We start from the raw sequence: 53,512 nt of genomic DNA, 5'->3' as shown, positions 1-53,512 counted from the left end.
GGCTCGGCTATGTCGTCGGCATCCTGTTTGCCTGGTGGTACGCAAAGCGCCTCGTCGCGAACAACCGGCTGTGGGCCCATGAGACCCCGCCGATGAGGCCGGAAGATCTCGATGATTTCGTCGTGTGGGCAGCGCTCGGCGTCGTGCTCGGCGGCAGGCTCGGCTATGTCCTGTTTTACGACCTGGCGCGCTATATCCAGAACCCGCTCGACATCTTCGCCGTATGGCAGGGCGGCATGTCGTTCCATGGCGGCATGCTGGGCACGATCGTCGCGATGGTCGTCTTCGCCCGCACCCGAGACATCAACCCGTGGAGCATGCTCGACACGATCGCGGCGGCAGCTCCGGTCGGGCTCGGGCTCGTCCGCGTCGCCAATTTCATCAATTCGGAATTGTGGGGGCGGCCGACAGATGTGCCCTGGGGCTTCGTCTTTCCCGATGGCGGACCGCTGCCGCGCCATCCGAGTCAGCTCTACGAGGCGGCGCTGGAAGGGCTCATCCTGTTCCTCGTGCTGCGTCTCCTCAGCCATCAGGCGCTGAAGCTGAAGAGGCCCCGCTTCGTCGGCGGCGCATTCATCTGCGGCTATGGCCTGTCGCGCATCTTCGTGGAATTCTTCCGCGAGCCCGACGCCCATATTGGATATCTTCTGGGCGGCTGGCTGACCATGGGCATGGTGCTTTCGCTGCCGATGGTGCTCATCGGGCTCTGGGCCATGGCCAGCGCGAGGGAGCCGGCCAAGCACGCGGCCGCGTGACGATACCGATATGAGGACCCCGCTCGAAAAGAAGATTGTCCGCCTGATCGAGGCGGCCGGCCCGATGAGCGTGGCCGACTACATGGCGAATTGCCTCTTTGATCCCGAGCACGGCTACTACACGACGCGGGAGCCATTCGGCACCGAGGGCGATTTCACCACCGCTCCCGAAATAAGCCAGATGTTCGGTGAGCTCGTCGCCGTCTGGCTCTACGGCGCCTGGAAGGCGGCGGGAGCGCCGCAACGCCCGGTGCTGGCCGAGATCGGTCCAGGCCGGGGAACGCTGATGACGGACATGATCCGCACCCTCGTCCGGCTCGACGCGGACTTTGCCGCGGACGCCCGGTTGGCCTTGGTCGAGGCCAGCCCGCGCCTGACGGAGGTGCAGCGCAGGACGCTGGAGGACGCCCCGGCGGCGGTCGAATGGTTCTCCCGCATCGAGGACCTTCCGCCGGGGCCGCTCTTCATCGTGGGGAACGAGCTGTTCGATGCCATGCCGATCCGCCAGGCGGTCAAGACGGAGGAGGGCTGGCGCGAGCGGGTGATCGGGCTCGACAAGACAGGAGCGCTGCGCTTCATGGCGGGCGCGGGCGCCATCGATGCGGCCCTGCTGCCCCCCGATGCCGGACAGGCGCCTGCCGGCGCGATCGCGGAACTGGCGCCCGCCAGGAGCGCGCTCATGGACACGATCTGCGAGCGCATCCGCCGCGCCGGCGGGGCCGGGCTTTTCATAGACTATGGCTATCTCCAACCATCGCTCGGCGACACGCTGCAGGCCGTCCGGCGGCATGAATATGCGCCGGTGCTGGAAGCGGCTGGGGAAGCCGACCTGACCGCCCATGTCGATTTCGCCGCCCTTGCGGCGGTGGCGCGCGGGCACGGGCTGCGCGCGCCGACCCTCACGCAAGGAGAATTCCTGCTGGGCCTCGGCCTGCTGGAACGCGCCGGCAGGCTGGGCGCCGGCCGCAGCGCCAGCGACCAGGAGGCGATCCGCGACGTGGTCGAAAGGCTGGCGGGGCCGGAAGGGATGGGGAGCCTCTTCAAGGCGATGGCCCTGTTGCCTTCCACAACTACCGCTCATCCCTTCCCGCCGTCGGATTGACTTGCGCCCCACCCTGCCCCACGATCCGGCCCGCATTGAGCATGGATGAAGGCGGCGGATGCTGAACGATACGAGGCCGGAGCCGATCCGGTCCCCACTTCTGGAGGAAGCGGCTTCGGAAGGCATAGCACACGGGTTCTTCACCCGCGCCGGCGGCGTCTCCGACGGCCTCTACCGGGGCCTCAATGTCGGGCTGGGCTCGGGCGATGCGCGCGCGGCGGTGGAGGAGAACAGGCGGCGCGTGGCGCGCGAGATGGGTGTGGCCGAGGATGCGCTTCTGACCCTTCACCAGTGCCACTCGGCAGACGCCGTCGAGGTGAAAGCCCCCTTCCCCGCTGTACGGCCCAAGGCCGACGCCATGGTGACGAACAAGCCCGGCCTGGCGCTTGGCGTGCTGGCGGCTGATTGCGGACCCGTGCTTTTCGCCGACCCCGAAGCACGCGTGATCGGCGCGGCCCATGCCGGCTGGCAGGGCGCCCTGTCGGGTATAATCGAGGCAACCATCGAGGCGATGGAAAGGCTTGGTGCGCGCCGGCAGGGGATCGCCGCCGCGCTTGGACCCTCGATAAGCCGGGACAATTACGAGGTCGGGCCCGAATTCGTGGCGCGCTTCGTTGAGGCCGATCCCTCGAACGAGGCCTATTTTCGCGCTTCGTCCACTAAAGGGTCAAGAGAGGGGCATGCGTTCTTCGATCTCAACCTTTATACAGTCGACCGGCTGACTCGCGCTGGCGTGAGGGCGCACATGCTGGGTCTGTGCACCTATGCCGACGAGGAACGCTTCTTTTCATATCGTCGCGCCACCCATCGCGGCGAAACCGATTATGGACGCCAGATTTCGGCGATTGTCCTGGAGAACGACTGATGGCGCTTCATTTCGACCGCGCGGAATTCGACGCAAGGCGTGACCGGCTGGTCATGGAGATGGCGGAGCGCAAGCTCGACGCCCTGCTCCTGTTCGCGCAGGAGAGCATGTACTGGCTGACCGGCTACGACACGTTCGGCTTCTGCTTCTTCCAGAGCCTGATCGTGAAGGCGGACGGCTCGATGGTGCTCCTGACGCGCTCGGCCGACCTGCGCCAGGCGCGGCACACATCCATCATCGAGAATATCGTGTTGTGGAGCGATCGGCACGGGGCGAATCCGGCGGTCGATCTGCGCAACCTCTTGAACGATCTGGACCTTTTGGGCGCCCGCATCGGCGTTGAATATGACACGCACGGCCTGACCGCCCGCAACGGCCGCCTGCTGGACGAGCAGTTGCAGACATTCGGCAAGATCGAGGACGCTTCCAACCTCGTCTCGGGGCTCAGGCTCTTGAAGAGCGAGGCCGAAATCACGAAGGTCAAGCGCGCGGCCAAGCTGGCCGACGAGGCGCTGGACGCGGCGCTGCCCCTGATCAAGCAGGGCGGCGACGAGGCGGCGATACTGGCCGCCATGCAGGGCGCGGTGCTGGCGGGCGGCGGCGACTATCCGGCCAACGAGTTCGTCATCGGCTCCGGCGACGATGCGCTTTTGTGCCGTTATAAAGCCGGCCGGCGCAAGCTGACCAAGAACGACCAGCTCACGCTCGAATGGGCGGGCGTCTACCACCGCTACCATGCAGCCATGATGCACACCGTGCTGACGGGCAAGGTTTCGAAGCGCCATCAGGAGCTGTTCAATGCGGGCCGCGAGGCCCTTCTGGCCTGCGAGAAGGCGATGGCGCCGGGCAACACGTTCGGCGACGTGTTCGATGCCCATGCCCGTGTCATGGAGGCCACCGGGCTGACCAAGCACCGGCTGAATGCCTGCGGCTATTCGCTAGGAGCGCGGTTCTCGCCATCGTGGATGGATCCGCCGATGTTCTATGCCGGCAACCCGGAGCCGATTGCGCCCGGCATGACACTCTTTGCACACATGATTATCATGGATTCCGAAACGAACAGCGCGATGTGCCTCGGCCGCACATATCTGACGACCGAGACCGAGCCCGATCCGCTGTCGCGGCACGGGCTGGAGCTGATCGTGAAGTAGTGAAGGGACTTGGTTGCCCTGCCCGACCGGGCGCGGCCAATGGGAGAGGGAAGGAATGAAACGCATCGCGGGTTTGATTGCGGTCTGCATCGTGTCAGCGATTGTTGCCGGCTGCACGGGCACGGACGCGCTCGATCCGTCTGTGCGGCCTCAAGCCGCGCTGCCCGGTGGCGGTCTCACGACGACGCAGGATTCCAATCAGGCGACCCTCGGTGCCACGACGCAAACGGCCCTTGTCCCTACGGGAGAGGAAAACGCCGTGGCCGCCGCCCCGGCTGCAATCAACACCACCGCCCGCGTGCAGTTCGCCCCCGTTATCGGTGCTACCGCCGAGGCGACACGGCCGCTGTCGAGCCAACTTTCAGCCCGCGCCAGCCAGCGCGGCATCGCCATTACGCAGTCCCGCGCAACCCATGTCGTGAAGGGCTATTTCTCGGCCATCGCCGACGGCAGCCAGACGACCGTCATCTATGTCTGGGACGTGCTGGACCCAACCGGCAATCGCCTGCACCGCATACAGGGCCAACAGCGGGCGCCGGGCAGCACCGGTGACGGCTGGTCGTCGGTCGACGGCGCTACGATGCAGGCAATCGCCAATCGGACGATCGACGAACTGGCGGCATGGCTTTCGCAGAACGGGTAGGGTGCACAGCAAGAGCGCCGGGTTTCCCCGATTTTCAACCCCTGGTAAGGCTTCCCTCCGAGCTGTCCTTGGGATAGCCGCGCTTTTTTGCTCCTGTGCGCTTGCATTAGCCGGCCACACCGCTAAAAGCCCGGTCAGTACTTGAAGCCGCTGGGCCGGGGACACTCCATGAAGCTCTTTTCGGGCAATTCAAACAGGGTGCTGGCGGAATCCGTCACCCGATATCTCAATCTTTCCCTTGGCAAGGCTATGGTCCGGCGGTTCGCCGATCAGGAAATCTTCGTCGAGATACAGGAAAATGTGCGCGGCGAGGACGTTTTCATCCTTCAGTCGACGTCCTATCCGGCGAACGACCATCTGATGGAACTCCTGATCATGATCGACGCCTTCCGCCGCTCGTCGGCGCGGCGCATCACGGCTGTCCTTCCCTATTTCGGCTACGCAAGGCAGGATCGGCGCACCTCGGGCCGCACGCCGATTTCAGCCAAGCTGGTGGCCAATCTGATCACTCGCGCCGGCGCGGACCGCGTATTGACGCTGGACCTGCATGCCGGGCAGATCCAGGGCTTCTTCGACATTCCGACCGACAATCTCTTTGCGGTGCCCGTCATGGCCCGCGACGTAAAGGCGCACTACAACCTGTCCAACGTCATGGTGGTTTCTCCCGACGTGGGCGGTGTGGTGCGGGCCCGCTCTCTCGCCAAACGCATCGACGCGCCGCTGGCCATCGTCGACAAGCGCCGCGACCGACCGGGCGAATCCGAGGTCATGAACGTGATCGGCGACGTACGCGGCAAGGATTGCCTGCTGATCGACGATATTGTCGATAGCGGCGGCACGCTATGCAATGCAGCCGAAGCGCTGCTCAAGGGCGGCGCGACCAGCGTGACCGCCTATATTACCCATGGCGTCCTTTCCGGCGGAGCAGTGGCACGCATTGCCGGCTCGAAGCTCAAGGAACTGGTCATTACCGATTCCATCCAGCCGACTTCGGCGGTCGAAGCCGGCCGCAATGTGCGGGTGATCACCATCGCCGACCTTATCGGCGAGGCCATATCGAGGACGGCGACCGAAGAATCGGTATCGAGCCTGTTCGACTGATTTGCCGTCTCCGCTTCACGGCCCAGTCGCCACGATGGCGGCACAATTCTTCTTCACTGGACACGGATAGTCGGCCGCACGGCCGTCCATACCATTTCATGACGAAGAGATTTCCATGTTGCGCCTGCTTATCCTGATGGCGGCTGTTACAGCCGCAGCCCCGGCCCATGCCGCAGATGCGGATCCGGAATACAACCGCGCCTGGCGGCAGAAGAAGTGCTCGCTCTATGAGGGCTTTCAGCAGGAGGCGGCGGCCCGGTTCGGCGGCGCGGGCCTTGGAACGGCTTTCCTGGAAGCGCAGGAAGCCTTCATACGATCGGGCTGCACGAAGCGGGTGAAAGTCTGCCCGGCATCGCCGCAGGAGCTGGATTTCGCCAATATCGTTTCTCTGCAAATGATATATGCCGGCGCGACGGGCTCCTTCCTGCCCTTCGAATGCCGCAAGGAATAGGGCCTGCGGACACCGCCTCCGCCCGGAATTGCATGAGATCAAATGCCTTCGCAATTCCGGACAGAGAACCAGCTTCCACTTTCCTGGAATTGCTACAGCATCGGCCCGAAAATCGAAATCGATTTTCGGAAAGCGCGATGCGTAGATTCAAAGTGTTAGAGCGTCCTTTAGGCGGCCGAGCGCTTTTCGACCGAGACCCAGCCGATCAGGCTCTCCAGGAAGCCCCGCAGAAAGGTCTCGGCTTCGGGATCGGTGACGTCGTCGTCGTCGTCGATCAGGCCCGGCTTCACGTGAAGATAGACCTCCGGGCGCCCCATCAAAACGGTACCGAGACCCACCATGATGGAGCGCAGATGCATCTGCGCGGCGGCAGTGCCGATCACGCCGGGGCTGGCGCCCACGATGGCGGCGGGCTTGTCGACCCAGGAATTCTTGCCATAGGGCCGTGAAGCCCAGTCAATCGCGTTCTTGAGCAGCGGCGGAACGGAGCGGTTGTACTCCGGCGTGACCAGAAGCACACCGTCGGCCGCCTCGATACGGTCCTTCATGCTCCGGGCCGCCTCGGGAAACGGGTCCATGTGATCGTCGTTGTACATAGGCAGCGCCGACAGATCGACATAGTCGAAGGCAAGCCGTCCGGCCGCCAGCTTTTCCAGGGCGCGAGCGAATTTGAGGTTGACGGACTCCTTGCGATTGGAGCCGACGAGCACAGCAATCTTCTTCATGTTGGTTCCTTTCCCTGCCGGGCTCAATTTCCCGGTGGTATCCATTGGTAACCACGCCTATATCTTTCCGTTGTGCGGTGCGAACAAGAAGGCACTTTTATGAAACCACGTCGCGGACACATATCGGACAGCTGCCGGCCGATCAGCGAGGTGCTCTCGCTCATCGGCGATAAATGGACGGCCCTCATCATCGCTCGCCTGACGGAAGGCCCGCTCCGCTTCAATGAATTGAAGCGCCGTGTGCATGGCATATCCCAGAAGGTGCTGACGTCCTCGCTGCGCGCGCTGGAGCGCGACGGCTTCATCGAACGGACGGAGTATCCGACCGTCCCGCCCTGCGTGGACTACCGCCTCACCCTGTTCGGCCGCGACCTGGCCGAACCTGTGATGGCGCTGACGCGCTTCGCGCTCGAAAACCGCGACCGTATGGACGAGGCCCGGGCCGTCTATGACGAACGGTACGAGGTGCCGCCGCCCAGTGCGCCGCCGAAACGCAAGCCGCAACCCTTGCGGCTCAACTGACCGAAGGCAGGCCGGCCGCGGCCTTGCGTGCCGCCCGCTCATCGGCTATAGACCCGCCGTCCGCGTAGACACCCTTGGAGGCAACGCGGATGGAAGTCCCATTCCCGAATGATCGATGGTAGCCGCCGCTGGCGGCGCATCGTTGGCTGGCCGGGATGGCTTTCACGCTTTCGCGGACGGCCTGGCCGTTTTCGTTGGCGCTCCGACAACAAGAAAGGAAAGCCTGATGAGCCATCAGACCTATGAACTGAAGGCCGAGGCGCGCGAACGGGTCGGTAAGGGGTCCGCCCGGGCAATTCGGCGCAACGGTATGGTTCCCGCCGTCATTTACGGCGAAAAAGAAGCTCCCCTGACGATCGCCCTTCCCTACAAGGAAGTGACGCTGAAGATCCACGGCGGCGGCTTCATGACGACGATCGCCACCATCGATGTCGACGGCAAGAAGATCCAGGTCCTGCCGAAGGATTACCAGCTCGATCCGGTGCGTGACTTCACGATGCATGTCGACTTTCTGCGCATCGGCAAGAACACCATCGTGACCGTGAACGTGCCGGTGCACTTCATCAACGAGGAAGCCAGCCCCGGCCTCAAGCGCGGCGGCGTGCTGAACATCGTCCGTCACGAGGTCGAGTTCGTCTGCCCCGCCACGTCCATTCCCGAGTTCATCGAGGTTGACCTGACCGGCCTGGACCTCGGCGATTCCGTGCACATTTCGGCGATCAAGCTGCCGGAAGGCGTGGAGCCGACCATCAGCGACCGCGACTTCACCATCGCCACCGTGGCTGCTCCCGCCGGACTGAAGTCCGAGGGCGCCGAGGAGGAAGAAGGCGAAGCGGAAGAAGCCGAGGAAGAGGAAGGCGGGGAGGAATAGTCCTCCACCCCCGGAGGCAGCTCAATGCTTCTCATTGCAGGGCTCGGAAATCCGGGCCGGCAATACGAAAACCACCGGCACAATGTCGGTTTCATGGCGGCGGATGCGATACACCGCCGCCATTCCTTTTCGCCGTGGTCGAGAAAGTTTTCCGCCCTTGTGGCTGACGGCAAGCTGGACGGTGAAAAGGTGCTGCTCATCAAGCCGCAGACCTTCATGAACCTGTCCGGCCAGGCCATCGGCGAAGCCTTGCGCTTCTACAAGCTGACCCTGGCCGACCTGATCGTCTTTTACGACGAACTGGATCTGGCGCCTGGAAAGCTGCGCATCAAGACCGGCGGCGGGGCCGGCGGCCACAACGGCATCAAATCCATCGATGCTCATTGCGGCAAGGATTATCGGCGCGTGCGCATCGGCATCGGCCATCCGGGCGACAAGGCGCGCGTGAACGGTCATGTGCTGGGCGACTTTGCCAAGTCGGATCACGATTGGCTGGACCCGCTGCTGGAGGCCATCGCCGACAATGCCGGCATGCTGGCAAAGGGCGACGACAACGGCTTCATGAACAAGGCGAGCCTTGCCGTGAAGGGTAAGGAAGACAAACCGGCCGCACGCGCGCCCAAGACCGCCGGGGGCCAAAGCCATATCCGACAGGCGCGGCCGAAACACATTGCACCGCAGGTCCCCGAGGACGGACCGATGGCGGCCATGCTCAAGAAGATCCTCGGCAAGAAGGACTAGTACCTCTGCACAGGGATTTTGATTGTTTGATGGAGACAGAATCGTTCACTCGGCCAGGCGCGTCCCGCCGGGCGTATGGGGCATACGGCCAAGCGGCGCAACGCCGCCGATGGACGATTATGTCCCACCCGAAGGGCCGGCTTGTCGTGTCTGCTGGACATCGTTGTGCCCCGCTTGTGGTCGCTTGGACCACGGCGCGGACCACGCCTTGCCAGCAGACACGACAAGCCGGTCAAACAGTCAAAATCCCTGTGCAGAGGTACTAGATATGGGTTTCAAATGCGGCATTGTCGGCCTGCCCAATGTCGGCAAATCGACGCTGTTCAACGCTCTCACCCGGACGGCGGCCGCGCAGGCGGCCAACTATCCCTTTTGCACCATCGAGCCCAATACCGGCGAGGTGGCCGTGCCCGACCCGCGCCTGAAGAAGATTGCAGGTGTCGCCGGCTCGAAGGAGATCATACCGACGCGCATTTCCTTCGTCGACATTGCCGGTCTGGTGCGCGGGGCGTCCAAGGGCGAAGGGCTGGGCAACCAGTTTCTTGCCAATATCCGTGAAGTCGACGCCATCGTCCACGTGCTGCGCTGCTTCGAGGACGACGACATCACCCATGTGGAAGGCCGCATCGACCCCGTGGCCGACGCCGAGACCGTGGAAACGGAGCTGATGCTTGCCGACCTCGAAAGCCTCGAGCGGCGCACGACCCAGATGCGCAAGCGCGCCACCGGCAAGGACAAGGAGGCCGCCACCCTTCTGCCGATGATGGAGCAGGCGCTGACACTGCTGCAGGAGGGCAAACCGGCGCGCCTGCTCTTGGACGGCATCGCCGCCGAAGACCTCAATATCCTGCGCAGTCTCAACCTCTTGACATCGAAGCCGGTGCTTTATGTCTGCAACGTGGCCGAAGAGGACGCGGCTGACGGCAACGCCCAGAGCAAACGCGTGGAAGAGATGGCCGCGGCGCAAGGCGCTGGCACCGTCGTCATTTCAGCCGCCATCGAGGCCGAGGTTTCCCAACTCCCCGATGCCGAGGCGGCCGAATATCTGGAAGCCATGGGACTCGAAGAGCCAGGACTCAACCGACTGATCCGGGCGGGCTACGAACTTCTGGACCTCATTACCTTCTTCACGGCGGGCCCGAAGGAAACCCGTGCATGGACGGTCACCAAGGGGGCGAAAGCCCCGCAGGCGGCCGGCGTCATCCACACCGATTTCGAACGCGGCTTCATCCGGGCGCAGACGATCGCCTTTGACGACTTCGTGTCGCTGGGCGGCGAAGTCGCCGCGCGCGATGCCGGCAAGGCGCGCGACGAGGGCAAGGAATATGTCGTCAGCGATGGCGACGTGATGCTGTTCAAGTTCAATACGTAGCATTGCCGCAGCATTGCCGTTGCATGCCGCACCCATCCGCCGGCACGCACGCTTGACGTTGCATGTCGGATGCCGGCATCAGTCGTTGTCGAACCGGGAGATCGCCCATGCTTAAGGCCTATACGCCGGACAATGGACGCCTGCAGTCCGCGGACAGCGTTGAGGCGCACGACGCCGCCGTTGTCTGGGTGGATTTGCTGTCGCCTACGGACGAGGAGGAACAGGCCGTCGAGGCGTGGCTGGGAGTGGGCGTTCCGACCCGGGACGAAATGGAAGAGATCGAGATCTCCAGCCGCCTTTATGCCGAGGATGGCGCCCATTTCATGACCGCCACCCTGCCCGCCAAGGCCGATGGCGACCGGCCGGAGATGGCGCCGGTGACCTTCGTCCTTGCCGCCGGCAAGCTCGCCACCATCCGCTATCACGAGCCGCGCTCCTTCGAGACGTTTCCGCAGCGTGCCGAAAAGGTGGCGCTGGGCTGCCAGGACGGCGAATCCATCCTGATCGCCCTGCTGGAGGTGATCGTCGACCGCGAGGCCGATATTCTGGAGCGCGCCGGCCGGGAGATCGGCGAGATCGCGCACGGGATCTTCCACCCGGCAGAACGGCAGGTCTCCAAGCGGGACCGCAACTTTCAGATCATCCTGCGCAAGATCGGCCGCAAGGAGGAGCTTCTCTCCAACATGCAGGACAGCCTCCTGTCGCTGCAGCGCCTGTGCGGTTTCCTGAGTACACTCATGGGGAAAAGCGACCGTGAGGCGCGTGCCCGAGTGAAAACGCTGCAGCGCGACGTGGCTTCGATTTCGGACCATGCCGCCACGCTGTCCCAGAAGATCACTTTCCTGCTCGACGCAACGCTCGGCATGATCAGCATCGAGCAGAACGCCATCATCAAGATATTCTCGGTCGTCGCCGTGATCTTCCTTCCGCCGACCCTGGTGGCGTCGATATACGGCATGAACTTCGAGAAGATGCCCGAGCTTTCCTGGAGCTTCGGCTATCCGCTGGCGCTGGTCATCATGGTCGCCTCGGCAGTCCTGCCCTTCTTGTACTTCAAGAGGCGCGGCTGGCTCTGAGAGCCTGTTTTCGAGCCAAAAATCTGTGACTCTTTCGCACATGCAGCATTTATGCGCCGCGCCCGTCTTGGCACTGCCATGTGGAGCCCTTATTTTTGCGTCGCAATATCGGCGTTTTCCTCCCAAGAGACGCCATTTCATTAGGGCTAGTCGATCCGGTGCGGCAGGAGATGCTGCGCTGCGGTCCATTATTGATATAGGGAGCCAATCGATGCTCAACCGCAAAGTACCTGACGTGACCTTCCGCACCCGCGTTCGCGACGAATCCATCGAAGGACCGAATCCTTTCCGCTGGGAAGACAAGAGCACCGCCGACTATTTCGGCGGAAAACGGGTCGTGCTGTTCTCACTGCCGGGCGCCTTCACGCCCACCTGCTCCACCTACCAGCTTCCCGATTTCGAGAAGCTGTTCGACGAGTTCAAGGCGGAAGGGATCGACGAGATCTACTGCATCTCGGTCAACGATGCCTTCGTCATGAATGCCTGGGCGAAGCACCAGGGCATCGAGCGTATCAAGCTCATTCCTGACGGCTCGGGCGAGTTCACCCGCAAGATGGGCATGCTGGTGGCCAAGGACAATCTCGGCTTCGGCATGCGCTCCTGGCGCTACGCCGCCGTCGTGAATGACGGGCTGGTCGAGCAGTGGTTCGAGGAGGAGGGCTTCTCGGACAATTGCGACGCAGACCCCTACGGCGTGTCCTCGCCGCAGAATATCCTGCAGAACCTGCGCACGCGGGAATCGGCGGCAGCGTAACCGGCCCGCGCAGCAGAGGCGCTACCCGAAGCCCCGGCCGATTGCGCGCCGGGGCTTTTTTATTTTGGCACAATGTGCAACGAGAACATCGACCCGAGGGGCAGAAGGAACCGGCGATGGACGAAAAGCTGTGGGCCTATGAGGACTTTGTGGAGGGTATCGTGATCGAGCTTGCCACCAAGACGGTCTCCAAGGAGGAGATCGTCGAGTTCGCCTCCGAGTTCGACGCGCAGCCCATGCATCTGGACGAGGAAGCGGGAAAGGCCAGCATACTGGGCGGGCTGTCGGCGTCGGGCTGGCACACCAGCGCCATGTTCATGCGCATGCTGTGCGACGGCTTCCTACTCCATTCGACCTCACAGGGGTCCCCCGGGATTACCGAGCTGAAGTGGAGAAAGCCCGTTCTGGCCGGCGACACACTGACCGGCTGTTCCGAAGTGCTGTCGAAGCGGGAGATGAGGTCCCGCCCCGGCATCGGTCTCGTGACATTCCGCCATTCGGTTTCGAACCAGCGGGGCGAGACGGTGCTGGAGATGGAGAATCCCATCATGTTCGCCCTCCGCAGGGCCAGTGCGAAAGAGACGGCGGCGTGAGCATCGATACCTTTCTCAGGCTGGGCGAGACCGTCACGCTCGGGTCCCACACCTTCTCCGCCGACGAGATCAAGGCGTTCGCGCGCAAATACGATCCCCAGCCATTCCACGTCAACGAGAAGGTCGCCGAGGCCAGCGTCTTCGGCGCGCTGTGCGCCTCAGGCTGGCACACGGGCGCGATGTGGATGCGGTACAATCTGCAAAGCCTGGAACGCGATGGGCCAACAGACTGGAGCGGCGGTGGACCCATGCCGGAATTCGGCCCCTCCCCCGGCTTCTCCGGCATGAAATGGCCCAAGCCGGTCTATGTGGGCGATACGATCACCTTCACGCGCAAGGCCGTCTCCCATAGGCCGCTCGCGTCCCGGCCCGGCTGGCGGCTCGTCAAGCTGGAAGGCGGCGCAAGGAATCAGGACGGCGCCGCCGTCCTGGCTTTCGACAATGCGGTGCTGCTGCGCACGGCATGAAAACCCGGAAGATCAATCCCCTTCGTAGGAAATCAGCGTGTTGACCTCCACCCCGAGCGCTTCCAGTTTCGCCCGGCCGCCGAGGTCCGGCAGGTCGATGACGAAGCAGGCGGCGACGATCTCGGCGCCCATCTGGCGCAGGAGTTTGACCGCGCCTTCGGCGGTGCCGCCGGTGGCGATCAGGTCGTCGACGAGGATGACCTTGTCGCCAGCGTTTACCGCATCGCGGTGCATTTCCATCTCGTCGATGCCGTATTCGAGGCTGTAGGCCACCCGCACGGTCTCGTGCGGCAGCTTGCCCTTCTTGCGGATCGGGATGAAGCCGGAGGAGAGCTGGTGCGCCATCGCCCCGCCCAGGATGAAGCCGCGCGCCTCTATGCCGGCTACCTTGTCGATCTTCAAGCCTGCATAGGGATGAACCAGCCCGTCGACCGAACGCCGGAACGCACGTGCGTCGCCGAGCAGGGTGGTGATGTCGCGGAACTGGATTCCGGGCTTGGGATAGTCCGGTATGGTCCTGATGGACGCGCGCAGCGCCTCTTCCAGCGATTGCTTCATGGTGCCCCGATCCTGCCTGTCCGCATTGTTGTGCCGTGTTGGCGTCCAAAAGAAAAGGGCGCTTGCGCGCCCTTTTCAACGATTGCCGGTTTGGATGTCAGTGTGCGACGTCGGCCCAGATCTTGCGCTTGGTCAGATAGACCAGGCCGCCGAACAGGAGCAGAAACACCATCACCGTGAAGCCGGTGGCCTTGCGCTCGACCATGTGCGGCTCGGCCGCCCACATCAGGAAAGCCGATACGTCACGCGCATACTGATCGACCGTTTCCGGCGCACCGTCGTCATAGGTTACCATGCCGTCCGAAAGCGGCGGAGCCATCGCCAGCGAGGCAGCGCTGATGAAATAGGGGTTGTAGTAGGTGCCTTCGGGCACTTCGTGACCATGCGGGTCCTCATCATAGCCGGTGAGGAGCGCGTAGATGTAGTCTACCCCGCCTTCGGCATACTGGGTGAAGATGTCGAAGACAAAGGTGGGGAAACCACGCTCGACGGCCCGCGCCTTGGCGATCAGCGAGAAATCGGGTGGGACAGCGCCGTTGTTGGAGGCGGCCGCCTGCTGCGGGTTGGCGAAAGGCGCCGGGAAGTAATCCGACGGCGTGGCGGTACGCATGAACATGTCGCCCGCCTCGTCCGGTCCATCCTCGACCTCGTATTCGGCGGCGATCGCCCGTACCTGCTCTTCCGAGTAGCCAAGGTCTTCAAGGTTGCGGAAGGCGACCAGATCGAGCGAATGGCAGGAGGAGCAGACCTCCCGATAGACCTTGAAACCGCGCTGGAGCTGGCCGATGTCGTAGGTGCCGAACGGCCCCTCGAACGACCAGTCCTGTTCGACCGGCTTCTTGATCGGGTATTCCGCGGCATCGGCAGTGGCGACGATGGCCAAGCCCAGTCCGAGCGCCGCAAATCCTTGGAGCAAAAGCTTCATTTTCAACATTCCTTTGCGCATGCGCTCGTTCATCACTCCGCGGGCTGGGTAGTGGAGGCCGCCCCGCCCTTGTTCCTCTCAAGCACGGCTTCCGTGATCGAGTTGGGCAGGCGCCGAGGCGTCTCGATGAGGCCGAGCACCGGCATGATCGCCACGAAGAAGGCGAAGTAGTAGAGCGTCGCCCCCTGGGCCATCGCCACGTAGACACCTTCCGCCGGGCGGGAACCCAGCCAGCCGAGGAAGATGGAATCGACCACGAAGAGCCAGAAGAACAGCTTGTACCAGGGACGATAGACCGCCGAACGCACCTTCGATGTATCGAGCCACGGCACCACGAACAGCACGGCGATTGCCCCGAACATGGCGAGCACGCCGCCAAGCTTGGAATCGATGGGACCGATGTTGAAGGTGATGGCGCGCAGGATCGCGTAGAAGGGCAGGAAGTACCACTCGGGCACGATATGCGCCGGCGTCTTGAGCGGATCGGCCTCGATATAGTTGTCCGCATGCCCCAGGAAGTTGGGGATGTAGAAGACGAAATAGGCGAACAGGATGAGGAACAACACCATGGCGAAGCCGTCCTTGACGGTCGCATAGGGCGTGAAGCGAACGGTGTCCGTCTTCGACTTGACCTCGATGCCGGTCGGGTTGGACTGGCCGGTCACATGCAGAGCCCACACATGCAGAACGACCACGCCGGCGATCATGAAGGGCAGCAGATAATGCAACGAAAAGAAGCGGTTAAGCGTTGGATTGTCGACCGCGAAGCCACCGAGCAGCAATTCCTGGATCCAGGTGCCGACCAGCGGAATGGCGGTGAAGAAACTGGTGATCACCGTCGCGCCCCAGAAGCTCATCTGTCCCCAAGGAAGCACGTAGCCCATGAAGGCGGTCGCCATCATGAGGAGATAGATGATGCAGCCGAGGATCCACAGGAGCTCGCGCGGCGCCTTGTAGGAACCGTAATAGAGCCCGCGGAAGATGTGGATATAGACGGCGACGAAGAACATGGAGGCGCCGTTGGCGTGCAGATAGCGCAGCAGCCAGCCGGAATTGACGTCGCGCATGATCTTCTCGACCGAGAGGAACGCGATCTCCGTATTGGCCGCATAATGCATGGCCAGCACGACGCCGGTCAGGATCTGCGCCACCAGCATGATGGTCAGAATGCCGCCGAACGTATAGGCGTAGTTGAGGTTGCGCGGCACCGGATAGGCAACGAAGGAATCGTAGATCAGACGCGGCAAGGGAAGGCGCGCGTCGACCCAGCGTCCAAGACCGCTTTGTGGCTTATAGGTAGAGTGTCCACCGCTCATTGATTATGCTCCCTGCCCTAGCCGATTTCGATCATGGTATCGGAGATGAATGCAAGCGTCGGCACGGGCAGATTCTCCGGCGCCGGGCCTTTGCGGATGCGGCCGGCCGTGTCGTAGTGCGAGCCGTGGCAGGGGCAGAACCAGCCGCCGAAATCACCGGCCTGGCCAAGCGGCACGCAGCCCAGATGCGTGCACACGCCCACCATTATCAGCCAGTTTTCGCGACCCTCGCCTGCCGAACGGGCGATGTCCGTCGCCGGCGCATCGCCCGCGATGTTCGCGTTGCGAGCGACCGGATCCTTGAGGTCGTCGAGCGGCGTCTGCCGCGCCGCCTCGATCTCGGCCTCCGTCCGGTTGCGAACGAAGACCGGCTTGCCGCGCCACTTCACGGTCAAGGACATTCCCGGCTCGACACCGGAGACGTCCACCTGAACGGAGGCCAGGGCACGCGTGGACGCATCGGGGCGCATCTGGTCGATGAACGGCCAGGCGACACCCGCCGCGCCGACCGCGCCGGCAACGCCTGTGGCAACGTAAAGAAAATCGCGACGATTTGGTTCGGTCGAATCGGTTGCGCTCACGGGACTGGGGTCCTTTCACCTTGTACCTGTGGGCCGGAAGTGTGTTTTCATAGGCGTTACGGCCCATCGGATTCGGCACGACGGACCGGCCCTTTCCCCCGGCAATTCGCGATGGTTTCTATGCTCCGAGCATGAACTTGTCCAGACGCCGAAGGCCCGGAAGGGCACATTGTCGCGGGCAAATTGCCACGTTTAAACCACTTATCCCACGCAGCGGGCCGAGTGCGACCGCCCGAGCCGATCCGTGATGGCGAGCCCATCGCGAATATTGAGCCCCATGAGCACCAGATTCACGCCGCCAGCAAAGAACTCGACCCCCTGAACGGTCGCGAAGATCGCATCGAATTCGCCCGCTCCGGCCTTCAACGCCAGGAAGATCGCCGACGGCACCAGCACCAGGAGTCCGTTGGCCGCGACGACGCGCATGCGCGCCAGCTTTATTCCGGCCCGCCCCCGCGGCCGCGCCCCAGCCATGAGAAAGCCCGTGAGACCTGTCGCCATGAGCGCGGGGACCAGGATCGTCAGCGCCCAGGCCACCGTCGTCTTTACCGACGCGACCGCCTGCCGGGTCCCGCCGAGTTCGACGGCGGCGGATGCAATAAGGAAGGCCGCAATGATGGCGAAGGCCAGGATGCCGGCAAAGGCATGCAGGCGCGGGATGAGACGGTTCCGGTTCATGATTGGAACTCCAACTTGCGTCCGTGTGAGCGATATGAAATACATAGCATACGATGCAATTATATAGCAAGCTATGTAAATGTCCCTCGACCGCCACGAATCCGCCGGCTATCTGACCAACTGGGCGGCGCGCCTGTTCGCCCGCGCCATTGACAGGAGACTGAAGCCGCTGAGGCTTTCGTCGGGATACCTGCCGGTCTTCTTCGCGCTTGCCGGCGGCAACGCGCTGACCCAGAAGCAACTGGCCAGGGCGGCGTCGATCGAACAGCCCACCATGGCCGCGACGCTTTCGCGGATGGAGCGTGACGGCCTGATCGAGCGCACGCCCGACCCGAGGGACAAGCGCGCCAGTCTGATAAGCCTCGCCCCGTCGGCCCGTGACAAGCTCGAAGAGGTCGTCGCGGCAACCCGCGCCGTCAACAACGATGCGCTGTCGAATCTTTCGTCCGACGAGGCGGAGGCTTATTTCGGGGCCCTGAAGAAGATCATCGGCTCGCTGGAGCGGGCGGCCGGCGAGAAGGGATGACCCCGGCAGCCGGCGCGATCAGCAGCTGCCCAGGCGCGCCAGCACCTTGCGGGGAATGCCCATGTCCCGAATTACTGCGTCGTGGCGCTTGAGCCCGCAGAGTTCGCGCTGGATGAAATAGGCGTAGACGGCATCCGTCGCCACCTTCAACAGCTCCGGATCGACCTCATCGGGGGCCTGCGCGTGTAGCCGGCCCAGCGCGCGTTCGGCCCTCCGGCCCGCCTCGCCAAGCGCGATGGCCATCTCCTCCACCAACTCGTAGTCGAGCGTATCGACGCCGGTTCTGGACCGGCTGTTTTTCGGATTGCCAAGCATTCCGTCCTCGCCACCATGGCGGCCATGCATGCGACCGTGACCTCATCAAACAATACGGAGTGCGGGGCTTGCAAGAGCAGCCAGCCGCATTGGACCGAACGGCAGCGACAATCTTTCTCCTTCAAACCCAAAATTGCAGCGGTGACACAATTGAAATTGAATATTGCACCGCAATGGCGTCCCATCTGCCATATGCCGTTTGGTCGATTGCCGGAAATTCCCATGACCATGCTCGAACTGCTTGCCTTTACCTTCGTGGCTGCACTGCTGGTAGTGTCGCCCGGCCCCAACGGGGTACTAGTCGCCAAGACGGTGCCCACTTCCGGTAAGGCAGCGGGCTTCGCCAACATTGCCGGCTTCTTCGCCGCCTTCTATGTGCACGGCGCGCTGTCGATCCTCGGGATATCGATCATCCTGGTGCAATCGGCCGAGGCTTTCTTCATCGTGAAGATGCTGGGTGCGGCGTATCTCTGCTACATCGGTGCCAAGGCGTTGTGGCAGGCATGGCGCGGCGTAGCCGCGCCGGTCGCCACTGCCCCTGCCAAGCGGAGGCGAACGCTGGCGCGGGCCGTCGGCGAAGGGTTCCTCACCAATGCACTCAATCCCAAGGTCTCCATGTTCTACCTGGCCGCCTTCCCGCAGTTCATCCCGGCAACCGCGGAAGCCACCATCTGGGCCTTCGCCCTGGTGGTGATTCACTCCCTCCTCAACGTGATCTGGTTCTCCGCCCTCGTGCTGCTGCTCGCTTCCCTGCGAACACTCGCCGGCAAACAGTGGATGCAGCGCTGGCTGAAAGCCGTTACCGGCGCTGTGTTCGTCGGGTTCGGACTGAAACTGGCGACATTAAGGCCTTAGATCATGGCGCACTTTCCGCAACGCGCTCCTACGGCCACTTCACCACTGGAGGCATGCTGGACAGGATGGAATCAACATTGCCGCCGGTCTTCAGGCCGAAGATCGTGCCGCGATCGTAGAGCAGGTTAAATTCCACGTAGCGTCCACGGCGGATGAGCTGCTCCTCGCGATCCGCCTCGGTCCAGTTGGTGTTGAAGTTCTTGCGGACCAGATGCTGGTAAACGACGAGGAAAGCGCGGCCGACATCCTGGGTGAAGGAGAAATCGGCGTTCCAGCCGCCCTTTTCCTCCGGCGTCTTCAGCCAGTCGTAGAAGATGCCGCCCACGCCGCGCGGCTCATGCCGGTGCGGAAGGTAGAAATACTCGTCGCACCAGTTCTTGAACTTAGTGTGGTCGGCGACACCGAAGTGCTTGTCGCAGACGAACTGCATGGCCTTGTGGAAGGCCACCGTGTCGGCGTCCTCCTGGGTGCGGCGGCGGTCGAGCACCGGCGTTAGATCGGCGCCGCCGCCAAACCATTGCCGCGTGGTGATCACCATGCGCGTGTTCATATGGACTGCCGGCACATGCGGGTTCTGCGGATGGGCGATCAGCGAAATACCGGACGCCCAGAAGCGCGGATCCTCCTCTGCGCCCGGTATCTGCTTGCGGAAGTCGTGCGAGAATTCGCCATGGACGGTGGAAGTGTGCACACCGACCTTCTCGAACACGCGGCCATGCATCACCGACATGACGCCGCCACCGCCTTCGCCTTCGTCACGCAGCCAAGGGGTCCGCTCAAAACGGCCGGGTGCGCGGGTGGAAAGAGGCCCCGTCAGTTCGTCCTCCAGCCTTTCGAAGGCCATGCAGGTGCGGTCGCGTAGCGTCTCGAACCATTGCCTGGCAGCGTTCTTCTTTTCTTCGATATTGTCGGGGATGCCGGCAGGCAGGTCGGGACGTTCCATCGCTTTCCTTTCGCGCCACCGCGAAAGGACGCACGGCGCTGTAGCATAAATGACTCGCAATTCTCACGGGCGAGACCTAATCTTCCTGACAGTCGGGTCAAGGAGTTCTTTCGTGCGTGTACCCGCCAAACCGCCGCTAGAGGGCCTCAAGCGCACCCTCGACAAGCAGCGCGCCAACGGACACAGGATGCCGCGCGACGGCTTCCTGCGCGAGAGTTTTTCGCTGCCGCGGGATCAGGCCCGCGCCAAGGCGCGCGAATGGCTGGAGCGTTGGCCCAAGCAGGCCTATTGGACGGAGATCGAGAGCTGGTGCGAGCGCCCCGGCGGCGTGATCGAATTCACCATGCGCCGGTTGCCGACCGCAGACTGAAGCCATCCGGCAACCATAATATCACCCCGACCTTATCAAACGGAATTGACGGAAATCGCCGCAAACTTGAACGGCATTGAGCTTTTTCGTTCTGCCCGCGCCGCCTAGTCTGCCGGCGGGTCATTTCGACCGCCTGGAGCGGCGGGGCGTCGGCCCGCCGCTTCAGGGTTTGTTGAGATTCACCGCCTGTCTGGTGGCTTCGCCGACCGCCATCGCCACCGATATGGCGAGATTGAGGCTGCGCGCTTCCTTTCGTATCGGGATGACCAGGCGATGAGCGGCGGCCTGATGCACGAAATCCGGAACCCCCGCCGATTCCCTGCCGAAGAGGAGGATGTCGTCCGACTTGTAGGCGAACGCTGTGTAGGGCACACAAGCCTTGGTTGTGAAGAGAATCAGCCGCCGCTCCCCGCGCAGACGCCACGCGTTGAAATTCTCCCAGGAAGGATGACGCTGCAACCTGCACATTTCGAGGTAGTCCATCCCAGCGCGTTTGAGCGCCTTGTCCGAGATTTCGAATCCCGCCGGCTCGATCAGGTCGACATGCACCCCCATACACGCCGCCAGTCGGAGGATTGCCCCGGTATTGCCGGCGATATCCGGTTGGAATAGTGCAACTCGAAGCCCTGTCTGGTTCATGATGTAGTCATTCACGATGCAACCGACTGTATCCGGGGCGCAACACCCACACCAAATGCGTGTTCACAGAATCGACCAGAGACTGGTCAATAACGCACGGGCCACTTATAAGTTCACCCGCATCGACGCAAACCGCTGGAGGCAGAAATGGACTACATGATTTTCGTTGCCCCATTCTGCGCGCGCCCCTGGGCAGGGGTCGGCCAGAAGGCCTGACGGCGGTTTCGCGACCAAGCTTACCCTGAAATCATTCAGCATTCGCAAGCGAATCCGCCGGAAATCGTTTCCGGAACACCCAATGGATTCGTCTCATGCGAAAATCGACCAACAACGGCGCTGACGCGCCTGAAACCGACCGCTCCGCCCGTCCCGCCGCAACGCCGCAATCTCCTGCCACGACACTGTCAGGAGCTTTTGCAGCCGCGCTTGGCGCGGGGAAACAAAAGGAGCATCCCTTCAACGAGCCACTGAGCGGCCGAAAGACCGCGCTCCGGCAACTGGCCGGCAAGGGCGGATTACGGCCCTTGAACGACATACAGCATGGAGCGCCGGCCGCACCGCGCAAGGGCCACAGATAACCGAAGGAAAAGGCGCCGGCGCGAGTGCCGGCGCCGCTTCGAGGACGAATTGATGTTTGACTGGTTTGAACGACGACTGAACCCCTTCCCCGGAGAGGAGCCGGAGGAGCCGCCGCGCACATTCCTTACCTTCTGCCTGCACTTCACCAAGGGTGCTTGGCCCTTCATCGCCATGTCGGCGGTGCTGATGATGATCATTGCCCTTGCGGAAGTGTGGATGTTCTCCTTCCTGGGCAACATAGTCGACTGGCTGGCGGCCAGGGACCGTGCGACCTTCCTCGAAGAAGAGGGACTGAAGCTTGCAGGCATGGCACTGATCGTCGCCGTCGTCCTGCCGGCGACGGTCTATCTCTACGGCCTCATCACCCATCAGGTGCTGATGGGCAACTATCCCATGCGCGTCCGCTGGCAGGTGCATCGCTACCTGCTCAAGCAATCGATGAGCTTCTACCAGGAAGAGTTCGCCGGGCGCATCGCCACAAAGCTCATGCAGACCGCGCTCGCCGTGCGCGAATGCGTGATCAAGCTGGTCGACGTGATGAACTACGTGACGGTCTATTTCGCCGGGATGCTGTTCCTTGCCGCCTCGGCCGATTGGCAGCTGGCCGCTCCCCTCCTGGTCTGGCTGGCGGGCTACGCCCTGTTGATGCGGCACTACATTCCCCTGCTCGGAAAAGTGGCGGAGAAGCAGGCCGACGCACGCTCGATCATGACCGGCCGTATCGTCGACAGCTACACCAACATCCAGACGGTCAAGCTGTTCTCCCACGCCCGCCGCGAGGCGAGCTTCGCGCGCGAGGGCATGAACGGGTTCCTCGGCACCGTCTATCGGCAGTTCCGCCTGATCACCGGCCTCTACGGCATGCTCTACCTGCTCAATGCGTTGTGCCTGGTGGCGGTCGGCGCGCTGTCGATCCAGCTGTGGCTTGCCGAAGCCGTTACCGTGGGCTCCGTCGCGGTGGTGCTCGGCCTCGTGCTGAGGCTGTGGGGCATGTCGCAGTGGATCATGTGGGAACTGACCGCGCTGTTCGAAAATGTCGGCACGGTGCAGGACGGCATAGCCTCCATCTCGCTTCCCCGCGTGGTCGACGACAAGCCCGGCGCCGGGGAACTGCAGGTGCCCCGGGGCGAGATCGTCTTCGACCGGATCGGCTTCCACTACGGCAAGGCCGGCGGCGTCATCGACGATCTGTCGCTCGCCATCCGGCCCGGCGAGAAGGTCGGCCTCGTCGGCCGCTCGGGCGCCGGCAAGTCGACGCTCGTGAACCTTCTCCTGCGGTTTCACGACCTGCAGGGGGGCCGTATCCTGATCGACGGGACGGACATCACCGATGTCAGACAGGAGAGCCTGCGCGAGCAGATCGGCGTGGTGACACAGGATACCTCGCTCCTGCACCGCTCACTGCGCGACAACATCGCCTATGGCAGGCCGGACGCGACCGAAGAACAGGTGATCGAGGCGGCGCGCCGCGCCGAGGCACTGGAATTCATCGAGGCGCTTACCGACATAAAGGGGCGCAAAGGGTTCGATGCGCATGTAGGCGAGCGTGGCGTCAAGCTTTCGGGCGGCCAGCGCCAGCGCATCGCCATTGCCCGTGTGATGTTGAAGGATGCGCCCATCCTCATCCTGGACGAGGCGACATCGGCGCTCGATTCGGAAGCCGAAGCCGCCATCCAGGAAAACCTGTACAGGCTCATGGAAGGAAAGACCGTGATCGCCATTGCCCACCGCCTCTCGACCATCGCGGCCATGGACCGGCTTATCGTGATGGACAAGGGCAGCATCGTGGAGGAAGGCAGCCATGATACGCTGGTTGTCGCCGGGGGGATCTATGCCGGCCTGTGGCAAAGGCAATCGGGCGGGTTTCTGGACGTCGACCAGGCGGAGGCAGCTGAATGAGCACCGAGGAAGGCACGCCGCGCAATTTGAGCGAGCGCGCATGGCGGCGCGCCGAAGGGGTGATCGACCCCTTCGGCGATACCGACCGCGAAGTGCTGCCCTCTTCCGCCCGCGATTTCATCTGGTTCTTCGCCCGCCAGGCCAAATGGCCGTTCATCCTGCTGCTGCTGGCGGGCGGGCTGATGGGATCGGTCGATGCCGCGCTCTACTGGGCGCTCGGCTGGCTGATCGACGCACTCGACAATTCGACGCCGGCGACACTGCTGGCCGACCACTGGCCGATGCTGGCGGGATTCGCCTTTCTGGTGCTTTTCGGCCGAGCGGCGATCATGATCGTCAATACCGTGCTGGAAGAACAGGTCATCGCGCCGTCCTTCTATCAGCGCGTGCGCTGGCAGTCCTTCCGCCGGGTGATGGATCAGACTTACGAGTTCTACCAGAACGACTTCGCAGGCCGCATCGCCACCAAGATCATGCAGGGCGGTGAGGCAACGGGCGATTTCATCGTTTCCTCGCTCCAGACCATGTGGAGCTTTCTGACCTTCCTGGTGCTAGCCGGTACCATCCTGACCGTGCTCGACCCGATGATGGGCGTGGTGCTGGCGGTCTGGTTCGCGGCGTTTCTCGTCACGGCGCGCTATCTCCTGCCGCCGCTGCGCGAAGCCGGCCGCCGCACCGCCGACGAACGCTCGATCCTCAATGGCCGCATGGTCGACGCCTTCACCAATATCATGGCCGTGAAGCTGTTCGACAGCGGCAAGCGCGAGCATGGCTATGTGCGCGAAGGCATGGCACGCTTCCTGGCCGCCGTGCGCAAACTCACCCGGGCCATCACCCGCGTGCGCGCCGCCGTCGCCATTCTTAACGGCTTCATGATGTTCGCCATCGGCACCCTTGCCGTGACGAGATGGATGAACGGTGCCGCCACCACCGGCGAGATCGCCGCCGCCATGGGGCTCGTCTACAGGCTCAACCAGATGTCCGGCTACATGATGTTCAACATCAACGGCCTGATCCGCGCCTTCGCCACCGTGCAGGATGCCACCGGCGTCATCTCGAGGAAGCCGGCCATTCGCGATGCGGCCGATGCCGCCACGATGGAACCCGTCACCGGCGACATCCGCTTCGACAATGTCTCCTTCAGCTACGGCAAGGACAGCGACGAGGACCATCCCGGCGTGATCGAACGGTTGAACCTGCATATCCGTCCGGGCGAGCGCGTTGCGCTGGTCGGCCCTTCGGGCGCCGGCAAGACGACGATCGTCAACCTGCTGCTGCGGCTGTTCGACGTCGAGGAGGGACGCATCCTGGTCGACGGGCAGGATATCCGCAGCGTCACCCAGGCCTCGCTGCGCGCGCAATTCGGTGTCGTCAGCCAGGAACCGATGCTGATGCACCGCTCGATCCGCGAGAACATAGCCTATGGCAAGCCCGGCGCCAGCGAAGCGGAGATCATAGCGGCCGCCAAGCGCGCCTCCGCCCATGACTTCATCCTCGGCGTCAGCGACCCCAAGGGCCGCACCGGCTATGACGCCCATGTGGGCGAGCGCGGCGTCAAGCTTTCGGGCGGGCAGCGCCAGCGCGTCGCCATTGCCCGCATGATGCTGAAGAATGCGCCGGTGCTCATTCTGGACGAAGCGACCTCTGCGCTGGACTCGGAGATCGAGTCGGTGATCCAGGAGAATTTGCAGAACCTCATGGAAGGCAAGACGGTGATAGCCGTGGCGCACCGCCTGTCGACCATCGCCGCGCTCGACCGCGTGATCGTGCTCGATGAGGGGCGCGTTGTGGAAGAAGGCACCCATGAAGCACTCGTCGGGAAAGGCGGGCTCTATGCCCAACTGTGGAAGCGACAGTCCGGCGGCTTCCTCGGCGAGCGCCTAGCGGCGGAATGAATTCAGCGTCGCGGCGGCTGGTCCGCCGCGCGAATGAAACCTGCCCCAAGCGGTAAATCCGCAAGCTCGCGCTGGCTCATCGCTTGAAGCACAGGGTGTGCCAGCGGATCGCGGCGCCATGCTTCCCCGTCGTCCTGCGGCTGCGTCCGAGGAATGAATTCGCGCCGGGAAAGTATCGATAAAAACTTGAACATATCTCCATCTCCAGCAAGAATCAGGTCATAATTTGCCTTGCAGGCGGGGATATCAATGGAGTTTACATGCAGGATCATATAGAAAAACTGCATGAAGAACTTGAACCGCATCCATCTGAACGCCCTGAAAGCCGTCGAATCGGTCCTGCGCCTGGGCTCGCTGGCCGCAGCCGCCGAAGAGCTGGGCGTGACGGTCGGCGCAGTGAGCCAGCACGTCATTCGCTGCGAGAAGCAGATGGGCCGCAAGGTCTTCGACCGCAGCGCGCGCGGGCTTGCTCCAACAGCCTTCGGACGGCAGATCGCGGGCCGGCTCAACGAGGGTTTTGCGCGTCTTGATGAGGCCGTGGCGCTGGCGCAACGCGAGAGCGACGATGTCCTGACCATCTCAGTTGCCCCCGTCTTCGCCGCCAAATGGCTGGTGCCCCGCCTTGCCGGCTATTCGCGGCTCCACCCCCGCATGCGCGTGCGCCTCGACGCCTCGGTGGCGCTGGTCGACCCGGACGCTTCCGACATCGACATGGCCATCCGCGTCGGCGAGGGAGACTGGCCGGGGGTGAAGGCCGAGCATTTGCTGCCACAGGAAGTCTTTCCGGTATGCACACCGGCGCTTGCACAGCACCTGAAGACACCCGAAGACCTTCGCCATGTGCCGATTGTCCGCGATGCCAACGCGAATATCAGCTGGGATATCTGGCTGAAGCTGCACGGCCTGACGGAGGAGGCGCTGGGCGGCGGCTACACCTTCACCGACGCCGCGCTGGCGCTGGATGCGGCCATCGCCGGCCAGGGTGTTCTGCTGGCCTGGCAAACGCTGGCCCACGACGCGCTGGCAGCGGGCCTCCTGGTATGCCCATTCAAGGAACGGCAGCCAACCGGCCTCGCTTATTGGCTCATCACGTCAAAAGAGCGGACGGAACGCAAAAAGGTGAAGGATTTCAAGGACTGGCTGCGCGACGAGATTTCAAGAACGGTTCAAACGTAAGAGCCCAGCCGATGAACCCGTCGCTGAGGGCATCAGAGACTCAAAAGAATCGGACGGATTGCCTTGTCTCATGTCAACGCGAAGCCACATTAAATGCTATAGTGGAGGTATGGGGCCAACGGGCAACCACCAACAAGGAGGACCGAACCATGAAGGAATTTCATTGCGGAACGCTTGTGCCCGGCTGCGATTGGCACACGCGCCACGAGGAAGAAGCCGAAGTCATTCGCCGGGCGGTCGAGCACATGCGCGAGGCGCATGGCGAGACCATCATCCGCGAAAGCATGATCGAAGCCATTCGCTCGCGCATCGATCGGGCGAAAAACGCTGCCTGACAGGCAATATCAACGATCCTGATGAATGACCGCTTGCGCTCGCTGTCGGTCAGTCATCAGGACTAGCCGCTTGCTCGAGCAACTCCTCCCGCGACAGCTGGAACCCGCTCTCGATCCAGCGGTTCTCAAGCGCTGACAGCATTTCCCCCATTTCCCTGCCGGGCTTGATGCCGCGGGCAATCAGGTCTTCGCCGCCGACCGGAAAGGCGGGCTTTTCCCAGTCTTTCAGAATATCGAGCAGGCGCCGGCAGCCGGCAGCGGCCATCAGTGCCTCGCCATCTTCTGCCGCTCTGGCGCGCGCACCTGTCAGCGCCAGCCGCAAGCGTGTCTCAAGACCCCGCGCGTCTGAACCGTAGAGCAGCTTTTCGAAGTCGCCGCGCTTCATCTGCGGGTCGGGCGTGGGCGACCGCGCCCAGGCGACGAGAATCGCGGCTTCGGCCTTGGACATGCGCAGCCTGGAAGCCATCGCTTCGAGGCGCGCGGCGTCCGGCGGGACCATCGCCATCAGCCGAAGCATGGGATCGACCGGCCAGCCCAGCGCCCTTTCCGTCTCGGCCAGCGGATGTATGCCGTCGATGCCCCATTTCTCGCTTTCGGGAAGAACGGCCGTCAGTACGCCCGTTTGCCGCATCCACAAGAGGGCGCGGGAAGGATCGGGCGCGGACAGGAGCTTCTTCAATTCGCTCCACACGCGCTCCGCCGAAAGCTCGGCCAGCCCGGCCCGCAGCCTGGTCGCTGCCTTCAGCCCCTCCGCATCGGGTCTGCCATCGCCATACCAGGCGAAGAAGCGGAAGAAGCGGAGGATGCGCAGATAGTCCTCGCGGATGCGCTGCTCGGCCTCGCCGATGAAGCGGAGCCTCCGGGCGGCGATGTCGTCCAGTCCGCCGACGAGATCGACCACGCGCCCGTCAGCCTCGGCATAAAGCGCATTGATGGTGAAGTCGCGCCGCTCCGCATCGCGCTTCCAGTCGGTACCGAAGACGACGCGCGCATGCCGGCCGAAGGTTTCCACATCGTCGCGCAGCGTGGTGACCTCGTAGGGTTTTCCGCTGGCCACGACGGTGATCGTGCCGTGCTCATAGCCTGTCGGAATTGCCTTGAAGCCGGCGGCCCTCGCCCGCGTGATGGTCTCATCGGGAGGCGTGGTGGTGGCGATATCGACATCGGTTACGCCCTGCCCCATCAGCGCGTTGCGCACCGCGCCGCCGGCAATCCGCGCCTCCTGCCCGCCCTGAGCAAGCGCGGCGAGCAGCGCCTGCAGACCCGGCTCGGCGAGCCAGGGAGCGCGTCCGGCAATGGTTTCCTCACTCATCGGCATAGAGCCTTTCATACAGCGTGCGCAGGATGCCGGCGGTAACACCCCATATGAAGCGATCACCGTAAGGCATTGTATAATAAAACCGTTCACGGCTTTGCCACAGGCGGCTTTCCCGGCGGTGATTGCCCGGGTCCATCAGGAAGGACAAGGGCACCTCGAAGGCCGCATCCACCTCGTCGGGATTGAGCTTCAACGAGAATCCGGGCCTCACGACGGAGAGCACCGGCCGGATGCGGTAGCCGCTTCCCGTGACATAGTCCGGCATACGGCCCACCACGTCGATGCGCTCCGGCTCAAGGCCGATCTCCTCCTCCGCCTCGCGCAGCGCCGCGTGTTCGGGCGAGACGTCGGTGGGGTCTATCCGCCCGCCTGGCAGCGCGATCTGCCCGGAATGGGCACGCAGCTTCTCGGCGCGCTGGGTCAGGATGAGCGTTGCCTCGTCGCCGTGATCGACCACGGGGACAAGCACCGCCGCATCGTGCAGCCCGTCGCGCACGATCATATGCTTCAGATCGGGGTTGAGGCGGTGGTCGCCATAGTCGTCGCCGTCCACGTCGGGATCCTGCGCGGCCGCGCGCCGGCGGAATTCCTGTGCCGAAAACGGAGGATGGATCAGCGCGTCAGTCATCCTGGCCGGCCAGCCTGTTCAGCCGGGAAACCGGCATTATGGGAAAAACAGTGCCTTGCGAGCGCACCGCGAACATGGCGACGCCGTCGACATCGATCTCCTCGCCGATGTCGATCATCTCATACATGACCGGCCGGGCCACCAGCGCCTCCAGCCGCCCGCGAACGGCCAGATATGGTTTCACGCCGCCCGTCGCCTCTTCCTCCACGAAACGCAGCCGGTGTTCGGGTCCGGCCTCCACCACGTCGCCCACATTGGTACGGAATGTGAGGGATTGATTCGCGCCAGCCCCGGAAACCGCCATCTCGACGGCTACGAAATGCGCGTCTTCGACGCGGATACCGACCTTTTCCACCGGTGTTACGAGATAGGTCTTGCCGTCCTCGTCCTTGCGCAGGACCGAGGAGAAAAGCTGCACCAGCGGCATACGGCCGATCGGCGTGCCCAGATAGAACCAGGTGCCGTCGCTTTTGATTTCCATATCCAGGTCGCCGCAAAAGGGCGGATCCCAGCGCTCTACGGGCGGTGCGCCCCGACCCGAGCGCGCCGCGCGCGCGATCAGAGCCTCCAGCCCGCTGGCATCCTGCATCTTGGAAAGTCTCGGATCGTTGCTCACATTCTTGTCGCTTTGCCTGTGCATGGTCACGAAATAGTCACTCTCAATCGGCTTGTCAGCCTCACGGAGTGATTTAAGCTTCTAGCAGAGCGCCGCCGCGATTTTCGCGTTTCCGGTCGCAAGGCGTCGTGGGCCAATGAGATTGGCACAAACGAGGGACGACAGCGCATGAGCATCATAGCCCGGGATCAGGATACGGCAGCCGGCAAGGTCGACGAGAAAAAACTGGTGGCGGAAGCCGAGGCTGCCCTTGGGGACATTGCCAAGGTGCGCGACGGCGTGGGGCGCGTCATTTTCGGTCAGGAGGCTGTGGTCGAGCGCACCATGGTGGCGATCCTCGCCGGCGGTCATGCACTGCTGGTGGGTGTGCCGGGGCTGGCCAAGACCAAGCTGGTGGAAACGCTGGGCGTGGTGCTGGGGCTCGACGCCCGCCGCATCCAGTTCACGCCCGACCTGATGCCATCGGACATTCTGGGCTCCGAGGTGATGGAGCAGGACAGCGAGGGAAAGCGCGGCTTCCGTTTCCTGCCCGGCCCGGTCTTCGCGCAGCTTCTGATGGCCGACGAGATCAACCGCGCGAGCCCGCGCACCCAGTCCGCGCTTCTTCAATCGATGCAGGAATATCACGTGACGGTGGCCGGCCACCGCCACGACCTGCCGAGCCCGTTCCATGTGCTGGCCACCCAGAACCCGCTGGAGCAGGAAGGGACATATCCCCTGCCCGAAGCCCAGCTGGACCGGTTCCTGATGCAGGTGGACATACTTTATCCCGAGATCGACGCGGAGCGGCGCATCCTTTTGGAAACCACCGGCATCAACGAGGCCAGGCCGGAAAACGTGCTGACGCCCGAGCGGCTTAAGCAGATTCAGCTTCTGATCCGCCGGATGCCGGTGCCCGACAGCGTGGTGGAGGCGATTCTGGCCCTCGTGCGCCTCGCCCGTCCAGGCCTCGGCCACCCTGAAACCGACCGCCATGTCGCCTGGGGCCCCGGCCCGCGCGCAAGCCAGGCACTGACCCTGTGCGCCCGCGCCCGCGCGCTTTACGACGGGCGGCTGGCGCCTTCCGTCGACGACGTGCGCGCACTTGCCGAACCCGTGCTCCAGCACCGCATGGCGCTCACCTTCGCCGCCCGCGCCGAGGGCATGAGCGTGCGCGATGTGATTGCGCGGCTCGTCAAGGCGCTCGGCTGATGGCCGGCCCGAAGAGACGCTGATGGCCAGGCTGGGCGAAGCCACCTCCCCTGCAGCCACCCCGGATGTGGTGGCGCGCGCAAGGGCGCGGGCTGCGCTCGTCCCGGACCTGCTGGTGGAGGCTCGCCGGGTCGCCAACAACGTGATCGCCGGCTGGCACGGCCGACGCCAGCGCGGCATCGGGGAAAATTTCTGGCAGTTCCGCCCCTATGTCGAAGGCGAAGCCGTCGCTCGGATCGACTGGCGGCGCTCGGCCCGCGACGAACATCTTTATGTGCGCGACCGGGAATGGGAAGCAGCGCACACCGTCTGGCTGTGGGCCGATAAATCCGCATCGATGCTCTACAAGTCCGCCCACGCGGACGTTTCCAAGGAATCGCGTGCGCTCGTGCTGATCTTCGCACTGGCCGAGCTCCTGTCGCGCAGCGGCGAACGCATCGCCTGGCCGGGCCTCACTGACCCCTTCTCCACGCGCAATGGCGCCGAACGCCTGGCCCAGCACCTTGGCCATGCGCCCGAGCAGGGCGACAAGCCGGACCTGACGCCGGTGCGCCGCTTCTCCGACGTGGTGCTGGCCGGCGATTTCCTGGATACGCCCGACGAAACCATGCGCTGGCTCGACACGCTGGCCCGCACCGGAGCGCGCGCGCATCTGATCGAGATAGCCGACCCGGCGGAAGAGAATTTTCCCTATTCCGGCCGCACCGAATTCCGCGATCCCGAGACGGGCGAGAAGCTGACGGCCGGGCGTGCCGAGACGCTGGGTGACGATTACCGCCAGCTCTACCTCGCCCGCCGTGAGACGCTTTCCCGCTGGTGCAAGAAGCTCGGCTGGAGCTATACGGTGAACCACACCGACCGGCTGGCATCGGAAGCGCTGATAGCGGTTCATCTTGCCATGACCGCAGAGACAGGCGTTGGGACGGGTGCACAGACGGGCGTCGGGCGATGAATTTCCTGCCCCTCTCCTTTGGCGCGCCGATGGTCCTGTGGGGTCTCCTTGCCCTGCCCGTCATCTGGTGGCTGCTGCGTCTGACGCCGCCCAAGCCGCAGACGGAGACGTTTCCGCCGCTGAAAATATTGGCGCGGGTGCTGCGCAAGGAAGAGACGCCCCACAAGAGCCCGTGGTGGCTGACGCTGCTGCGCCTGCTGCTGGCCGCGCTGGTCATCCTGGCGCTGGCCGACCCGGTGTTCAATCCGCGCGAAAAAATCGCCGTCGAGGGCCAGGCGCTGGCCATCGTGATGGACAACGGCTGGAACGCTGCGCCCGATTGGGAACGCCGGGTGGCGACGGCTGAAAGGCTGATCGTCGATGCAAAGGAAAGCGATGTGCCAGTGGTGCTCGCATTGACCGCCGAGAAACCGGCGCAGGACATCGGCCCGTTCAATGCCGATACGGCGCTGGAGCGGCTGAACGCGGCCGAGCCGAGGCCGGTTCCGACCGACCGGCTTTCGGTCTATGCGCGGGTGGCCGATGCGCTGGAGAACCTGCCCGGCGCGACGCTAGCCGTGCTGGCGGACGGGCTGGCGGGCGATGAGGACGAGGCGGCGTTCGAAACGCTTTTGGCAGTGCAGCTTTCCGATCTGCTGTGGATCGCGCCGCAGGGTCTTTCCACCGTCGCCTTGACCGACACCGCCAACGAGCCGGAACGTTTCCTCGTCAAGGCCGTGCGCGGGCCGGATGCCGCCGCGCCCCGGCAGTTGATCGCATACGCCTCCGACGAGAAGGGGCGGCGCATCGCCGAGACGACGATCGCCTTCGGTCCCGGCGCGCGCGAAGCGGAAGGCGAGATGCGCGTGCCATTCGAACTGCGCAACGACTTCGCCACCGTCGCTCTGGAAGGCGAGAACCATGCAGGCGCGCTGCGGGTGTTGGACGAGAATGCCCGCCGGCGCCGCATCGGCCTGTTGTCGCAGAACGAGGGCGACAGGGCGCAGCCCCTGCTCTCTCCGCTCTACTATATCCGCAGGGCTCTCTCCCCCTTCGCAGACCTGATCGAACCTTCCAACCCGGCGCTGACGGAGGCTATTCCCGAGCTTCTGGAGCAGAAGCCGGCGGCAATCATCATGGCCGACGTGGGCACCTTGCCGGATTCGGCCCGTCAAAGCCTGATCGAATGGATGGAAAACGGCGGTACGCTGATCCGGTTCGCCGGCCCGCGCGTGGCGGCCGCCGGCAATGACGAAACGCTGTTGCCGGTACGGCTGCGCGTGGGCGAGCGCTCGCTGGGCGGAGCCCTTTCCTGGTCGGAACCGCAGCCGGTGGCCGAATTTCCCGCCAGCGGACCGTTTTCCGACCTTACCCCGCCGCGCGACGTTGCCGTCAACCGGCAGATTCTGGCCGAACCCTCGCCGGATATCGTCGAGCGCACATGGGCCAATCTGGCCGACGGAACCCCGCTCGTTACCGGTGCTGCGCGTGGCGATGGACGGGTCATCCTGTTCCATGTCACGCCCGAGGCAACGTGGTCGAACCTGCCCATTTCAGGAAGTTTCGTCGAAATGCTCCGGCGCATCGTGCAATTGTCGCGCAACCAGGGCAGCCTGACCTCGGAAACCGAGGATGATGCGGGGCGGCTCGCGCCTTACCGCATGATTTCGGCCAGCGGGGCGCTTGTGCCGCCGGGCCCGGAGGCCGAGCCGCTGGCTGCCGGGCAGACGCCGCGCGTCAGCCTTGAAAACCCGCCAGGGCTATACGGTTCGGAAGAAGGCGTGATCGCGCACAATCTGCTGCCGGCCGATGCCACGCTGCAGGGTCTTGCCCGCCCGCAGGCGCCGGTGGCCACGCAAACACTGCGCTACGCCTTCGACACGTCACGGCCGCTCAAGGGACCGCTGATGGCTGCCGCCCTTGCGCTGCTCGCGCTGGATACGCTCGCCGTACTTTGGTTGGGCGGCATGATGCCCGGCCGACGCGGGCGGCGTGCGGCAACAGCCACCGTCGCAGCTTTCACCATGGGTCTGGCCCTGGCCGCGGCACCCGACGCCGCGCGCGCTCAAAGCCCGCAGCCGCAAGATGCCGAAGCGATCGCCGCTATCTCCGCAACGCGCATCGCCTATGTGGTGACCGGCGTTTCGTCGGTGGATGCTGTCAGCCGCGCCGGCATCACCGGCCTGTCGCGCTTTCTGGCGGACAAGACGGCGCTGGAGCCGGGCGAACCGGCCGCCGTCGATATCGCCGCGGACGAATTGTCATTCTATCCGCTGATCTACTGGCCGATCTCCACCGATGCGCCCATGCCGACCGAGGACGCAATCGCCCGCATCGACGCCTATATGCAGGAAGGCGGAACCGTGCTTTTCGATACGCGCGACCAGTATTCTTCAGGCTTCGGTTCCACGGGTTCCGTAAGCCCGGAGACCCAGCGTCTGCGCGACATCCTGTCGGGCCTCAACGTTCCGCCCCTGGAGCCGGTACCGGACGACCATGTGCTGACCAAGGCCTTCTACATTCTGTCGGAGTTTCCGGGCCGCTACCGGGGCAGCCAGCTATGGGTCGAGGCTTCGCTCAACGCCCCCACCCGCACGGACCGGCCGGTGCGCACCGGCGACGGCGTGAGCCCGATCATGATCACCGGCAACGATCTGGCCGGCGCCTGGGCCATCGACGAGCAGGGGCAGCCCCTGCTGCCGACCGTGCCTTCCGACCCGCTGCAGCGCGTCTACGCCCTGCGCGCGGGGGTGAACATCATGATGTACATGCTGACGGGCAACTACAAATCCGACCAGGTGCACGTGCCCGTGCTGCTCGAACGGCTGGGGCAATAGCGATGTTCGGGATGCTTGCAACAGGTTGCTTCGAGCCAACCGGATGCCCAGTTCCAAGGTCCGTGCCATGAACTGGTCGCTCAGCTTCGAACCGCTCTTTTCCTGGTCCATACTCGCGGCGATGCTGGTGCCGCTGGCGCTTCTGGTTCTCGTCGGCCTTTTCCTGCGTCAGCGCGGCGCGCTTTTCCGCACCGCGGCGCTGGCGGCACTTGCGCTGGCGCTCATCAACCCGGTGCTGCTGGACGAAGAGCGCGAGCCGCTGAAAAGCGTGGTCGCCCTGATTGTCGACGAAAGCCAGAGCCAGGATATCGGCGACCGGGCGGAAACGACCCGCCAGGCAGCCGAGGAGATCCGCGGCAGGCTGGAACGGCTGAACCGGTTCGAGGTGCGCATGGTGGAAGCCGGCCGCGGCGAGGCGGCCGAGGAGCGCGTCGACACACGGCTTTTCGGAGCGCTGGAAAGCGCGCTGCGCGACGTGCCGCCCTCGCGCGTGGCCGGCTCCATCATGATCACCGACGGCCAGGTGCACGACGTGCCGCGGAACGCCACGGGTCTTTCCGGCCCGCTTCACGCGCTGATCACCGGCGAGGAGGGCGAGAAGGACCGCCGCATCCGCTTCGAGCGCGCACCGCGCTTCGGCATCGTCGACAAGCCGCTGGAGATGACCTATCGCGTACTTGCTTCCGACGATGCAAGCGGTACGGTGGAGGTCGAGGTCTTCGTCAATGGCGAGCTTGCCTTGATCGAGCAGGCCGTCATCGGCCAGGAAATGCCGCTCGAGGTGACGATACCCAATGCCGGGCGGAACATCGTGCAGCTCTCCATCGAGCCGCAGGAAGACGAACTGACGGAGACCAACAACAAGGCGATAGCGCTCGTCGACGGCATCCGCGAGAACCTGCGTGTACTGCTGGTCTCCGGCGAGCCGCATTCGGGCGAGCGCACATGGCGCAATCTGTTGAAATCGGATGCTTCGGTGGATCTCGTCCATTTCACCATCCTGCGCCCGCCGGAGAAGCAGGACGGCACGCCCATCAACGAATTGTCGCTGATCGCCTTTCCCACGCGCGAGCTGTTCGTGGAAAAGATCGAGGATTTCGACCTGATCATCTTCGACCGCTACCAGCACCGGGACGTGCTGCCGATACTCTATTACGACTACATTGCCGAATATGTGGAAAATGGCGGTGCAGTGCTGATAGCCGCGGGACCGGAATTCGCCGGCAGCCAGTCGATCGCCCATACGCCGCTAATTTCGGCTCTGCCGGCGCTGCCGAGCGGCGATGTCGTGGAGGAAGGTTACTATCCGCGTCTGAGCGACACGGGCAAACGCCACCCCGTGACGCGCGGCCTCGACGGCGCGGCGACCGAGCCGCCCGGATGGAGCCGCTGGTTCCGGATCGTCGGCATCGACCGGCCGGACGGACAGGTCGTCATGCAGGGACCGGACGACCGGCCGCTTCTCCTTCTTTCCCGCAGGGGCGAAGGCCGCGTCGGCATGTTCATGTCGGACCAGGGCTGGCTGTGGGCGCGCGGCTTCGAGGGCGGCGGCCCCTATGTATCGCTGTACCGCCGGATAGCCCACTGGCTGATGAAGGAGCCGGACCTGGAAGAGGAACGGCTGATCGCCGATGGGCGCGGCATGACCCTCGACATAACCCGGCAGACGATGGCGGATGAAGCTGGCCCGGCCACCGTCACCGCGCCCTCCGGTGCGCAACGGGAAATCCCGTTGTCCGAGACAAGCCCCGGCCTGTTCAGGGGTTCGATGGATGCGGATGAGATCGGCCTTTACGAAGTGACCAATGGCGAATTGAGCGCGCTTGCTCATGTCGGGCCGGTCAACGCGCCGGAATTCGCCGACACCGTTTCGACCGGCGAAATCCTGGAGCCCATCGCCGAAGCCAGCGGCGGCAGCGTGCGCCGGCTCTCCGCCGAACTGCCCAACATCGTTCCCGTGCGCAATTCCATATCCAGCGCCGCCGGCCGCGACTGGCTCGGCCTCAAGACCACCAATGACAGCGTGCTGAAATCCGTGCGCCGCGTCCCGCTATTCGCGGGCTTCCTGGGGCTGGGGCTTCTGCTGCTGGCGCTGGGCGGCATGTGGTGGCGCGAGGGGCGGTAACGCATCGCTAGCCTCAGGCGGCTCAAGCCGTGGCGCTGGAGGTGAGACCGGGTCTCGTTTCGGCCCCGAGCAAATCAGCATGCCGCATCTCGCCGGTGAGCGCGGCCCTCGCGCCTTCCTTCAGCTCTGCGGCCAGGAGGCGGTTGGGATCGACCGGGCGCGGCATCGACAGTTGCCCGTACGGCATGCGCTTGAAGCCTAGAGGCCCGTAATAGGGCTCATCGCCAACGAGCACCACGACGCCCTCGCCCGCTTCCCGCGCGGCATCCAGCGCGATGGCCACGAGCTTGCGGCCGATGCCCTTGTTCTTGTAGGCGGGACGGACTGCGAGCGGCCCGAGGAGCAGTCCCCGGCCCTGTCCCGCCACGATGCGGGTCAGGCGGACGGAGCCGATGACGGTGTCCTGATGGGTGGCGACGAAGGAGAGCGCGCGTTCATGCGGTCCGCCTTCACGGATCTTATAGGCGGCGCGGGCGAACCGGCCGGGACCGAAGGCCTCGGCGTTGATCTCTTCGATTTCAGCGTCGTGCGCCGGCTCTTCCGGCAGGTAGCAAATGTCGGCAAGGGACATGAAACGGATTCCGGTGGGTCGAAAGGATACGGCGGCCCGGCCAGGCCGAGCCCGCGCGCATTACGCGCATCAAGCCTTTCGTCGTCGCTCCACGCGGAACAGGATCATTTCTTCAAACGCTCCGATTTCGGAAAATTCCGCTAGCACCAATCGCCGGGCCCGTCCACGCTTTTTGAAGGAGCGAGGGCATTTTCCGCGCGGTTGACGATCCGTTCAGGAAACCGCGCTTGGCCTTTGGCACCCGATCCCTACATTGGTGCCTGATTGATAAGGAGACGGTGAATGGGATTGCTTGTCGACGGCGTTTGGCACGATCAGTGGTACGATACATCCAAATCTGGCGGCCGCTTTGAACGGTCGAAGTCGCAGTTCGGCGATTTCGTGACGAAGGACGGCACGCCGGCAGAAGGCCGCGAGCGGGGCTTCAAGGCCGAGCCCGGCCGCTATCACCTTTACGTCTCCCTCGCCTGCCCGTGGGCACATCGCACGCTGATCTTCCGCAAGCTGAAAAAGCTCGAAGACGTGATCTCGGTTTCCGTGGTCCATCACTTCATGGGCGAGAACGGCTGGACGTTCGAAAAGGACGAGGCCGCCACCGGCGACGACCTCTACGGCGCCGATTTCCTTCGCCAGATATATACCAGGGCCGACCCCAAATACTCGGGCCGGGTGACGGTACCGGTGCTGTGGGACAAGAAGACGGAGACCATCGTCTCCAACGAATCCGCCGAAATCATCCGCATGCTGAACGAAGCTTTCGACGAATGGGGCGATGCCTCGCTGGATTTCTATCCGCCGCCGCTGCGCAAGAAGATCGACGCCGTTAACGAGCTGGTCTACGAGAACATCAACAACGGCGTGTACAAGGCCGGCTTCGCCACCACCCAGGAAGCCTATGAAGAAGCCTTCGACGCCCTGTTCGACGCGCTGGACAAGGTGGAGGACATGCTTTCGCGCCAGCGTTATCTGGCGGGAGAACAGCTTACGGAAGCGGACTGGCGGCTGTTCACCACGCTGGTGCGGTTCGATCCGGTCTATGTCGGCCACTTCAAATGCAATCTGCGCCGCATCGCCGACTACCCGAACCTCTCCAATTATCTGCGGGAGCTCTACCAGGTGCCGGGCGTCTCCGAGACGGTGAACCTGCGCCACATCAAGTCGCATTATTACGGCAGCCACACCACCATCAATCCGACAGGGGTCGTGCCGAAGGGACCGGAGTTGCACTACAACGCGCCGCACAATCGGGAGAGGCTGGCGAAGGCCGCATAGCGCGGACGCTCCTCACCAATCTTGTGAAACCGCAGCCCCTTCGAAGATTTCCGCCAGCCGCCGGCGCGTCGCAGCCGTTATGCCGTCCGGCAGCGCGTCCAGCGGAAAGAACCGCGCCTCGGCGATTTCGCGGTCGGGCACATGCGATCCGTTCTGCCGGAACCGCGTCACCAGATAGACCGCGACATGGTCGCGGCGGCTGGACTGCCGGTTAAAGTGCAGCGAGCGCAGGACAGGCTGGGCCAGGAGCTCGATATTGCCCTCCTCCTCCAGTTCCCGCGTCAATGCCTGCTCGAAGGTCTCGCCCACTTCGACGCCGCCGCCAGGCAACTGCCAGCCGGCGACATAGGTGTGGCGGATCAACAGGACCGAACGCGCCTCCTCGTCGAAGACCACGCCCCTGGCGCCGAGCGTCATGGGACGGCGCAGCAGGAACCACAGATGAAACAGCCTGACGCGCAGCCGCATCTTTTCCGCGGGCAGGGGATTGGGCTTGTGCTTCATGAGGTCTCCATGGGCTGGAAAGCGCTAGGGTGCGTCCTCAATCATCGTCTTTTGGGCTGCAAACAGCCATTTTCTGCGCTTCCGGTGCTCACGTACTTAAAGTACGCTCCGCTCCGGTTCTCAAAAACAGCCGTTTTCGGCTCAAATCCGACAATTGATGACACACCCTAGACCGGTCCTCTAAAGAAGACTCATGTTTCGCCTGGCACATTTTTCCGACATCCATCTGGGTCCGCTGCCCGACATATCCTATCGCGAACTCGCCTCAAAGCGGATAACCGGCTACATCAACTGGCGCCGCAACCGCCGGTTCAGCCTGGATCACGGCATCATCGACCTCATCACTACGGACATGCTGGCGGCAGCCCCGGACCACATCGCACTGACCGGCGATCTGGTCAATCTGGCTCTCGACAGGGAAATCGAACTGGCGAAGCTGTGGCTGGAGGGATTGGGCGATCCGAAGGACATATCGGTGGTGCCGGGCAACCACGATGCCTATGTTCCGGGCGCGCTGAAGCGGGCCTGCCGCGCATGGGCGCCGTTCATGACCGGCGATCGTTCTCCGCCGCCAACGGGCAGGCGCGGCTTTCCCTATATGCGGGTGCGGGGGACGGTGGCAATGATCGGCCTATCCTCGGCCCGCGCCACGGCGCCTTTTCTGGCCAGCGGCCATTTCTCCGACGGGCAGGCGCGAAAGCTCGCGGCCCTGCTGGACGAGGCGCGCGAGCGCGGCCTGTTCCGCGTCGTCATGATCCACCATCCGCCCGTGCGCGGCGCAACCCATGCCGCCAAACGGCTCTACGGCATTTCGCGCTTTCAGAAGATCGTGCGCCGCCACGGCGCGGAACTGGTCCTGCACGGGCATACGCATGTGGCGACCGTGCACCGGATCGACGGACCCGGCGGGCCGGTACCCGTCGTCGGCGTCGCGGCCGCGGGACAGGCCGACGGCAGCGCCAAGACGCCGGCGCACTACAACCTTTTCGAGATCGATGGTGCGGCTGGAAACTGGCAACTGCGCTTCACCCGGCGCGGGATATCCAGCGGCGAAGAAATCGGCGATATCTCGTCATTAACGCTGTATTGAGGCGCCTACCCGGTAGCTGGCAGGCACGTTTTACCCACGCAACGACTTCCGCCTGCGCCAGAAAAACAGGCAGGCACCGGTGATAGCTGCCAGCACAGCCAGCCCAAACGACAGCATGCCGATAACTGCGAAGCCAAATCCGGGCTCATGCAGGATTCCGTCGCCATCCACGTACGAACCCATAACGGCAGCAACACCGAACATCCCGCCACCTACAATGATCAAAAACAGGGCGATCCAAAATAAACCATTCACACGAAATCCTTTCCGCATGCCTCAACAGCTGCACGGCCTGATAAAAAACGCCCCACACTCAGCGCATACGCAGCGATCGTGTCAAAAACTTGCGGCAAAAATGGCCACGAGCATCTGGCGCTAAAAGGGATTGAGCTCCTGAAACCGCTCGGTCATGGAGAAAAGGACAGAGCCGGCGCCGACGATGCCACCGAGGATGACCAACAGCAGGCCGCTGAAAAACGCCCTCCAGCGGCTCGGCTTCGCCTCATCCGGCTTTTGCGCTTCGTCGGTCTGTCCGCGCGGCAGGACTTCGATATCGCCTTCTATACGGCGCTGGCGTTCCACCATTCTCTCAGCGATATAGCGTGTCACCTGATCGGCAACCGGCTGCATGTCGGCCGATTCCGCGAGTACCTGGCGGCCAAGCCGCGTGTCGCACAGGAAGCGGTATGTGCGCCGGTCGCGCGCCATGGCGACATGCGCAACGGCATCGATCCACAGACGCGGCTGCTCGCCGTTGGAGATCACGAAGTCGAAGCTCGGATCGTCTTCCGGGACGTCGGCGAAAACCGGCTGCAGTTCCTGGGCGAGAAGCTCCAGGCGTGTATGGCTCGCCTCACGCATCTCGACCACGACATCCTCGCGATCGGCGGCGGCGTTCTTCATGTCGCGAATGACACTGGAAAGCCTGCGCACATTCTCGGCAGGCGCGACCTTCTGGCCAGCCTCACTCATAAGCGATCCTCCAGATCGGGAACACAGTTAACTTACCGTTAACATGGGCTGGAGGTAAAATCATCACGTTTTGTTCCGCTCTCGCACGGCAAGGTAAATGCAACAAATTCAATGCGATTGGCAGGCGTCTTTGAATCAGTTTCGGCAGACCGCGAATTGCAGGATGCGTGCCATGTCAGCGGGCGCTTCCTCCGGCAGCATATGGCCGAGACCGGGGAAGAAGTGGCGGGCGAACAGGGGCGGCAGATCGTCCGACTGCCGCGCCGGCAGAACGGCGTCGAACCCGCCCCACACGACCCGCACCGGCAGATCGAGCCCGGCCAGCCCGTCGCGCGGCAGGGTTCCCTGGCTGCCTTCCCCGGCGATCATCTGCCAGATGCGGCGGAGCATAGAGATCTGGTCCGGCAGCGCACGCATGGTCATTGCAGCTTCGACGACATCGGACGGGATCGCGCAATCCGGGCCCGACATCATGGCAAGGCAGGCCTCAACCTCCTCGGCGGATCGGGCTTCTGCGTAGCTTTTAAGCAGCGGCGCGTTGATTTCCGGACCGAAACCGCCCGGAGCAAACAGCGTCAGCGAAGCCACCTGTCCGGGCGCGCGCATGGCGATCAGCGTGGCGACGGCGCCGCCGAAGGAATGACCCGCGAGATGGAACCGCCCGCAGCCCCGTGCCTGCAGGTCGGCGGCGATCGCCCGGGCGGCGACGGGTGCGGGACCGGCGTCGGGAAAGTCCAGCGAGCCGCCGTGGCCCGGCAGGTCGTAGGCCAGCACGCGCGTGCCCTGGCCGAGCGCCGCGACGACCTGGTTCCAGGCCCGGTGCGTGCCGCCGAAGCCGTGGAGGAGGACGAGCGGTTCGCCCTCCCCGCCCGTCTCCCGAACGGCAAGGCCCATCAGCCGACGATCCTGTTGGCGGCGGAGACCACGGCTTCGAGCGAGGCCGTCACGATGTTCGTGTTCATGCCGACGCCGAAAAGCTTTCCGCCCGGGTGCTCCACCTCCATGTAGCAAACGGCCGCCGCATCCGCGCCGCGCTGCAGGGAATGTTCGGAATAGTCGAGGACCGACATCTCCACGCCGACATGGCTGGAGAGCGCGTTGATGAAGCCGTCGACCGGTCCCGTGCCGGAACCCTTGATCGTCTTCTCCACGCCATTGTCGAGGATGGTGGCCTCGACGATCCGCCTTCCCTTCGCGCTGGTGTCGGGAAAGGTCTGGTGGTCGACGAATTTGAGCCGGGCGCCCGGCTGGTCGACATAAAGCTCCATGAACCGCTCATGGATGCGCTTCGACGGTAGTTCCTTGCCTTCGGTGTCGGTGATCTCCTGAATGTCCTCGCGGAATTCCACCTGCAGGTTGCGCGGCAGGTTGAGCCCGTAATCGGCCTGGAGAATATAGGCGATGCCGCCCTTTCCGGACTGTGAATTGATGCGGATGATGGCCTCATAGGAGCGCCCGACATCCTGCGGATCGATGGGCAGATAGGGCACTTCCCACTGCGGCTTGTTGGCCGCCTTGATGGCCTTCATGCCTTTGTTAATCGCATCCTGGTGGGAACCAGAAAACGCGGTGTAGACCAGTTCGCCCACATAGGGGTGGCGCTCGGGAATGCGCAGCTGGTTGCAGTGCTCGTAGACATCCTTCATGCGGTTGATGTCCGAGCAGTCGAGCATCGGATCGACGCCCTGGGTGTACATGTTGAGCGCCAGCGTGACGAGGTCGACATTGCCGGTGCGCTCGCCATTGCCAAAAAGCGTGCCCTCCACGCGGTCGGCGCCCGCCATCAGGGCAAGCTCGGTGGCCGCGATGCCGGTGCCCCGGTCGTTATGGGGGTGGATAGACAGGATGATGCAGTCCCGCCGGTCGAGATTGCGGTGCATCCACTCGAACTGGTCGGCATGCACATTGGGCGTCGACATCTCGACGGTCGCCGGCAGGTTGAGGATCAGCTTGTTTTCCGGCGTCGGATCGATGATCTCGGTCACGGCATTGCAGATTTCCAGCGCCACCTCGAGCTCCGTGCCGGTGAAGCTTTCCGGCGAATATTCGAAACGGTAGCCGCCGCCGGCCTTTGCCGCCATGTCGGCCACCATCTTGGCCGCATCCGTGGCGATCTGCTTGATGCCGGCGACATCCTTGCCGAACACGACGCGACGCTGCAACTCGCTGGTGGAATTGTAAAAGTGGACGATCGGGCGCCTGGCCCCTTCGAGCGCTTGGAAAGTGCGCGAGATGAGCTCCGGCCGGCACTGCACCAGCACCTGGAGCGATACGTCATCGGGAACGCCGCCTTCCTCGATGGCCCACCGGGTGAAATCGAAATCGGTCTGGGACGCGGAAGGAAAGCCGATCTCGATTTCCTTGAACCCCATGTCGAGCAGCAGGCCGAACATGCGCGCCTTGCGCTCGTGGCCCATCGGATCGATGAGCGCCTGATTGCCGTCGCGCAGGTCCACGGAGCACCAGATCGGAGCCTTCTCTATGCGCTTGCCCGGCCAGGTCCGGTCGGGAAGGTCGACCAAGGGATATGGCTGATATTTGCGCGGCGCGTCAGGCATGCCCTTGTGGCCCGCGCGCATGTTGGAATTGTCGTTATTTGCGTCCATCTTGTCACTCCCGGCGGCCGCGGGTTTGGTCTACCGCACAGGCTCGCCTGTCAAGGCTGCATCTCAGGTTTTCGGCTGGAAGGAGCAGGGAAAGCCACGCGGCGACATCGATCGCCGAGCGCCCCTTCAGCGGACCCGGCGATCGCCGATAAGACCGAGAAGTAGCAGGCTGGAGCTGAACGCACGCGCCGTCGCGCCGATGAAAACGGCGGTCGGACTGGCAAAATTGTTGCGATCGGCATGGGACATGACGGGTTCAATAGCCCACGCTGCGGCAAGGTGCAAGAGCCGGTTGACATGGGTACGTTCAATCAGTATTTAACCAACTAGTTAATTAACCAAGCAGGAAAATGAGAGAGCAATCGGACCCCTTGAGCGCCGCTTTTGCCGCGCTCGCCGACCCCACCCGCCGCGCGATGCTCGCGAAGCTTTGCGAGGGCGAGGCAACCGTCAACGAGATCGCCGCCCCCTTCGACCTGTCGCTGCCGGCGATCTCGAAGCACTTGAAGGTGCTGGAGGGAGCGGGCCTCGTTTCGCGGGGGCGCAATGCCCAGTACCGGCCGTGCCGCCTGGAGGCGGGGCCGCTGAAGGAGGTCGCCGACTGGGTGGAGCGCTATCGGCGTTTCTGGGAGGGAAGCCTCGACCGCCTGGACGATTATCTGAAGGGAATTCAGCAGAAGGAGACACCCAAATGACAGCCTATGATCCAGCCGTGGAATCGGATGCCGAACTGTACCTGACCCGCACCTTCGACGCGCCGCGCGAGCTCGTCTTCCAGATGTGGACCCGGCCGGAGCATCTGAACAACTGGAGCTGCCCCAAGGGCATGACCATTCCGCACGCGGAAGGCGACATCCGGCCCGGCGGCTCCTACCGCACCTGCATGCGCTCGCCGGACGGCAAGGAGTACTGGCTGAGCGGCGTCTACAAGGAAATCGATGAACCGGAGCGCATCGTCTTCACCCATGTCTGGGACGACGAGACCGGCCGGCCCGGCCATGAAACCGTGGTGACGGTAACGCTCAAGGAAGCCGGCGCCGATAAGACCCGGCTCACTCTCCACCAGGCAATATTTACCTCGAAAGAATCGCGCGACGGCCATGAGAGCGGCTGGAGTTCGGCCCTCGACAATCTCGAAGACTATCTGGCCAAAAGCGGCTGAGCAGGTCGGCTGCCGTCGCGCGGCGGATTGAATCGGTTTGTCAACGACATGATTCATCGCGCCAGCATGGCCGCCCAACACCATGTATTGATTCTATTAAAGAGCCTCATGCCGGCCGCCGCTCAGGTGGCCGGCGCATTCTCTTCGCCACCGGCCACCGCCTCGAAGGCGGCTTGCAGGCGAGCGCGGACACCGGGACCGGGCCGCCCTGCGTGTGGCGGCGCACCGAGATGCTCGACCCGCAATTCCTCCATGAACTCGTCCCAAAGCGCCGGCCCGCCCTCCTCCAGAAGCCGGGCACGGACCGACAGCGCCTCGCTCGCCGGCAGCCATTTGCGCCCCCAAGCGCCGATCATGGCGAAGACCGGCAGAAGCTCTATGCCTTTTTCGGTCAGGCTGTAGATCGCCTTCTGCTTATGGCTCGGGTCGTCCTCCTTGGAGATGACGCCTTCCGCCATCAGCCGGCGCAGCCGATCGGCCAGGATATTCGAAGCGATCCCTTCCTCGTTCTGGGACAAGAGCTCGCGGAAGTGCCTGCGGTTCCCGAACATCATGTCGCGCACGATGATGAGGGACCACTTGTCCCCCAGCACCTCCAGCGTGAGGTTGATGGGGCACCCTGAGCGGTGGGCGGAATTTTCTTTGTCAGCAGCCAATTTCGCAGTCTCCAAAAAACCGGTTGCAATATAGGATCAGTTTGGTAACCTACAACCAGTTGCAAGATGCAATCAGAACTGGATGAAGTCAAGGAGGATGCCATGAACGAGCTTACGGACATCGCCCGCAGGAGCTATCTGGCTTACGTCGACAAGAATCGCGCCGCCATCGAGGCGGTGATCGCAGATGATTTCCATTTCACGAGCCCGCTCGACAACCGCATCGACCGGCGGACCTATTTCGAGCGCTGCTGGCCGGGCAGCGAGACGATCTCAGACTTCCGCTTCATCCGCCTCGTGCAGGAAGGAGACGAGGTGTTCGTTACCTATGAAGGAACGGCAACACCGGGCAGGCGCTTCCGCAACACGGAAGTCCTGACCGTGCGAGACGGCAAGATTGTCGAGGCGGAGGTCTATTTCGGCTGGAACGTCCCGCATGAAGCGCCGGCCGGCGGCTTCATCGACCAGGCGGGGCGGGGAGAGAACTCATGAGCCTTCGAACGATCCGCACGGACGGTATCGAGCTTGCCACCGAGGCCTTCGGCAATCAGGCCCATCCGCCGGTCCTGCTCATTATGGGCGGGATGGCCTCGATGCTTTGGTGGCCCGAGGAGTTTTGCCGCCGGCTCGCAGAACACGGCCGGTTTGTCATCCGCTACGATCAGCGCGATAGCGGTCTTTCGACGAAATATCCGGTCGGTCAGCCGGGATACGCCTTCGACGATGCAGTTGATGACATCTTCCGCGTGCTCGACGGCTACGGGATTTCCGGCGCCCATATCGTCGGCTTTTCCCTTGGCGGCATGGTCGGCCAGGGTGCCGCACTGAAGAATCCGGAACGCGTGCTTTCGCTGACGGCGATCAGCACTTCGCCGCTTGGGTTGGACACATCCCACCTCCCCGCGAGTGGCGAGGCCTGGCTGGAACACATGCAAGTGGACGTGGACTGGTCGGAACGGGCACAGGCGGTTCGCTACACGGTGGAAGATGCGCGCCTGATCGCGGGCACGGCACATCCATTCGACGAGGCCGGGACCAGAACCTTCATCGAGCGGGATTTCGACCGCTCGGGCGGTTATCTGAGCGCCACCAATCACAGCATTCTCTTCGATGTCGGCCAGGCATGGCAAGGTCGGCTGCCCGAGATGAAAGTGCCGCTTCTCGCCATTCACGGCACCGCCGATCCAATCTTTCCCGTCGATCACGGCGCGGCACTCGCGCAGGCGGTCGCCGGCGCCCGTCTTGTAAAACTGGAAGGCGGCGGCCACGAACTGCATCCCGGCGATTGGGACCGGATCATCTCGGCGATCACCGAACACACAGGCAATACCAACTGAACCAGAGGAAAGAAGGAGACGAACGATGAGACGATTGGTGGTTTGGAATTTGATGGCGCTCGACGGCTATTTCGAGGGCAAGAGCCCGTGGGATCTCGGCTTCCACGAGACGGTCTGGGGCGACGAGTTGCAGGCATTCTCGCTCGAACAGGGCAAGGAGATCGGCACGCTTTTGTTCGGGCGGCGTACCTATGAGGGCATGGCTGCCCACTGGACCAAGGCGACCGGGGACATTGCCGACATGATGAATTCGATCGACAAGGCGGTGGCATCCCGCACCCTCGACGAGGCGACATGGAACAACACCCGGCTTCTGAAGGGCGACGCTGTTGATGCGGTCAGGGCGCTGAAGGCGGAGGACGGCAAGGACGTCTTTGTGATGGGCAGCGCCGACCTGCTCGCCTCCCTGCTCAAGGCGGGGCTGGTGGACGAATACCGGCTCTGCCTCGCGCCGGTGGTGCTGGGCGGCGGCAATCCGCTGTTCAAGCCGCTGGGCGGGCAGATCAAGATGCGCCTTGAAAGCTCGCGCCCGCTCAAGACCGGTGGGGTGGTGCTGACCTATGCAGTGGGCGGGTAGCCCACTGTTCTCGCGACAGGAAACACAACGAGAGGAGACTGATAATGCCCTATGTCGACGGTTTCATTCTTCCCATGCCGAAGCAGAACATCGAAGCCTACAAGGAGATGGCCCGAAAGGCCGGCGAGATCTGGAAGGACCACGGCGCACTCGCCATTGTCGAGTGCATCGGAGACGATATTCCGTACGGGGAAGTGACTTCCTTTCCACGGTCTGTTCAGGCCAAGGAGGACGAGACGGTGGTCTTTGCCTGGATCGTCTACCAATCGCGCGAGCAGCGCGATGCGATCAATGCCAAGGTCATGGCCGACCCCAGGCTCAAGGGAGTCGAGAACATGCCGTTCGACGGCAAGCGCATGATCGTCGGCGGGTTCGAAGCGTTCGTGGAACTGTAGGAGGCGACGGACCGTCTATCCGATGAAACTCGCCACCGGTGGGCGGGTCGCCCAATGTGTTCCGTCCGGAAAAGCGACCCGCATCGTCCTTTCGAGGCGGAGCTGACCTCGTATGGAAAGGGAAGAGGAGATTTCAACATGCCCGCACAAAGCAAACCTGAGATCGCCCGCGCCTATTTCGGCGCCTACAAGACGAAGGACCGCAAGCTCGTCGGGGATATGCTGACGGCGGACTTCACTTTCACCAGCCCCTACGACGACGCCATAGACAGAGAGGCCTTCTTCGAGCGCTGCTGGCCGGCCGGCCAGCGCATGGCCGAAATTTCTCCGGAAGAAGTTGTCGAGAATGGGGACCGCGTATTCGTCTTGTACAGGTGCCTTACTCCGGAAGGGAAGGAATTTCGCAATGTCGAGACGCTCGATTTCACGGGCGACCGCATCCGCGCCATCAGTGTCTATTTCGGCGCAGCTTACATCGACGGCGTTTTCCAACCTTCCTGAGAGGCCGGCACTTGACCTTACCATGGAGGACCGCACCATGAGCCTGCCGCAAGTCGTTTCGCGTGAAGAATGGCTGGACGCCCGCAAGGCGCTGCTGGCCAAGGAAAAGGAAATGACGCGGGCGCGCGACGCACTGAACGCGGAGCGCCGTCTTCTGCCGATGGTGAAGATCGGCAAGAACTACGTCTTCGAAGGATCGGATGGCAGGAAGAGGCTGATCGACCTCTTCGGAGGCCGCCGGCAACTCATCGTCGGCCATTTCATGTTCGATCCGCGTTGGGAAAAGGGCTGCTCGAGTTGCACCGCCGGTGCCGACGAGATATCGGATGGGCTGATACGCCATCTCAACAGCCGCGACACCTCCTTTGCCTGCATATCGCGGGCGCCGGTCGAGAAGATCGAGCGCTACAAGGCGGAGCGCGGTTGGCGCTTTCCCTGGTATTCCTCCTATCGCAGCGACTTCAACTATGATTTCGGCGTGACCATCGACGAACGCCGGACTGCTCCGGTCTACAACTACCGCACGCTCAAGGAGCACGAGGAAGCCGGCACCGGATATTATTTCCAGGGCGAGCGCCCGCTGGAACAGCCCGGCACCAGCGTTTTCCTGCGCGTCGGCGACGACGTGTTCCACAGCTATTCGACCTTTGGCCGCGGCGCCGAGATGACGGGCGGCTCCTACTACTGGCTCGATCTTACGCCGCTCGGCCGTCAGGAGGACTGGGAAGAGCCGAAGGGGCGCGCCGAAAGCGCCCGTCGGGCCGTGCCCAGTTTCGAGGACTGAGCGCGAGCTATGCCCGTACCAATGCGCAAAAAAGGCGGAGAAGCGATCATGCCCGATTACATGACGAGGCGCAGGCTGCTGCAATCCGGCGCTGCCCTTTTAACCCTGGGGGTCACCGGCCAGGGGAAGATACCAACGGCACACGCGAACGAAGCCGGCATCACGGCGGCGAATGAAGCCATCGGCAAGACGATGCGGGCCCACGTGGCCGACGGCTACTTGCCCGGCGCCGTCTGGCTTCTCCACCGGAAGGGGCGGACGGAGACGGGCACCGCCGGCACTTTCGAGCTTGGGGGAGGCAAGCCCATGGCACGGGACACGATATTCCGCGTCGCCTCGATCACCAAGCCGGTGACGGCGGCGCTCGCCATGATGCTGGTGGAGGAAGGGCGGCTGGCGCTCGATGCCCCGGTCGACGATCTCCTGCCCGAACTGTCCGACCGGCGCGTGCTGACGAGCATCGACGCTCCGCTCGACGACACGGTGCCGGCGGACCGCCCGGTCACGCTGCGCCATCTGCTGACGATGACCTTCGGCCTCGGCGCGATAATGGTGTTTCCCGAACAGTACCCGATACAGGCCGCCATGCGGGAGGCGGGCATCGCGCCGGGCTGGGCGCTGCCCAAGATGTCGTCGGACGAATATATGGCAAAACTCGGCTCGATGCCGCTGGCGGCGCAGCCGGGCGAGATGTTCCTCTACAATAACGGGCTGGACGTGGCCGGCATCCTCATCGAGCGCGCGACCGGCAAGCGGCTCGGCGATGTGATGCGGGAACGGCTCTTCGATCCGCTTGGAATGAAGGATACCGGCTTTGACGTTCCGCCCGAAAAGCGCGACAGGCTGCCGCCCCAATACGGACCCGACTTCGCGGCCAATGACGGGACGCTGAAAGTGTTCGGCCCGGATGAAGGCGTCGATTTCACGAGCCAGCCCCCGCTCGATTCCGGCGCTGGCGGCCTTGTCACGACGGTGGACGACTATCTTGCGTTCTGCCGCATGATGCTGAACGGGGGAGAATTCGGCGGCACCCGGTTCCTGAAGGCCGAGACCGTAGCCGAGATGACCCGCGACCAGCTTACCCCGCAGCAGAAGGCCGGCCCGCATGCCGAGCCCTTCATGGCGCAAGGCGGCGCTGGCTGGGGCCTTGGAATGTCCGTGGCCGTGGAAAGGATCGCGCCATGGCTCGTCCCCGGCCGGTTCGGCTGGGATGGCGGCTACGGCACCTCCGCCTATACGGACCCGGAGAACGGCCTCATCGGGATATTCTTCAGCCAGCGCATGATGACCTCGCCGCAACCGCCTGAAACCTTCCTGGATTTCTGGACCCATGCCTACGAGGCGATCGGTTGATGGCGGCCGATCTTCTAAAATCCATTGGGGCGCTGCCGGATGGCGCCCCTTTCCTCGTCCCCGGAAAAGCCCCAGGGTCGGCCAACAACACCATAGAGACACTAGGAGAAACACGATGCGCTTCATGATGCTGATGATACCCGCTGGCTACGAGAAGGCCGGCCCGGAGTTGGATCTCGACCCGAAGGCAGTCGAGGCGATGATGGAATACAACAAGGCCCTCCAGGAGGCCGGCATCCTGCGCGATCTCAATGGGCTGCACCCGCCGTCCACCGGTGCGCGCGTTTCCTTCGCCACAGGCAAGCCCGTCGTCACCGACGGTCCCTTCGCGGAAACCAAGGAGGTTGTCGGCGGCTACTGGATTATCGAGGTCGGATCGCTGGAAGAGGCGGTGGAATGGGCGAAGCGCTGTCCGGGCTCTCCCAACGAGACCATCGAGATCCGCCGGATACAGGAGATGGAGGATTATTCGGAGGACGTGAAGAAGGCGGCAGCCGGTTTCGAGGAGATGCAGAAAAGGACGTGAATGCAGGAACGGACGCAAGGAGCGCAGACATGACGAAAACCTACCACGGAAGCTGCCATTGCGGCGGCGTGCGGTTCAAGGCCGAACTGGATCTGAGTGCAGGAACGAGCCGCTGCAACTGCTCGATTTGCCGAAAGGGGCGCTTCTGGAAAGCGGTCATTCCCGCCGAGAGCTTTGAGCTGATCGAGGGAGCGGACGAGCTGACGGAGTACACTTTCGCAAGCCATTCGATCCGCCATCTGTTCTGCCGGAACTGCGGCATCAAGCCGTTTGGACGCGGTGATGTGGAGCCGATCGGCCGGTTCGTGGCGGTGAATGTCGCTTGTCTCGACGATGCCAGCGACGAGGAGCTTGCCGCCGCGCCTGTCCAATACGAGGACGGCCGCAACAACCGCTGGGAAGCCGAACCCGCCGTCAAAAACTTCCTGTAGCCTGCCTTCCGCCGGCCCACCGCGCCACGAGGCGGCTGATCGGCGGGCCCAGGAGGAGCACGAACAGGAAGCGGGCCATCTGCAAGGCCATAATGAAGGAGATGTTCACGTTCTGCGAGGCAGCGGCGATGATGGCGACGGAATCCATCCCGCCGGGGCTGGTGGCCAGATAGGCCGTGAGCGGGTCGATGCCCCATTCCCAGTGGAGGAACCACGCAAGCCCGCCGCAAAAGGCCATCAGCGCCAATATGGAAAGCACCACCTGGGGCAGCGCCTTGAAGGCGGTGGCCAGCAGGGCGCGGTCGAATTTGAGGCCGATGGTCCAGCCGACCGCCACATAGCTCGCCCCCACGAGCCAGGGCGGCAGATCGACAGGCACGCCGAACCCGTTATGGGCGAGCGCAGCGGCAACGAACGCGCCGACGAAATAGGGCGCGGGAAGCCGGACGAGACGGCCGGCCAGCGCGCCCAGAAGGCCGATCCCGAGCGTGATGCCGAGCGAAGCCGGATCGACCGGACCGAACCAGACGGGTTCCGGAACCTCGACGCCGGACGTGTCGACCCACAGCCGGGCGATCAGCGCGGCCGCCACGGTGACGAAGATGACACGCAGATACTGCATGAAGGCCACCAGCCGCGCATCCGCCCCGAAAGCGCCTGCCATCAGGACCATGGCGGTCGCCGCCCCTGGCGCCGAGCCCCACACGGCCGTCGTTCCGGGGAGTATCTTCCAGCGGCTGACAAGCCAGCCGAGGAGGCTGCTCGCACCCACCGTTGCCAATACGGTCAACAGGAGCACCGGCCAGATATCGGCGAAGGAGGCGAGCACCGCCGGCTCCAGCGCGCTGCCCACGACCAGGCCCACCATCGCCTGCGCCGAGGCGAATACCAGCGTCGGCACCCGCACGGCAGCGCCGAGCGCGCCGATGAGGACCGCCGACAGCATGGGCCCGATCAGCAATGCGGCTGGCAGCGCCACCGCCAGCATGGCCGCCGTCAACAGCGTCGTGATCGCCACCAGGCAGAGCCATTGAAAGGACAAGGATCGGGCAGTGAGCGGTCCGATGGCGATCGGTTCGATCGGTTCCGTCATACCTGCCGCCATCCGTCCGCTTGAATCACTATGCGATCTTTACAGTCTAACCGTCTGCTTCCAAAGAATTCCTAGCCGTTCTTCGCCTTGTGGTCGGGTTCCACGTGAATGGTGACCTGCGCCCCGGCGACGGCGGCTTCCAAGGCATCCTCGATCCGGTCGCAAATGTGATGCGACCGCTCCACCGTCATGTCGGCTGGGACGACGAGATGGAATTCGATGAAGCGCGCCCGTCCCGCTTCGCGGGTCTTGAGGTCGTGGAATTCGAGCGCGCCGTCGCAGTTCTCGCGAATGGTGCGCTCGATCTCGGCGAGGTCGCCGGGCTCGACGGAGACGTCCATCAGCCCCTGCACCGAGGCGCTGACCATGTGCCAGCCGTGCCAGAGGATGTTGAACGCAACGACCACGGCCATCAGCGGGTCGAGCCAGAGCCAGCCGGTCGCGAGCGCCAGCAGCAGGCCGGCGATGACGCCGAGCGAGGTCACCACGTCCGTCCACAAATGGCGGCCGTCCGCGACCAGCGCCGGCGACCGCGCCGCGCGCCCGGCCCGCACGAGAACGAATGCCCATGCGCCGTTGCCCACGGCCGCAAGCGCAGTGATGGCAAGCCCGATGCCCGGCTCGCGCAGCGGCTGCGGAAAGGAAAACGCCATCACCGCCTCCTGAAGGATGAGCAGCGCCGCCACGGCGATCATCACGCCTTCCAGAACCGCCGACAGATATTCGGCCTTGTGATGGCCGAACGGGTGGTTGGCATCGGCGGGAATATGCGAAACGCGGATCGCGTACCAGGCCACGCCCGCCGCCACCACGTTGACTATGGATTCCATCGCGTCCGAGAACAGCGCGACCGACCCGGTGATCCACCAGGCCGCGAATTTGAGGAGCAGGATTCCAGCGCCGATGATGATGGACCAGAACGACAGCCGGCGAACCCTTGCGCTGGAAGCCATGAGCGTGAAGTTCTCCGTCACTTCCGGTCCGGGACCGGCAGTCAAGACCTGCCTGTCAGGCCGCCTTGACCTTCGCCTTTTTCGGCAGATGCGCCACGACGTTCTCAATCATGCGCATGCCGGCATTCTGACCCAGTGTCATGATCGATTCGGGATGGAATTGCACTGCCGCCACCGGCTCGCTTTCATGCTCGATGCCCATCACCACGCCGTCCTCCGTCTCCGCCGTCACCACAAATGCATCCGGTAGCCGCGACGGATCGGCGAAGATGGAATGATAGCGGCCCACCGTCACCTCGTTGGG

Annotated in this window: 62 protein-coding genes (2 of these 62 running past the window's edge); 39 read left to right on the top strand and 23 right to left on the bottom strand. The window is 63.7% G+C overall.

Annotated elements, in window-relative coordinates; genetic code table 11:
• The 7 genes from lgt to N1058_RS08285 form a co-directional block, all read left to right on the top strand.
• Window positions 1-755: the 3' portion of a prolipoprotein diacylglyceryl transferase gene (lgt, locus tag N1058_RS08315; protein WP_265517033.1), read on the top strand. The gene continues 97 nt to the left of window position 1, outside the view; 755 of the gene's 852 nt are visible here — the last part of the coding sequence; its start codon lies beyond the left edge, outside the window; it ends in the stop codon at window positions 753-755.
• Between the two features lie 10 nt (window positions 756-765).
• Window positions 766-1,857, top strand: coding sequence for a class I SAM-dependent methyltransferase (locus tag N1058_RS08310; protein WP_265517032.1), 1,092 nt, complete (start codon window positions 766-768; stop codon window positions 1,855-1,857).
• A 58-nt stretch (window positions 1,858-1,915) separates the two neighbouring features.
• Window positions 1,916-2,722, top strand: a complete 807-nt coding sequence (gene pgeF / locus N1058_RS08305; protein ID WP_265517031.1) for a peptidoglycan editing factor PgeF — start codon at window positions 1,916-1,918, stop codon at window positions 2,720-2,722.
• Window positions 2,722-3,873 (top strand): M24 family metallopeptidase, encoded by a 1,152-nt coding sequence (locus N1058_RS08300; protein WP_265517030.1) that lies wholly within the window; start codon window positions 2,722-2,724, stop codon window positions 3,871-3,873. Before pgeF ends, N1058_RS08300 begins: the two co-directional genes overlap by 1 nt.
• 55 nt (window positions 3,874-3,928) lie before the next feature.
• Window positions 3,929-4,516, top strand: coding sequence for a hypothetical protein (locus N1058_RS08295; protein WP_265517029.1), 588 nt, complete (start codon window positions 3,929-3,931; stop codon window positions 4,514-4,516).
• Between the two features lie 168 nt (window positions 4,517-4,684).
• Window positions 4,685-5,617, top strand: coding sequence for a ribose-phosphate pyrophosphokinase (locus tag N1058_RS08290; RefSeq protein ID WP_265517028.1), 933 nt, complete (start codon window positions 4,685-4,687; stop codon window positions 5,615-5,617).
• Window positions 5,618-5,732: 115 nt separating this feature from the next.
• Window positions 5,733-6,068, top strand: coding sequence for a hypothetical protein (locus N1058_RS08285; RefSeq protein ID WP_265517027.1), 336 nt, complete (start codon window positions 5,733-5,735; stop codon window positions 6,066-6,068).
• A gap of 167 nt (window positions 6,069-6,235) precedes the next feature.
• Here the strand turns inward: N1058_RS08285 and N1058_RS08280 are convergent, their stop codons facing one another.
• Window positions 6,236-6,793: an NADPH-dependent FMN reductase gene (locus N1058_RS08280; RefSeq protein ID WP_265517026.1), complete on the bottom strand. Its 558-nt coding sequence runs from the start codon at window positions 6,791-6,793 to the stop codon at window positions 6,236-6,238.
• Between the two features lie 99 nt (window positions 6,794-6,892).
• On the opposite strand from N1058_RS08280, the gene N1058_RS08275 reads away from it, so the two are divergent.
• From N1058_RS08275 to N1058_RS08240, 8 genes are all read left to right on the top strand, one after another.
• On the top strand, window positions 6,893-7,315 hold the full coding sequence (locus N1058_RS08275) for a winged helix-turn-helix transcriptional regulator (RefSeq protein WP_265517025.1): 423 nt from the start codon (window positions 6,893-6,895) through the stop codon (window positions 7,313-7,315).
• Window positions 7,316-7,541: 226 nt separating this feature from the next.
• Window positions 7,542-8,186, top strand: a complete 645-nt coding sequence (locus N1058_RS08270) for a 50S ribosomal protein L25/general stress protein Ctc (RefSeq protein ID WP_265517024.1) — start codon at window positions 7,542-7,544, stop codon at window positions 8,184-8,186.
• 24 nt (window positions 8,187-8,210) lie between these two features.
• Window positions 8,211-8,927: an aminoacyl-tRNA hydrolase gene (gene pth / locus N1058_RS08265; protein ID WP_265517023.1), complete on the top strand. Its 717-nt coding sequence runs from the start codon at window positions 8,211-8,213 to the stop codon at window positions 8,925-8,927.
• Between the two features lie 268 nt (window positions 8,928-9,195).
• A complete protein-coding gene (ychF, locus tag N1058_RS08260) occupies window positions 9,196-10,299 on the top strand; it encodes a redox-regulated ATPase YchF (RefSeq protein ID WP_265517022.1) in 1,104 nt (367 codons plus the stop codon).
• 107 nt (window positions 10,300-10,406) lie between these two features.
• A complete protein-coding gene (corA, locus tag N1058_RS08255) occupies window positions 10,407-11,375 on the top strand; it encodes a magnesium/cobalt transporter CorA (protein WP_265517021.1) in 969 nt (322 codons plus the stop codon).
• Between the two features lie 211 nt (window positions 11,376-11,586).
• A complete protein-coding gene (locus tag N1058_RS08250; RefSeq protein ID WP_265517020.1) occupies window positions 11,587-12,129 on the top strand; it encodes a peroxiredoxin in 543 nt (180 codons plus the stop codon).
• Between the two features lie 116 nt (window positions 12,130-12,245).
• A complete protein-coding gene (locus tag N1058_RS08245) occupies window positions 12,246-12,722 on the top strand; it encodes a MaoC family dehydratase (RefSeq protein WP_265517019.1) in 477 nt (158 codons plus the stop codon).
• Complete coding sequence (locus N1058_RS08240; protein WP_265517018.1) at window positions 12,719-13,189, top strand: MaoC family dehydratase; 471 nt, start codon at window positions 12,719-12,721, stop codon at window positions 13,187-13,189. The genes N1058_RS08245 and N1058_RS08240 overlap by 4 nt, the downstream gene beginning before the upstream one ends.
• Before the next feature lie 12 nt (window positions 13,190-13,201).
• On the opposite strand, the gene N1058_RS08235 is transcribed toward N1058_RS08240, so the two are convergent.
• From N1058_RS08235 to N1058_RS08215, 5 genes are all read right to left on the bottom strand, one after another.
• Window positions 13,202-13,747 (bottom strand): adenine phosphoribosyltransferase, encoded by a 546-nt coding sequence (locus N1058_RS08235; RefSeq protein WP_265517017.1) that lies wholly within the window; start codon window positions 13,745-13,747, stop codon window positions 13,202-13,204.
• Between the two features lie 97 nt (window positions 13,748-13,844).
• Window positions 13,845-14,672 carry a cytochrome c1 gene (locus tag N1058_RS08230; protein ID WP_265517016.1) on the bottom strand — a complete coding sequence of 276 codons (828 nt, stop codon included), beginning with the start codon at window positions 14,670-14,672 and terminating at the stop codon, window positions 13,845-13,847.
• A 32-nt stretch (window positions 14,673-14,704) separates the two neighbouring features.
• Entirely contained in the window at window positions 14,705-15,988 is a 1,284-nt protein-coding gene (locus N1058_RS08225; protein ID WP_265517015.1) for a cytochrome b, read from the bottom strand.
• 17 nt (window positions 15,989-16,005) lie between these two features.
• A complete protein-coding gene (petA, locus tag N1058_RS08220) occupies window positions 16,006-16,569 on the bottom strand; it encodes a ubiquinol-cytochrome c reductase iron-sulfur subunit (protein WP_265517014.1) in 564 nt (187 codons plus the stop codon).
• 201 nt (window positions 16,570-16,770) lie between these two features.
• Window positions 16,771-17,247, bottom strand: coding sequence for a hypothetical protein (locus N1058_RS08215; RefSeq protein ID WP_265517013.1), 477 nt, complete (start codon window positions 17,245-17,247; stop codon window positions 16,771-16,773).
• Between the two features lie 79 nt (window positions 17,248-17,326).
• Here N1058_RS08215 and N1058_RS08210 point away from each other — a divergent pair, with 79 nt between their 5' ends.
• Entirely contained in the window at window positions 17,327-17,773 is a 447-nt protein-coding gene (locus N1058_RS08210) for a MarR family winged helix-turn-helix transcriptional regulator (RefSeq protein ID WP_265517012.1), read from the top strand.
• An 18-nt stretch (window positions 17,774-17,791) separates the two neighbouring features.
• Here N1058_RS08210 and N1058_RS08205 read toward each other — a convergent pair whose 3' ends face one another.
• Complete coding sequence (locus N1058_RS08205) at window positions 17,792-18,118, bottom strand: DUF6665 family protein (protein WP_338040641.1); 327 nt, start codon at window positions 18,116-18,118, stop codon at window positions 17,792-17,794.
• Window positions 18,119-18,310: 192 nt separating this feature from the next.
• Here N1058_RS08205 and N1058_RS08200 point away from each other — a divergent pair, with 192 nt between their 5' ends.
• Window positions 18,311-18,943 carry a LysE family translocator gene (locus tag N1058_RS08200; protein WP_265517011.1) on the top strand — a complete coding sequence of 211 codons (633 nt, stop codon included), beginning with the start codon at window positions 18,311-18,313 and terminating at the stop codon, window positions 18,941-18,943.
• Between the two features lie 28 nt (window positions 18,944-18,971).
• Here the strand turns inward: N1058_RS08200 and hemF are convergent, their stop codons facing one another.
• Window positions 18,972-19,886, bottom strand: coding sequence for an oxygen-dependent coproporphyrinogen oxidase (gene hemF / locus N1058_RS08195; RefSeq protein WP_265517010.1), 915 nt, complete (start codon window positions 19,884-19,886; stop codon window positions 18,972-18,974).
• A gap of 112 nt (window positions 19,887-19,998) precedes the next feature.
• On the opposite strand from hemF, the gene N1058_RS08190 reads away from it, so the two are divergent.
• On the top strand, window positions 19,999-20,256 hold the full coding sequence (locus N1058_RS08190) for a hypothetical protein (protein ID WP_265517009.1): 258 nt from the start codon (window positions 19,999-20,001) through the stop codon (window positions 20,254-20,256).
• Between the two features lie 162 nt (window positions 20,257-20,418).
• On the opposite strand, the gene N1058_RS08185 is transcribed toward N1058_RS08190, so the two are convergent.
• Window positions 20,419-20,895, bottom strand: a complete 477-nt coding sequence (locus N1058_RS08185; protein WP_265517162.1) for a tRNA (cytidine(34)-2'-O)-methyltransferase — start codon at window positions 20,893-20,895, stop codon at window positions 20,419-20,421.
• 630 nt (window positions 20,896-21,525) lie between these two features.
• On the opposite strand from N1058_RS08185, the gene N1058_RS08180 reads away from it, so the two are divergent.
• Window positions 21,526-23,373 carry an ABC transporter ATP-binding protein gene (locus tag N1058_RS08180; RefSeq protein ID WP_265517008.1) on the top strand — a complete coding sequence of 616 codons (1,848 nt, stop codon included), beginning with the start codon at window positions 21,526-21,528 and terminating at the stop codon, window positions 23,371-23,373.
• On the top strand, window positions 23,370-25,268 hold the full coding sequence (locus tag N1058_RS08175; protein WP_265517007.1) for an ABC transporter ATP-binding protein: 1,899 nt from the start codon (window positions 23,370-23,372) through the stop codon (window positions 25,266-25,268). Before N1058_RS08180 ends, N1058_RS08175 begins: the two co-directional genes overlap by 4 nt.
• 2 nt (window positions 25,269-25,270) lie before the next feature.
• Here the strand turns inward: N1058_RS08175 and N1058_RS08170 are convergent, their stop codons facing one another.
• Entirely contained in the window at window positions 25,271-25,555 is a 285-nt protein-coding gene (locus N1058_RS08170) for a hypothetical protein (RefSeq protein WP_420847955.1), read from the bottom strand.
• On the opposite strand from N1058_RS08170, the gene N1058_RS08165 reads away from it, so the two are divergent.
• Together N1058_RS08165 and N1058_RS08160 are read left to right on the top strand one after the other, a co-directional pair.
• Complete coding sequence (locus N1058_RS08165) at window positions 25,554-26,444, top strand: LysR substrate-binding domain-containing protein (RefSeq protein ID WP_265517006.1); 891 nt, start codon at window positions 25,554-25,556, stop codon at window positions 26,442-26,444. The genes N1058_RS08170 and N1058_RS08165 overlap by 2 nt on opposite strands.
• 149 nt (window positions 26,445-26,593) lie before the next feature.
• Window positions 26,594-26,779 (top strand): DUF1059 domain-containing protein, encoded by a 186-nt coding sequence (locus tag N1058_RS08160; RefSeq protein ID WP_265517005.1) that lies wholly within the window; start codon window positions 26,594-26,596, stop codon window positions 26,777-26,779.
• 49 nt (window positions 26,780-26,828) lie between these two features.
• On the opposite strand, the gene N1058_RS08155 is transcribed toward N1058_RS08160, so the two are convergent.
• From N1058_RS08155 to N1058_RS08145, 3 genes are read right to left on the bottom strand one after another with little or no spacing between them, the layout of a single operon-like run.
• The gene (locus N1058_RS08155; protein WP_265517004.1) at window positions 26,829-28,091 is read right to left on the bottom strand and encodes a CCA tRNA nucleotidyltransferase; all 1,263 of its coding nucleotides are present in this window, start codon (window positions 28,089-28,091) and stop codon (window positions 26,829-26,831) included.
• On the bottom strand, window positions 28,084-28,725 hold the full coding sequence (locus N1058_RS08150; RefSeq protein ID WP_265517003.1) for a CoA pyrophosphatase: 642 nt from the start codon (window positions 28,723-28,725) through the stop codon (window positions 28,084-28,086). The genes N1058_RS08155 and N1058_RS08150 overlap by 8 nt, the downstream gene beginning before the upstream one ends.
• Window positions 28,718-29,314 (bottom strand): DUF1285 domain-containing protein, encoded by a 597-nt coding sequence (locus N1058_RS08145; protein ID WP_476739407.1) that lies wholly within the window; start codon window positions 29,312-29,314, stop codon window positions 28,718-28,720. Before N1058_RS08145 ends, N1058_RS08150 begins: the two co-directional genes overlap by 8 nt.
• Before the next feature lie 195 nt (window positions 29,315-29,509).
• Between N1058_RS08145 and N1058_RS08140 the strand changes: the two genes are divergently transcribed.
• The 4 genes from N1058_RS08140 to N1058_RS08125 all read left to right on the top strand — a co-directional run bounded on the left by N1058_RS08140 (window position 29,510) and on the right by N1058_RS08125 (window position 36,425).
• The gene (locus N1058_RS08140) at window positions 29,510-30,532 is read left to right on the top strand and encodes an AAA family ATPase (RefSeq protein WP_265517002.1); all 1,023 of its coding nucleotides are present in this window, start codon (window positions 29,510-29,512) and stop codon (window positions 30,530-30,532) included.
• A 22-nt stretch (window positions 30,533-30,554) separates the two neighbouring features.
• Window positions 30,555-31,484: a DUF58 domain-containing protein gene (locus tag N1058_RS08135; protein WP_265517001.1), complete on the top strand. Its 930-nt coding sequence runs from the start codon at window positions 30,555-30,557 to the stop codon at window positions 31,482-31,484.
• Window positions 31,481-34,300: a DUF4159 domain-containing protein gene (locus N1058_RS08130; RefSeq protein ID WP_265517000.1), complete on the top strand. Its 2,820-nt coding sequence runs from the start codon at window positions 31,481-31,483 to the stop codon at window positions 34,298-34,300. The genes N1058_RS08135 and N1058_RS08130 overlap by 4 nt, the downstream gene beginning before the upstream one ends.
• Before the next feature lie 67 nt (window positions 34,301-34,367).
• Window positions 34,368-36,425, top strand: coding sequence for a glutamine amidotransferase (locus N1058_RS08125; RefSeq protein ID WP_265517159.1), 2,058 nt, complete (start codon window positions 34,368-34,370; stop codon window positions 36,423-36,425).
• A 22-nt stretch (window positions 36,426-36,447) separates the two neighbouring features.
• Here N1058_RS08125 and N1058_RS08120 read toward each other — a convergent pair whose 3' ends face one another.
• A complete protein-coding gene (locus N1058_RS08120; RefSeq protein ID WP_265516999.1) occupies window positions 36,448-36,996 on the bottom strand; it encodes a GNAT family N-acetyltransferase in 549 nt (182 codons plus the stop codon).
• Between the two features lie 282 nt (window positions 36,997-37,278).
• Between N1058_RS08120 and N1058_RS08115 the strand changes: the two genes are divergently transcribed.
• Entirely contained in the window at window positions 37,279-38,268 is a 990-nt protein-coding gene (locus N1058_RS08115; RefSeq protein WP_265516998.1) for a glutathione S-transferase family protein, read from the top strand.
• A 12-nt stretch (window positions 38,269-38,280) separates the two neighbouring features.
• Here the strand turns inward: N1058_RS08115 and N1058_RS08110 are convergent, their stop codons facing one another.
• Window positions 38,281-38,772: an NUDIX domain-containing protein gene (locus N1058_RS08110; RefSeq protein ID WP_265516997.1), complete on the bottom strand. Its 492-nt coding sequence runs from the start codon at window positions 38,770-38,772 to the stop codon at window positions 38,281-38,283.
• A gap of 193 nt (window positions 38,773-38,965) precedes the next feature.
• On the opposite strand from N1058_RS08110, the gene N1058_RS08105 reads away from it, so the two are divergent.
• Window positions 38,966-39,862: a metallophosphoesterase family protein gene (locus N1058_RS08105; protein WP_265516996.1), complete on the top strand. Its 897-nt coding sequence runs from the start codon at window positions 38,966-38,968 to the stop codon at window positions 39,860-39,862.
• A 30-nt stretch (window positions 39,863-39,892) separates the two neighbouring features.
• On the opposite strand, the gene N1058_RS08100 is transcribed toward N1058_RS08105, so the two are convergent.
• From N1058_RS08100 to leuA, 4 genes are all read right to left on the bottom strand, one after another.
• On the bottom strand, window positions 39,893-40,117 hold the full coding sequence (locus N1058_RS08100) for a DUF3955 domain-containing protein (RefSeq protein WP_265516995.1): 225 nt from the start codon (window positions 40,115-40,117) through the stop codon (window positions 39,893-39,895).
• 120 nt (window positions 40,118-40,237) lie between these two features.
• On the bottom strand, window positions 40,238-40,834 hold the full coding sequence (locus N1058_RS08095; RefSeq protein WP_265516994.1) for a hypothetical protein: 597 nt from the start codon (window positions 40,832-40,834) through the stop codon (window positions 40,238-40,240).
• Between the two features lie 135 nt (window positions 40,835-40,969).
• Window positions 40,970-41,728: an alpha/beta fold hydrolase gene (locus N1058_RS08090; RefSeq protein ID WP_265516993.1), complete on the bottom strand. Its 759-nt coding sequence runs from the start codon at window positions 41,726-41,728 to the stop codon at window positions 40,970-40,972.
• The gene (gene leuA, locus N1058_RS08085; RefSeq protein WP_265517158.1) at window positions 41,728-43,392 is read right to left on the bottom strand and encodes a 2-isopropylmalate synthase; all 1,665 of its coding nucleotides are present in this window, start codon (window positions 43,390-43,392) and stop codon (window positions 41,728-41,730) included. The genes N1058_RS08090 and leuA overlap by 1 nt, the downstream gene beginning before the upstream one ends.
• Before the next feature lie 398 nt (window positions 43,393-43,790).
• Here leuA and N1058_RS08080 point away from each other — a divergent pair, with 398 nt between their 5' ends.
• Together N1058_RS08080 and N1058_RS08075 are read left to right on the top strand one after the other, a co-directional pair.
• A complete protein-coding gene (locus N1058_RS08080; RefSeq protein ID WP_265516992.1) occupies window positions 43,791-44,135 on the top strand; it encodes an ArsR/SmtB family transcription factor in 345 nt (114 codons plus the stop codon).
• Window positions 44,132-44,602 (top strand): SRPBCC family protein, encoded by a 471-nt coding sequence (locus N1058_RS08075; protein ID WP_265516991.1) that lies wholly within the window; start codon window positions 44,132-44,134, stop codon window positions 44,600-44,602. Before N1058_RS08080 ends, N1058_RS08075 begins: the two co-directional genes overlap by 4 nt.
• Window positions 44,603-44,724: 122 nt before the next feature.
• Here N1058_RS08075 and N1058_RS08070 read toward each other — a convergent pair whose 3' ends face one another.
• Window positions 44,725-45,258 (bottom strand): winged helix-turn-helix transcriptional regulator, encoded by a 534-nt coding sequence (locus N1058_RS08070; RefSeq protein ID WP_265516990.1) that lies wholly within the window; start codon window positions 45,256-45,258, stop codon window positions 44,725-44,727.
• A 102-nt stretch (window positions 45,259-45,360) separates the two neighbouring features.
• Between N1058_RS08070 and N1058_RS08065 the strand changes: the two genes are divergently transcribed.
• The 9 genes from N1058_RS08065 (at window position 45,361) to N1058_RS08025 (ending at window position 51,162) form a co-directional block, all read left to right on the top strand.
• Entirely contained in the window at window positions 45,361-45,750 is a 390-nt protein-coding gene (locus tag N1058_RS08065; RefSeq protein ID WP_265516989.1) for a nuclear transport factor 2 family protein, read from the top strand.
• The gene (locus N1058_RS08060; RefSeq protein ID WP_265516988.1) at window positions 45,747-46,595 is read left to right on the top strand and encodes an alpha/beta fold hydrolase; all 849 of its coding nucleotides are present in this window, start codon (window positions 45,747-45,749) and stop codon (window positions 46,593-46,595) included. Before N1058_RS08065 ends, N1058_RS08060 begins: the two co-directional genes overlap by 4 nt.
• 25 nt (window positions 46,596-46,620) lie before the next feature.
• Window positions 46,621-47,172, top strand: a complete 552-nt coding sequence (locus tag N1058_RS08055) for a dihydrofolate reductase family protein (RefSeq protein WP_265516987.1) — start codon at window positions 46,621-46,623, stop codon at window positions 47,170-47,172.
• Between the two features lie 44 nt (window positions 47,173-47,216).
• The gene (locus N1058_RS08050; RefSeq protein ID WP_265516986.1) at window positions 47,217-47,567 is read left to right on the top strand and encodes a DUF1428 domain-containing protein; all 351 of its coding nucleotides are present in this window, start codon (window positions 47,217-47,219) and stop codon (window positions 47,565-47,567) included.
• Window positions 47,568-47,705: 138 nt separating this feature from the next.
• On the top strand, window positions 47,706-48,068 hold the full coding sequence (locus N1058_RS08045; protein WP_265516985.1) for a nuclear transport factor 2 family protein: 363 nt from the start codon (window positions 47,706-47,708) through the stop codon (window positions 48,066-48,068).
• A gap of 37 nt (window positions 48,069-48,105) precedes the next feature.
• A complete protein-coding gene (locus tag N1058_RS08040) occupies window positions 48,106-48,852 on the top strand; it encodes a DUF899 domain-containing protein (protein WP_265516984.1) in 747 nt (248 codons plus the stop codon).
• Window positions 48,853-48,900: 48 nt separating this feature from the next.
• On the top strand, window positions 48,901-50,205 hold the full coding sequence (locus tag N1058_RS08035) for a serine hydrolase domain-containing protein (RefSeq protein ID WP_265516983.1): 1,305 nt from the start codon (window positions 48,901-48,903) through the stop codon (window positions 50,203-50,205).
• Between the two features lie 115 nt (window positions 50,206-50,320).
• Window positions 50,321-50,731, top strand: coding sequence for a YciI family protein (locus N1058_RS08030; RefSeq protein ID WP_265516982.1), 411 nt, complete (start codon window positions 50,321-50,323; stop codon window positions 50,729-50,731).
• Between the two features lie 29 nt (window positions 50,732-50,760).
• A complete protein-coding gene (locus tag N1058_RS08025; protein ID WP_265516981.1) occupies window positions 50,761-51,162 on the top strand; it encodes a GFA family protein in 402 nt (133 codons plus the stop codon).
• On the opposite strand, the gene N1058_RS08020 is transcribed toward N1058_RS08025, so the two are convergent.
• From N1058_RS08020 to N1058_RS08010, 3 genes are all read right to left on the bottom strand, one after another.
• Entirely contained in the window at window positions 51,146-52,255 is a 1,110-nt protein-coding gene (locus N1058_RS08020; protein ID WP_265516980.1) for an AbrB family transcriptional regulator, read from the bottom strand. The genes N1058_RS08025 and N1058_RS08020 overlap by 17 nt on opposite strands.
• 71 nt (window positions 52,256-52,326) lie before the next feature.
• Window positions 52,327-53,208, bottom strand: a complete 882-nt coding sequence (locus tag N1058_RS08015; RefSeq protein WP_265517157.1) for a cation diffusion facilitator family transporter — start codon at window positions 53,206-53,208, stop codon at window positions 52,327-52,329.
• Between the two features lie 55 nt (window positions 53,209-53,263).
• Window positions 53,264-53,512 carry the final stretch of an anthranilate synthase gene (locus N1058_RS08010; protein WP_265516979.1) on the bottom strand. Its footprint extends 1,941 nt past the window's final position, so the window shows 249 of its 2,190 coding nt (coding positions 1,942-2,190); its start codon lies beyond the right edge, outside the window — the gene reads right to left on this strand; the stop codon is at window positions 53,264-53,266.

Origin of the sequence: Nitratireductor luteus, assembly GCF_026162365.1 — a bacterium.
Taxonomy (GTDB): domain Bacteria; phylum Pseudomonadota; class Alphaproteobacteria; order Rhizobiales; family Rhizobiaceae; genus Chelativorans; species Chelativorans luteus.
Note: the sequence above shows the minus strand (reverse complement) of the source record. Positions and strands in the feature narration are given on the sequence as shown.

Excerpts from the sequence above, each read along its gene's own strand:
- N1058_RS08055 (WP_265516987.1), top strand. The coding sequence starts at position 46,621 with ATGAGACGATTGGTGGTTTGGAATTTGATGGCGCTCGACGGCTATTTC.
- leuA (WP_265517158.1), bottom strand. The coding sequence starts at position 43,392 with ATGCCTGACGCGCCGCGCAAATATCAGCCATATCCCTTGGTCGACCTT.
- N1058_RS08095 (WP_265516994.1), bottom strand. The coding sequence starts at position 40,834 with ATGAGTGAGGCTGGCCAGAAGGTCGCGCCTGCCGAGAATGTGCGCAGG.
- N1058_RS08075 (WP_265516991.1), top strand. The coding sequence starts at position 44,132 with ATGACAGCCTATGATCCAGCCGTGGAATCGGATGCCGAACTGTACCTG.
- N1058_RS08020 (WP_265516980.1), bottom strand. The coding sequence starts at position 52,255 with ATGACGGAACCGATCGAACCGATCGCCATCGGACCGCTCACTGCCCGA.
- N1058_RS08060 (WP_265516988.1), top strand. The coding sequence starts at position 45,747 with ATGAGCCTTCGAACGATCCGCACGGACGGTATCGAGCTTGCCACCGAG.
- N1058_RS08230 (WP_265517016.1), bottom strand. The coding sequence starts at position 14,672 with ATGAAGCTTTTGCTCCAAGGATTTGCGGCGCTCGGACTGGGCTTGGCC.
- hemF (WP_265517010.1), bottom strand. The coding sequence starts at position 19,886 with ATGGAACGTCCCGACCTGCCTGCCGGCATCCCCGACAATATCGAAGAA.
- N1058_RS08185 (WP_265517162.1), bottom strand. The coding sequence starts at position 20,895 with ATGAACCAGACAGGGCTTCGAGTTGCACTATTCCAACCGGATATCGCC.
- N1058_RS08300 (WP_265517030.1), top strand. The coding sequence starts at position 2,722 with ATGGCGCTTCATTTCGACCGCGCGGAATTCGACGCAAGGCGTGACCGG.
- N1058_RS08050 (WP_265516986.1), top strand. The coding sequence starts at position 47,217 with ATGCCCTATGTCGACGGTTTCATTCTTCCCATGCCGAAGCAGAACATC.
- N1058_RS08225 (WP_265517015.1), bottom strand. The coding sequence starts at position 15,988 with ATGAGCGGTGGACACTCTACCTATAAGCCACAAAGCGGTCTTGGACGC.
- N1058_RS08280 (WP_265517026.1), bottom strand. The coding sequence starts at position 6,793 with ATGAAGAAGATTGCTGTGCTCGTCGGCTCCAATCGCAAGGAGTCCGTC.
- N1058_RS08210 (WP_265517012.1), top strand. The coding sequence starts at position 17,327 with ATGTCCCTCGACCGCCACGAATCCGCCGGCTATCTGACCAACTGGGCG.
- N1058_RS08200 (WP_265517011.1), top strand. The coding sequence starts at position 18,311 with ATGACCATGCTCGAACTGCTTGCCTTTACCTTCGTGGCTGCACTGCTG.
- N1058_RS08090 (WP_265516993.1), bottom strand. The coding sequence starts at position 41,728 with ATGGGCCTTGCCGTTCGGGAGACGGGCGGGGAGGGCGAACCGCTCGTC.
- ychF (WP_265517022.1), top strand. The coding sequence starts at position 9,196 with ATGGGTTTCAAATGCGGCATTGTCGGCCTGCCCAATGTCGGCAAATCG.
- N1058_RS08125 (WP_265517159.1), top strand. The coding sequence starts at position 34,368 with ATGAACTGGTCGCTCAGCTTCGAACCGCTCTTTTCCTGGTCCATACTC.
- N1058_RS08155 (WP_265517004.1), bottom strand. The coding sequence starts at position 28,091 with ATGAGTGAGGAAACCATTGCCGGACGCGCTCCCTGGCTCGCCGAGCCG.
- N1058_RS08040 (WP_265516984.1), top strand. The coding sequence starts at position 48,106 with ATGAGCCTGCCGCAAGTCGTTTCGCGTGAAGAATGGCTGGACGCCCGC.
- N1058_RS08135 (WP_265517001.1), top strand. The coding sequence starts at position 30,555 with ATGGCCAGGCTGGGCGAAGCCACCTCCCCTGCAGCCACCCCGGATGTG.
- corA (WP_265517021.1), top strand. The coding sequence starts at position 10,407 with ATGCTTAAGGCCTATACGCCGGACAATGGACGCCTGCAGTCCGCGGAC.
- N1058_RS08160 (WP_265517005.1), top strand. The coding sequence starts at position 26,594 with ATGAAGGAATTTCATTGCGGAACGCTTGTGCCCGGCTGCGATTGGCAC.
- N1058_RS08290 (WP_265517028.1), top strand. The coding sequence starts at position 4,685 with ATGAAGCTCTTTTCGGGCAATTCAAACAGGGTGCTGGCGGAATCCGTC.
- N1058_RS08270 (WP_265517024.1), top strand. The coding sequence starts at position 7,542 with ATGAGCCATCAGACCTATGAACTGAAGGCCGAGGCGCGCGAACGGGTC.
- N1058_RS08145 (WP_476739407.1), bottom strand. The coding sequence starts at position 29,314 with ATGCAGGATGCCAGCGGGCTGGAGGCTCTGATCGCGCGCGCGGCGCGC.
- N1058_RS08025 (WP_265516981.1), top strand. The coding sequence starts at position 50,761 with ATGACGAAAACCTACCACGGAAGCTGCCATTGCGGCGGCGTGCGGTTC.
- N1058_RS08105 (WP_265516996.1), top strand. The coding sequence starts at position 38,966 with ATGTTTCGCCTGGCACATTTTTCCGACATCCATCTGGGTCCGCTGCCC.
- N1058_RS08150 (WP_265517003.1), bottom strand. The coding sequence starts at position 28,725 with ATGACTGACGCGCTGATCCATCCTCCGTTTTCGGCACAGGAATTCCGC.
- N1058_RS08245 (WP_265517019.1), top strand. The coding sequence starts at position 12,246 with ATGGACGAAAAGCTGTGGGCCTATGAGGACTTTGTGGAGGGTATCGTG.
- N1058_RS08175 (WP_265517007.1), top strand. The coding sequence starts at position 23,370 with ATGAGCACCGAGGAAGGCACGCCGCGCAATTTGAGCGAGCGCGCATGG.
- N1058_RS08115 (WP_265516998.1), top strand. The coding sequence starts at position 37,279 with ATGGGATTGCTTGTCGACGGCGTTTGGCACGATCAGTGGTACGATACA.
- N1058_RS08180 (WP_265517008.1), top strand. The coding sequence starts at position 21,526 with ATGTTTGACTGGTTTGAACGACGACTGAACCCCTTCCCCGGAGAGGAG.
- N1058_RS08045 (WP_265516985.1), top strand. The coding sequence starts at position 47,706 with ATGCCCGCACAAAGCAAACCTGAGATCGCCCGCGCCTATTTCGGCGCC.
- N1058_RS08015 (WP_265517157.1), bottom strand. The coding sequence starts at position 53,208 with ATGGCTTCCAGCGCAAGGGTTCGCCGGCTGTCGTTCTGGTCCATCATC.
- N1058_RS08295 (WP_265517029.1), top strand. The coding sequence starts at position 3,929 with ATGAAACGCATCGCGGGTTTGATTGCGGTCTGCATCGTGTCAGCGATT.
- N1058_RS08170 (WP_420847955.1), bottom strand. The coding sequence starts at position 25,555 with ATGCAGTTTTTCTATATGATCCTGCATGTAAACTCCATTGATATCCCC.
- N1058_RS08130 (WP_265517000.1), top strand. The coding sequence starts at position 31,481 with ATGAATTTCCTGCCCCTCTCCTTTGGCGCGCCGATGGTCCTGTGGGGT.
- N1058_RS08235 (WP_265517017.1), bottom strand. The coding sequence starts at position 13,747 with ATGAAGCAATCGCTGGAAGAGGCGCTGCGCGCGTCCATCAGGACCATA.
- N1058_RS08120 (WP_265516999.1), bottom strand. The coding sequence starts at position 36,996 with ATGTCCCTTGCCGACATTTGCTACCTGCCGGAAGAGCCGGCGCACGAC.
- pth (WP_265517023.1), top strand. The coding sequence starts at position 8,211 with ATGCTTCTCATTGCAGGGCTCGGAAATCCGGGCCGGCAATACGAAAAC.
- N1058_RS08035 (WP_265516983.1), top strand. The coding sequence starts at position 48,901 with ATGCCCGATTACATGACGAGGCGCAGGCTGCTGCAATCCGGCGCTGCC.
- N1058_RS08215 (WP_265517013.1), bottom strand. The coding sequence starts at position 17,247 with ATGAACCGGAACCGTCTCATCCCGCGCCTGCATGCCTTTGCCGGCATC.
- N1058_RS08310 (WP_265517032.1), top strand. The coding sequence starts at position 766 with ATGAGGACCCCGCTCGAAAAGAAGATTGTCCGCCTGATCGAGGCGGCC.
- pgeF (WP_265517031.1), top strand. The coding sequence starts at position 1,916 with ATGCTGAACGATACGAGGCCGGAGCCGATCCGGTCCCCACTTCTGGAG.
- N1058_RS08140 (WP_265517002.1), top strand. The coding sequence starts at position 29,510 with ATGAGCATCATAGCCCGGGATCAGGATACGGCAGCCGGCAAGGTCGAC.
- N1058_RS08030 (WP_265516982.1), top strand. The coding sequence starts at position 50,321 with ATGCGCTTCATGATGCTGATGATACCCGCTGGCTACGAGAAGGCCGGC.
- N1058_RS08205 (WP_338040641.1), bottom strand. The coding sequence starts at position 18,118 with ATGCATGGCCGCCATGGTGGCGAGGACGGAATGCTTGGCAATCCGAAA.
- N1058_RS08250 (WP_265517020.1), top strand. The coding sequence starts at position 11,587 with ATGCTCAACCGCAAAGTACCTGACGTGACCTTCCGCACCCGCGTTCGC.
- N1058_RS08165 (WP_265517006.1), top strand. The coding sequence starts at position 25,554 with ATGAAGAACTTGAACCGCATCCATCTGAACGCCCTGAAAGCCGTCGAA.
- N1058_RS08065 (WP_265516989.1), top strand. The coding sequence starts at position 45,361 with ATGAACGAGCTTACGGACATCGCCCGCAGGAGCTATCTGGCTTACGTC.
- N1058_RS08110 (WP_265516997.1), bottom strand. The coding sequence starts at position 38,772 with ATGAAGCACAAGCCCAATCCCCTGCCCGCGGAAAAGATGCGGCTGCGC.
- N1058_RS08285 (WP_265517027.1), top strand. The coding sequence starts at position 5,733 with ATGTTGCGCCTGCTTATCCTGATGGCGGCTGTTACAGCCGCAGCCCCG.
- N1058_RS08275 (WP_265517025.1), top strand. The coding sequence starts at position 6,893 with ATGAAACCACGTCGCGGACACATATCGGACAGCTGCCGGCCGATCAGC.
- N1058_RS08080 (WP_265516992.1), top strand. The coding sequence starts at position 43,791 with ATGAGAGAGCAATCGGACCCCTTGAGCGCCGCTTTTGCCGCGCTCGCC.